General features: G+C 73.0%; 46 protein-coding genes and 1 tRNA gene (1 of these 47 running past the window's edge). 29 read left to right on the top strand and 18 right to left on the bottom strand.

Features of this window, described 5'->3' with window-relative positions; genetic code table 11:
• From ACWEQL_RS08130 to ACWEQL_RS08115, 4 genes are all read right to left on the bottom strand, one after another.
• Nucleotides 1–535, bottom strand: partial view of an amino acid ABC transporter ATP-binding protein gene (locus ACWEQL_RS08130; protein WP_452149373.1) — the 5' portion only. Its footprint begins 218 nt before the window's first position; only the first 535 of its 753 coding nucleotides appear in the window; it begins with the start codon at nt 533–535; its stop codon lies off the left edge, out of view.
• Nucleotides 536–579: 44 nt separating this feature from the next.
• Nucleotides 580–1557, bottom strand: coding sequence for an amino acid ABC transporter permease (locus tag ACWEQL_RS08125; protein ID WP_452149359.1), 978 nt, complete (start codon nt 1555–1557; stop codon nt 580–582).
• A 52-nt stretch (nt 1558–1609) separates the two neighbouring features.
• A complete protein-coding gene (locus ACWEQL_RS08120) occupies nt 1610–2536 on the bottom strand; it encodes an ABC transporter substrate-binding protein (RefSeq protein WP_452149358.1) in 927 nt (308 codons plus the stop codon).
• A 471-nt stretch (nt 2537–3007) separates the two neighbouring features.
• Complete coding sequence (locus tag ACWEQL_RS08115; protein WP_452149357.1) at nt 3008–3937, bottom strand: ABC transporter substrate-binding protein; 930 nt, start codon at nt 3935–3937, stop codon at nt 3008–3010.
• A gap of 616 nt (nt 3938–4553) precedes the next feature.
• Here ACWEQL_RS08115 and ACWEQL_RS08110 point away from each other — a divergent pair.
• On the top strand, nt 4554–5750 hold the full coding sequence (locus tag ACWEQL_RS08110; protein ID WP_452149356.1) for an NAD(P)-dependent malic enzyme: 1197 nt from the start codon (nt 4554–4556) through the stop codon (nt 5748–5750).
• 91 nt (nt 5751–5841) lie between these two features.
• Complete coding sequence (locus ACWEQL_RS08105; RefSeq protein WP_452149355.1) at nt 5842–6804, top strand: zinc-binding dehydrogenase; 963 nt, start codon at nt 5842–5844, stop codon at nt 6802–6804.
• A 67-nt stretch (nt 6805–6871) separates the two neighbouring features.
• On the opposite strand, the gene ACWEQL_RS08100 is transcribed toward ACWEQL_RS08105, so the two are convergent.
• The 7 genes from ACWEQL_RS08100 to ACWEQL_RS08070 all read right to left on the bottom strand — a co-directional run bounded on the left by ACWEQL_RS08100 (nt 6872) and on the right by ACWEQL_RS08070 (nt 17702).
• Nucleotides 6872–7915, bottom strand: coding sequence for a PadR family transcriptional regulator (locus ACWEQL_RS08100; RefSeq protein WP_452149354.1), 1044 nt, complete (start codon nt 7913–7915; stop codon nt 6872–6874).
• A gap of 1 nt (nt 7916) precedes the next feature.
• Nucleotides 7917–8834, bottom strand: a complete 918-nt coding sequence (locus tag ACWEQL_RS08095; RefSeq protein ID WP_452149353.1) for a DUF4097 family beta strand repeat-containing protein — start codon at nt 8832–8834, stop codon at nt 7917–7919.
• A 252-nt stretch (nt 8835–9086) separates the two neighbouring features.
• Entirely contained in the window at nt 9087–9266 is a 180-nt protein-coding gene (locus tag ACWEQL_RS08090) for a DUF6104 family protein (protein WP_073926358.1), read from the bottom strand.
• Nucleotides 9267–9320: 54 nt separating this feature from the next.
• Entirely contained in the window at nt 9321–11360 is a 2040-nt protein-coding gene (locus tag ACWEQL_RS08085) for a serine/threonine-protein kinase (protein ID WP_452149352.1), read from the bottom strand.
• 282 nt (nt 11361–11642) lie between these two features.
• Complete coding sequence (locus tag ACWEQL_RS08080) at nt 11643–15404, bottom strand: multifunctional oxoglutarate decarboxylase/oxoglutarate dehydrogenase thiamine pyrophosphate-binding subunit/dihydrolipoyllysine-residue succinyltransferase subunit (RefSeq protein ID WP_452149351.1); 3762 nt, start codon at nt 15402–15404, stop codon at nt 11643–11645.
• A 220-nt stretch (nt 15405–15624) separates the two neighbouring features.
• The gene (locus ACWEQL_RS08075; RefSeq protein ID WP_452149350.1) at nt 15625–16854 is read right to left on the bottom strand and encodes a sensor histidine kinase; all 1230 of its coding nucleotides are present in this window, start codon (nt 16852–16854) and stop codon (nt 15625–15627) included.
• Between the two features lie 110 nt (nt 16855–16964).
• Nucleotides 16965–17702: a response regulator transcription factor gene (locus tag ACWEQL_RS08070; protein WP_452149349.1), complete on the bottom strand. Its 738-nt coding sequence runs from the start codon at nt 17700–17702 to the stop codon at nt 16965–16967.
• A 545-nt stretch (nt 17703–18247) separates the two neighbouring features.
• On the opposite strand from ACWEQL_RS08070, the gene ACWEQL_RS08065 reads away from it, so the two are divergent.
• The 4 genes from ACWEQL_RS08065 to ACWEQL_RS08050 all read left to right on the top strand — a co-directional run bounded on the left by ACWEQL_RS08065 (nt 18248) and on the right by ACWEQL_RS08050 (nt 23474).
• Complete coding sequence (locus tag ACWEQL_RS08065) at nt 18248–19012, top strand: rhomboid-like protein (RefSeq protein WP_452149348.1); 765 nt, start codon at nt 18248–18250, stop codon at nt 19010–19012.
• A gap of 172 nt (nt 19013–19184) precedes the next feature.
• Nucleotides 19185–21578 carry an endopeptidase La gene (gene lon / locus ACWEQL_RS08060; RefSeq protein WP_452149347.1) on the top strand — a complete coding sequence of 798 codons (2394 nt, stop codon included), beginning with the start codon at nt 19185–19187 and terminating at the stop codon, nt 21576–21578.
• A gap of 70 nt (nt 21579–21648) precedes the next feature.
• On the top strand, nt 21649–22173 hold the full coding sequence (locus tag ACWEQL_RS08055; RefSeq protein ID WP_452149346.1) for a GtrA family protein: 525 nt from the start codon (nt 21649–21651) through the stop codon (nt 22171–22173).
• 125 nt (nt 22174–22298) lie between these two features.
• Nucleotides 22299–23474, top strand: coding sequence for an ROK family protein (locus ACWEQL_RS08050; protein WP_452149372.1), 1176 nt, complete (start codon nt 22299–22301; stop codon nt 23472–23474).
• 121 nt (nt 23475–23595) lie between these two features.
• Here the strand turns inward: ACWEQL_RS08050 and ACWEQL_RS08045 are convergent, their stop codons facing one another.
• Both ACWEQL_RS08045 and ACWEQL_RS08040 read right to left on the bottom strand, forming a co-directional pair.
• Complete coding sequence (locus tag ACWEQL_RS08045; RefSeq protein ID WP_452149345.1) at nt 23596–23847, bottom strand: hypothetical protein; 252 nt, start codon at nt 23845–23847, stop codon at nt 23596–23598.
• A 25-nt stretch (nt 23848–23872) separates the two neighbouring features.
• Complete coding sequence (locus tag ACWEQL_RS08040) at nt 23873–25045, bottom strand: anion permease (protein WP_452149344.1); 1173 nt, start codon at nt 25043–25045, stop codon at nt 23873–23875.
• 347 nt (nt 25046–25392) lie between these two features.
• Between ACWEQL_RS08040 and ACWEQL_RS08035 the strand changes: the two genes are divergently transcribed.
• Nucleotides 25393–26940: an NlpC/P60 family protein gene (locus tag ACWEQL_RS08035; protein WP_452149343.1), complete on the top strand. Its 1548-nt coding sequence runs from the start codon at nt 25393–25395 to the stop codon at nt 26938–26940.
• Nucleotides 26941–27050: 110 nt separating this feature from the next.
• Here ACWEQL_RS08035 and ACWEQL_RS08030 read toward each other — a convergent pair whose 3' ends face one another.
• From ACWEQL_RS08030 to ACWEQL_RS08020, 3 genes are all read right to left on the bottom strand, one after another.
• Nucleotides 27051–29333: an FdhF/YdeP family oxidoreductase gene (locus tag ACWEQL_RS08030; protein WP_452149342.1), complete on the bottom strand. Its 2283-nt coding sequence runs from the start codon at nt 29331–29333 to the stop codon at nt 27051–27053.
• A 97-nt stretch (nt 29334–29430) separates the two neighbouring features.
• Nucleotides 29431–31344, bottom strand: coding sequence for an FAD/NAD(P)-binding protein (locus tag ACWEQL_RS08025; protein ID WP_452149341.1), 1914 nt, complete (start codon nt 31342–31344; stop codon nt 29431–29433).
• Nucleotides 31341–32384, bottom strand: a complete 1044-nt coding sequence (locus ACWEQL_RS08020) for an amino acid ABC transporter permease (protein WP_452149340.1) — start codon at nt 32382–32384, stop codon at nt 31341–31343. Before ACWEQL_RS08020 ends, ACWEQL_RS08025 begins: the two co-directional genes overlap by 4 nt.
• Nucleotides 32385–33093: 709 nt before the next feature.
• On the opposite strand from ACWEQL_RS08020, the gene ACWEQL_RS08015 reads away from it, so the two are divergent.
• From ACWEQL_RS08015 to ACWEQL_RS07985, 7 genes are all read left to right on the top strand, one after another.
• Nucleotides 33094–33576: a GNAT family N-acetyltransferase gene (locus ACWEQL_RS08015; protein WP_452149339.1), complete on the top strand. Its 483-nt coding sequence runs from the start codon at nt 33094–33096 to the stop codon at nt 33574–33576.
• Nucleotides 33577–33590: 14 nt separating this feature from the next.
• Nucleotides 33591–34568 carry an ABC transporter substrate-binding protein gene (locus ACWEQL_RS08010; protein ID WP_452149338.1) on the top strand — a complete coding sequence of 326 codons (978 nt, stop codon included), beginning with the start codon at nt 33591–33593 and terminating at the stop codon, nt 34566–34568.
• Nucleotides 34569–34674: 106 nt separating this feature from the next.
• Nucleotides 34675–35760: an amino acid ABC transporter permease gene (locus tag ACWEQL_RS08005; RefSeq protein ID WP_452149337.1), complete on the top strand. Its 1086-nt coding sequence runs from the start codon at nt 34675–34677 to the stop codon at nt 35758–35760.
• The gene (locus ACWEQL_RS08000; protein WP_452149336.1) at nt 35757–36569 is read left to right on the top strand and encodes an amino acid ABC transporter ATP-binding protein; all 813 of its coding nucleotides are present in this window, start codon (nt 35757–35759) and stop codon (nt 36567–36569) included. Before ACWEQL_RS08005 ends, ACWEQL_RS08000 begins: the two co-directional genes overlap by 4 nt.
• 58 nt (nt 36570–36627) lie before the next feature.
• The gene (locus tag ACWEQL_RS07995; RefSeq protein ID WP_452149335.1) at nt 36628–37614 is read left to right on the top strand and encodes an ABC transporter substrate-binding protein; all 987 of its coding nucleotides are present in this window, start codon (nt 36628–36630) and stop codon (nt 37612–37614) included.
• 171 nt (nt 37615–37785) lie between these two features.
• Nucleotides 37786–38973, top strand: coding sequence for a serine/threonine-protein kinase (locus tag ACWEQL_RS07990; RefSeq protein WP_452149334.1), 1188 nt, complete (start codon nt 37786–37788; stop codon nt 38971–38973).
• A 272-nt stretch (nt 38974–39245) separates the two neighbouring features.
• Nucleotides 39246–40097, top strand: coding sequence for a fumarylacetoacetate hydrolase family protein (locus ACWEQL_RS07985; protein ID WP_452149333.1), 852 nt, complete (start codon nt 39246–39248; stop codon nt 40095–40097).
• Nucleotides 40098–40119: 22 nt separating this feature from the next.
• Here ACWEQL_RS07985 and ACWEQL_RS07980 read toward each other — a convergent pair whose 3' ends face one another.
• Entirely contained in the window at nt 40120–40851 is a 732-nt protein-coding gene (locus tag ACWEQL_RS07980) for a TetR/AcrR family transcriptional regulator (protein ID WP_452149332.1), read from the bottom strand.
• Nucleotides 40852–41058: 207 nt separating this feature from the next.
• Here ACWEQL_RS07980 and ACWEQL_RS07975 point away from each other — a divergent pair, with 207 nt between their 5' ends.
• The 8 genes from ACWEQL_RS07975 to ACWEQL_RS07940 all read left to right on the top strand — a co-directional run bounded on the left by ACWEQL_RS07975 (nt 41059) and on the right by ACWEQL_RS07940 (nt 48792).
• Nucleotides 41059–42765: a DUF885 domain-containing protein gene (locus ACWEQL_RS07975; protein ID WP_452149331.1), complete on the top strand. Its 1707-nt coding sequence runs from the start codon at nt 41059–41061 to the stop codon at nt 42763–42765.
• Between the two features lie 285 nt (nt 42766–43050).
• Entirely contained in the window at nt 43051–44562 is a 1512-nt protein-coding gene (locus tag ACWEQL_RS07970; protein ID WP_452149371.1) for an MFS transporter, read from the top strand.
• 91 nt (nt 44563–44653) lie between these two features.
• Nucleotides 44654–45571 (top strand): carbohydrate kinase family protein, encoded by a 918-nt coding sequence (locus tag ACWEQL_RS07965; protein WP_452149330.1) that lies wholly within the window; start codon nt 44654–44656, stop codon nt 45569–45571.
• Nucleotides 45572–45670: 99 nt separating this feature from the next.
• Nucleotides 45671–46561, top strand: coding sequence for a trypsin-like serine peptidase (locus tag ACWEQL_RS07960; protein ID WP_452149329.1), 891 nt, complete (start codon nt 45671–45673; stop codon nt 46559–46561).
• 89 nt (nt 46562–46650) lie between these two features.
• Nucleotides 46651–47394, top strand: coding sequence for a hypothetical protein (locus tag ACWEQL_RS07955; RefSeq protein WP_452149328.1), 744 nt, complete (start codon nt 46651–46653; stop codon nt 47392–47394).
• Nucleotides 47395–47454: 60 nt separating this feature from the next.
• Nucleotides 47455–47808, top strand: coding sequence for a hypothetical protein (locus tag ACWEQL_RS07950; protein WP_452149327.1), 354 nt, complete (start codon nt 47455–47457; stop codon nt 47806–47808).
• A 6-nt stretch (nt 47809–47814) separates the two neighbouring features.
• A complete protein-coding gene (locus tag ACWEQL_RS07945; protein ID WP_452149326.1) occupies nt 47815–48294 on the top strand; it encodes a hypothetical protein in 480 nt (159 codons plus the stop codon).
• Nucleotides 48295–48378: 84 nt separating this feature from the next.
• Complete coding sequence (locus tag ACWEQL_RS07940) at nt 48379–48792, top strand: PPOX class F420-dependent oxidoreductase (RefSeq protein WP_452149325.1); 414 nt, start codon at nt 48379–48381, stop codon at nt 48790–48792.
• Nucleotides 48793–48881: 89 nt separating this feature from the next.
• Here ACWEQL_RS07940 and ACWEQL_RS07935 read toward each other — a convergent pair.
• Nucleotides 48882–48953, bottom strand: a tRNA-Arg gene (locus ACWEQL_RS07935).
• A 184-nt stretch (nt 48954–49137) separates the two neighbouring features.
• Between ACWEQL_RS07935 and ACWEQL_RS07930 the strand changes: the two genes are divergently transcribed.
• The 7 genes from ACWEQL_RS07930 to ACWEQL_RS07900 all read left to right on the top strand — a co-directional run.
• Nucleotides 49138–49560, top strand: a complete 423-nt coding sequence (locus ACWEQL_RS07930; protein ID WP_452149370.1) for a response regulator — start codon at nt 49138–49140, stop codon at nt 49558–49560.
• A gap of 139 nt (nt 49561–49699) precedes the next feature.
• Nucleotides 49700–51361 (top strand): arginine--tRNA ligase, encoded by a 1662-nt coding sequence (gene argS / locus ACWEQL_RS07925; protein ID WP_452149324.1) that lies wholly within the window; start codon nt 49700–49702, stop codon nt 51359–51361.
• A 90-nt stretch (nt 51362–51451) separates the two neighbouring features.
• Nucleotides 51452–52846 (top strand): diaminopimelate decarboxylase, encoded by a 1395-nt coding sequence (lysA, locus tag ACWEQL_RS07920; protein WP_452149323.1) that lies wholly within the window; start codon nt 51452–51454, stop codon nt 52844–52846.
• A 137-nt stretch (nt 52847–52983) separates the two neighbouring features.
• On the top strand, nt 52984–54276 hold the full coding sequence (locus tag ACWEQL_RS07915; RefSeq protein ID WP_452149322.1) for a homoserine dehydrogenase: 1293 nt from the start codon (nt 52984–52986) through the stop codon (nt 54274–54276).
• A gap of 8 nt (nt 54277–54284) precedes the next feature.
• Nucleotides 54285–55373: a threonine synthase gene (thrC, locus tag ACWEQL_RS07910; RefSeq protein ID WP_452149321.1), complete on the top strand. Its 1089-nt coding sequence runs from the start codon at nt 54285–54287 to the stop codon at nt 55371–55373.
• Between the two features lie 396 nt (nt 55374–55769).
• Complete coding sequence (gene thrB / locus ACWEQL_RS07905) at nt 55770–56687, top strand: homoserine kinase (RefSeq protein WP_452149320.1); 918 nt, start codon at nt 55770–55772, stop codon at nt 56685–56687.
• Between the two features lie 599 nt (nt 56688–57286).
• The coding region (locus tag ACWEQL_RS07900; protein ID WP_452149319.1) for a Rho termination factor N-terminal domain-containing protein at nt 57287–57671 on the top strand (385 nt) is incomplete at its 3' end.

Below are 57671 nucleotides of genomic sequence, written 5' to 3'. Positions count from 1 at the left end.
GGTCGAGCGCCGAGGTGGGCTCGTCGAAGAGCATCAGCTTGGGCTTCATGGCCAGCGCGCGGGCGATCGCCACACGCTGCTGCTGGCCGCCGGAGAGCATCGAGGGGTAGTTCTTGGCCTTGTCGGCCAGGCCCACCCGCTGCAGCAGGGCCATGCCGCGCTCGCGCGCCTCGGCCCTGCTCTCGCCCTTGACCTGGACCGGAGCCTCCATGACGTTCTCTATGGCCGTCATGTGCGGGAACAGGTTGAAGCGCTGGAACACCATGCCGATGTCACGGCGCTTGAGGGCGACCTCCTTGTCCTTCAGCTCGTAGAGCCGGTCGCCGCGCTGCTTGTAGCCGACGAGCTCGCCGTCCACCCAGAGGCGGCCGCCGTTGATCTTCTCCAGGTGGTTGATGCACCGGAGGAAGGTCGACTTGCCGGAGCCGGAGGGGCCGATCAGGCAGAACACCTCGCCCTGCTTGACCTCCAGGTCGATGCCCTTGAGCACCTGGACGGCTCCGTAGGACTTGTGCACGCCCTCGGCGCGGACCATCGGGACCGACAGGCCGGTGTCCTGGGGCGTCTTGCTCAGCTCGGTCATACGTGACCACCTCCTTCGAGGCCCGGGACGACATCCGCCTTCTTGCTCGGCTTGGCCGGCTTGCCGGCGAACAGCCTGCGCAGTCGCTGGATCGGGGTCGGCGGGAGCGTCCGGTTCGCACCACGAGCGTAGTGCCGCTCGATGTAGTACTGCACGATCGTGAGCAGCGAGGTGAGCAGCAGGTACCAGATGCTGATGACGATCAGCAGCGGGATGTTCTGGAACGTGCGGGAGTAGATGTTCTGGCCCGCGCGGAAGAGCTCCTCCACCGCGATGACGCTGACCAGCGAGGTGGTCTTGAGCATCGAGATGGTCTCGTTGCCGGTCGGCGGGATGATCACCCGCATCGCCTGCGGCAGGATGATCCGCCGCATGGTGTCGAACCGGCTCATGCCGAGGGCGTGCGCGGCCTCCTGCTGGCCCTCGTCCACGGACTGGATGCCGCCTCGGACGATCTCCGCCATGTAGGCGGCCTCGTTGAGGCCGAGGCCCAGGAGGGCGGCGACGAAGGTCGGGATGAGGACGTTGGTCTGCTCGGACCAGAACTCGGGGCCGAACGGGATGCCGATGGAGAGCTTGGGCCACAGCAGGCCCAGGAAGTTCCAGAAGACCAGCTGCACCAGCACCGGGGTGCCGCGGAAGATCCAGATGTAGACCCAGGCGGTTCCGGAGAGCAGCGGGTTCGGCGACAGGCGCATCACCGCGAGGATGACGCCGCCGACCAGGCCCATGACCATGGCCAGGGCGGTCAGCTCCAGCGTGACCAGGAGGCCCTGCAGGATGCGGTCGTCGAACAGGTAGTTGCCGACGACGTCCCACTTGAAAGCGGGGTTGTTGAGAAGGGCGTTGAGCAGCATCGCCGCGAGGACGAGGATGACGGCTGCTCCGGCCCAGCGTCCGGGGTGGCGGACCGGGACGGCCTTGATGTCTTCAGGCCGTCCCGGGCCGGCAGTCCCCTTGTGGGGAGTGTTCACAGTTGAGACCTCAGAAGGGGGTCGCGATGGTACGTGTGGTGGCGGCGGGACTTCAGCTGGTCGCGCCGTTGACCTGCGACTTGTCGATGGCGCCGGCCTCCACGCCCCACTTGTTGAGGATCTGCTTGTAGGTGCCGTCGTCGATCAGCGCCTGGACGGCGCCCTGGACGGCCGGGCTCAGCTGGGTGCCCTTGGCCATCGCGATGCCGTACGGGGCGGCGCCGTAGGTGGAGCCGATCTTCTCCAGCTGGCCGCCGGACTGCTTGATCGCGTAGTCGACGACGGGGGAGTCCGCCAGCATGACCTGGTCGCGGCCCGAGACGACGGCGTTGGTCACGTCGGTCTGCAGGTCGAACTTGTCGCCGCCGTTGGGGATGGTGGGCTTGCCCTCCGCGGTGCACTTGGCGTCGCGGGCCGGGATGTCGTCGGTGGCCTGGGTGGTGCCGGTCTGGACGGCGACCTTCTTGCCGCAGAGGTCGTCGGCGTTGATCTTGTCCGGGTTGCCCTTCTTCACCGCGGCGGCCGAGCCGGCGGTGAAGTAGGTCACCATGTCGACCTCCTGCTCGCGCTCCTTGGTGTCGGTGAAGGAGCTCATGCCGAGCTGGAACTTCTTGGCGCCGATGCCGGGGATGATCGCGGTGAAGGGCGAGTTCTGGACCTCCGCCTTGAGGCCGAGCTTGGCCGCGATGGCGTTGGCCAAGTCGACGTCCATGCCGACGATGGTGCCCTTCTCGTCGGTGAACTCGTTCGGGGCGTACGAGGCGTCCGAGCCGACCACGAGCTTTCCGGAGGACTTGATGTCGGCCGGGACCATCGCGGCGAGCTTCTCGTCGGCCTTGACGGCGTTGACCGACGCGCTCGCGTTCGGCGCGCCGCCCTCGTTCTTCTCGTTGTCGCCGCAGGCGGTGAGGCCGAGCGACAGGGAGGCGACTACCGCGACGGCCGAGAGGAGCCGGGTGCGCTGGGTACGGACGGTCATGAGGGGGATCTCCTCCTGAGGGAGAGGTCGGGCGGAGCGCGCCGCGGGGAGCGGCACACCGGGGCAGCCTGGCCGTACGGCGCTGTACGGGAGGCTGGTGCCGCTGTACGTCGTCGTACGGGAAGAGCCGGTCGTGCATTGGCCTGTGCAGGGAGTCGCGCAGGGTGGTGCAGGGGTACTGCTGGTACTGCTTCCGCCACCCTCCGCCGAGGTGGACGTTGACCGAACCGCCTCGACCAGTGGTCGGCTCGATCCGAGATGGGGGGAATCCTGCCATCTGATGACGGTCAGGTGGCCCTCATTCAGATCAAAATCGGATAACGAGGACGCCCGCCGTCCGCTATCCGGACGAATGCGGTGTCCCTGTCACCCTGCGTATAAGTATGCAGATCCAGCGTCGCCACGCCCGGAGGCCCGCCCGATCGGGCGGGCCTCCCGCGCGGATGGCCCAGATGCCCCTCAGGTCCGGTGTCAGAGGCCCCCGTTGACCACCGCGTTCTGCGCCGCGCCGGCGCTGACGTTCCACTTGGCGAGGATCTTGTCGTACTCGCCGCTGCGGATCAGCTGGTCCACCGCCTTGACCAGCACGTCCCGCAGCTGGGTGTCCTCCTTGCGCACCGCGATCCCGTACGGGGTCGAGGTCGACTGCAGGCCGGTGACCTCGAAGCGGTTGCCGCCGTCGGTGGTCTTGGCGGCGTGGGCCGCCACCGGGAAGTCGTTGAACCCGGCCACCGCGGCGCCGGAGGCGACCTCGGCCAGCGCCTTGGCGTCGCTGTCGAACTTGTGCACCTTGATCGGCTTGCCGGTCCGCTGGCAGGCGCCCACCTGGCGGGTGATGATCTCGTCCTGCGTGGTGCCCTGCTGGAGCGCGACGGTCTGGCCGCACAGGTCGTTCAGGGTCTTGATGCCCTTGGGGTTGCCCTTCGGGACGATGATCGAGGTGCCCGCGATGAAGTAGTCCACGAAGTCGACACCCGGGTTGACCTTGGCGCCCGACTCGTCGGTGCCCTCGCGCCGCGGGCGGGTGTCGCTCAGCGCGGACATGGCCACGTCGTACTGCTTGCCGTGCAGGTTCGGTATGACCTTGTCGAACGGGGTGTCGGCGATCTCGATCCGCAGGTCGAGGATCTTGCCGAGCGCGTTGGCGATGTCCGGGTCCAGGCCCTCGGGCTTGCCGTCGGCGCCGCGGTACTCCACCGGCGCGTAGTTCAGGTCCGAACCGATCTTCAGGACGCCGGCCGACCGCTGGGCCTGGGGAACCTTGGCCCGGATCTCCTGGACGGGGTCCTTCGTCGCCCCGCTCTCCGCGCCGGAGGCGCATCCGGTCATCAGCAGGGCGCCGGCGGTGGTCAGCGCGGCGCCGAGAACGGCCGGGCGGCGGGCGTGCGGGAGGTGGTGCATGGTGCTGCTCCTGTGGGAGGGCCGGGGCTTTGTCGCCAGGGCGCCGCGGTGGTGTACGCGAAGTGGCGGAAATGGGATCCTCCCATCCCGCCCCGAGGGGCCGGTCGGCGGGTGTGTCAGAATCTGGTATCGGGTGACCCCCGACGCACGAACGAAGACCGCCGGTTCCCGACAGGACCGGGGTGCGCAGGAACGGAAGCCGACGACGCCGACTCCGTATCCGGGGCACCACTCCCTCCGTGTCCGCGTTCACTCCTGCGGGTGCGTGTGCTCATTGGCCGCCACCGACGCCGGAGGCCAGGTTGCTTCGGACACCGGACGCCGTCAAGTGGCGGACCGTTGGATGAAGAGCGCGCGACGAGGACGAAAAGGCAGAGGTGCGAGGCCTTCGTCCGACCTACGCTCGGGTCCGGAAGCACAGCCCAGGCATAATCCAAAAACCCTCACCCCGAGGGCGCCGCCCGACGGCTGCGCCCCGACCCCGCCCTCCCGGGTCCGCTTCGGCGTACCCGGTTTCCGGTTTCGGTACCGGTTTCCCGGTTTCCCCTTCCGGCGGGATCGTCCGCTCCCGTCGGTCCCGCGCGTCCTCGCTGAAACCAATGACGAAGAGGTCATCGTGGCAGCGGAGATCATGCACAGCACCACCCAGGACACCGACGATCCGGTCGACGCCGTTTTCGCGCTCCACCGCGGCGGCAAGATGGAGGTCCGGGCGACCGTCCCGGTGCGCGACGCGGACGACCTGTCCCTCGCGTACACCCCCGGCGTCGCCCGCGTCTGCACCGCCATCGCCGAGCAGCCCGAGCTGGTGAACGACTACACCTGGAAGTCCAACACCGTGGCCGTCGTCACCGACGGCACCGCCGTGCTGGGCCTGGGCGACATCGGCCCGGAGGCCTCGCTGCCCGTGATGGAGGGCAAGGCCATCCTGTTCAAGCAGTTCGGCGGCGTGGACGCGGTCCCGATCGCGCTGGCCTGCACCGAGGTCGACGAGATCGTCGAGACCGTGGTGCGCCTGGCGCCCTCCTTCGGCGGCGTCAACCTGGAGGACATCTCCGCCCCCCGCTGCTTCGAGATCGAGCGCCGCCTCCAGGACGCCCTGGACATCCCGATCTTCCACGACGACCAGCACGGCACCGCGATCGTCACCACCGCCGCGCTCTGGAACGCGGCCAAGGTGACCGGCCGCGAGATCGGCTCGCTGCGGGCCGTCATCTCCGGCGCCGGCGCGGCGGGCATCGCCATCGCCAAGATGCTGGTCGCGGCCGGCATCGGCGACGTGGCGGTCTGCGACCGCCGCGGCGTCGTGTACGAGGGCCGCGGCGACCTCACCGACGTCAAGGCCGAGATCGCCGCGCAGACCAACCGCACCGGCGTCAAGGGCAGCCTGGCCGAGGCGCTGGCCGGCGCCGACGTCTTCATCGGCGTCTCCGGCGGCACCGTCCCGGAGGAGGCCGTCGCCACGATGGCCGAGGGCGCGTTCATCTTCGCGATGGCCAACCCCACCCCGGAGATCCACCCCGAGGTCGCGCACCGCTACGCGGCGGTCGTCGCCACCGGGCGCAGCGACTTCCCGAACCAGATCAACAACGTGCTGGCCTTCCCCGGCATCTTCGCCGGCGCCCTGCAGGTCCGGGCCACCCGGATCACCGAGGGCATGAAGCTGGCCGCCGCCAAGGCGCTGGCCGGCGTGGTCGCCGACGAGCTCACCCCGCAGAAGGTGATCCCCTCGCCGTTCGACGAGCGGGTCGCCCCCGCGGTCACCAAGGCGGTCGCCGAGGCCGCCCGCGCCGAGGGCGTCGCGCGCCGCTGACGGCACGTCAACGATCGGGCCCGGAACACGCGGTGGACATCACACCCTCGCGTGGTTCCGGGCCCCGGCCGTCCCGGCTATCGTCCGGATCATGTTTGCCGCCTATGCCGCCCGTATCGACGCCGACGACCCGCTGAACGGACTGGAGCTCGGTGAGCTCCCCGAGCCGGAGGCCCGCCCCGGCTGGAGCGTGGTCACGGTCAAGGCCGCCAGCCTCAACCACCACGACCTCTGGTCCCTGCGCGGGGTCGGCCTGCCCGCCGAGAAGCTGCCGATGATCCTCGGGTGCGACGCCGCCGGCGTCGACGAGGACGGCAACGAGGTCGTCATCCACTCCGTGATCGGCCAGAGCGGCCACGGGGTCGGCCCGAACGAGCCCCGCTCCATCCTGACCGAGCGCTACCAGGGCACCTTCGCGCAGAAGGTGGTCGTCCCCACCTGGAACCTGCTCCCCAAGCCCGCCGAGCTCAGCTTCGAGCAGGCCGCCTGCCTGCCCACCGCCTGGCTGACCGCCTACCGGATGCTGTTCACCAACGCCGGGGTCAAGCCCGGTGACACGGTGCTCGTCCAGGGCGCCGGCGGCGGCGTCGCGACCGCCCTGGTCGTCCTCGGCAAGGCGGCCGGCCTGCGGGTCTGGGTCACCGGCCGGGACGAGGCCAAGCGCGCCCGGGCCGTGGAGCTGGGCGCCGACGCCGCCTTCGAGAGCGGCGCCCGGCTGCCCGAGCGGGTGGACGCGGTGATGGAGACCGTCGGTGCCGCCACCTGGGGGCACTCGGTGAAGTCGCTGCGCCCCGGCGGCACCATCGTGATCTCCGGCGCGACCTCCGGCCCCAACCCCAAGGCGGCCGAGCTGAACCGGATCTTCTTCCTGGAGCTCAAGGTGGTCGGCTCGACCATGGGCAGCAAGGAGGAGCTGGCCGGTCTGCTCTCGCTGTGCGCCACCGCCGGCGTCCGCCCGGTGATCGACTCGGTGCTGCCGCTGACCGAGGCCCGGGACGCCTTCGCCCGGATGGCCAAGGGTGACGTCTTCGGCAAGATCGTCCTGACCCCCTGACGGGCCCGACGCGAAGGGGCCCGGCACCTCCCCCGAGGAGTGCCGGGCCCCGCTCCGTGCGGCGGTCTCAACCGAGCAGTCGCCCCAGCCGCTCGCCGGCCGTGCCGAGCACCGTACGGGCCTCGGCGAGCCGCTCGGGTGTCACCCGGCCGTCCCGGGCGGCGTCCCGGACCCGGTCGCGGAAGCGGTCGAGCAGCCGCTCCAGCTCGCGGGCCGGATCCCCGGCCGGGTCGGTGGCCGTCCAGGCCGGCGGCTCGGGCGACGGGCCCGCGGCCTCCTCCCCGCCTGTCCCGTCCTTGTCCAGGTCGATCCGGGTGACGGTGATCCGCTCGGCGTCCTCCGACCCGGCCGGGTGGCCCCAGCGGGCCGCGTCCGCCAGCCCGGCCAGCCCCTTGGTCAGCTCGGACAGGCCCTCGGCCAGCCCGGTCGACCAGTCGCCCTTGGCGGCGTGCTCGCGCACCTGCTGCTCGACCCGGCGCTTGAGCCGCAGGGCCTCCTGCTGCGCCGCCGTACGCGCCGCGCGGGACTGCTCGCGCAGCCGGCGGGCCTCCTCCTCGGCGGCCTTCGCCTTGGCCTTGGCGGCCTTCTCCTGCTCCTTGGCCCGCTTGGCCTGCTCCTTGGCGTGCCGCTTGAACTCGGTGAACTCCTCCTTGGCCCGCTGCCAGGCCTCCGCGTCGCCCCACGGCCCGGCCCACGGGTCCCCGCCCTCGGCGCGCTCCGCGCGCGGCGCCGTCCGCGCGGCCCCCCGCAGCTCCTCGCGCAGGTCCTTGGCGCTGTCCCGGACGTCCTCGCGGATCGCCCCGGCGAGCTGCGTCACCGAGTCCCGGATCTCGCCCTCCAGCTCGTCCAGCTCGCCCCGGCGGGCCTCCAGCTCGGTCCGGCCGGCGTCGGTGAGCCGGTAGACCTTGCGGCCGCCCTCGGTGCTGTGGCTGACCAGTCCCTCCTGCTCCAGCTTGGCGAGCCGCGGGTAGACGGTGCCCGCCGAGGGCGCGTACAGGCCCTGGAAGCGCTCTTCCAGCAGGCGGATCACCTCGTAGCCGTGGCGGGGCGACTCGTCGAGCAGCTTCAGCAGGTAGAGCCTGAGGCGGCCGTGGCCGAAGACGGGCGACATCTCATGCCTCCTTGGTGAGGTCGGGGCCCTGGGCGGCGTCCGGGGTGGCCGGGAGCTCCTTGGCGGGCGCCGTCGCGTCGTCCTCGCCCTCGGGGCGGTGCAGCACGGTGACCGCGCCGGAGACGGTGGTCACCGCGAGGGTGCCCTTGCCGTCGCCGAGCTGGCCGGAGAGCTTCTTGGCGCCCCAGGTGCCGCCGACCTTGAGCTGCTCGAAGGTGCTGGAGACGTCGCCGCTGTTGGTGCCGGCCTCGACCACGGTGTCGGCCAGCGAGGGCAGCCGGACGATGACCGGGCCGCTGACCGTGGTGACCTTGATCTCGGACGGGGTCCGCACGTCGAGGTCCATGGTGACCGCGCCGGTGACGCTGTGCGCCTGCACCTTGTCGGCGGTGCCGGCGACCACGGTGAGCTGGCCGGAGACCGTGTTCACCTTCAGCTGGCCGGCCACCGACTGGGCGTCCACGTCGCCGGTGACGGTGTTGGTGTCGGTGCGGCCGCTCAGCCCGACCAGGGTGGCGTCGCCGCTGGCGCTCTGCACCGAGACGTGGCCGGTGCTGCCGGAGACCGTGGTGTCCGCCGACACGGTGCCGACCCTGACCTCGGCCGCAGCCGGGACGGTCAGCGTGACGAACGCCTTGCGCTTGCGCTTGAACGAGGAGAAGAAGCCCTTCACCGAGTCGACCGACTTCAGCACGTCGCCGAACTCGCCCCAGCCGCTGAGGTCCTTGTAGGTGACCGTGAGGACGCCGTCGACGAGCGTGACGTGCAGCGGCTCGCCGCTGAGCTCGGTCACCTCCAGACGGGCCGGCCCTTCGGCGGCCACCACGTTGACGCCGCCGTCGATGATCCGTACGTGCAGGGCCCGGACCGTCTCCTCGACCGTGATCCTCTCGGGCCCCTCGACCGTCCACTGGCTCATGCCAACCGCCTCCCGTTCGGTGGATCGCGATGTATCGCGTCTTCTTTAAAAAACGATATATCGCGTGAGTGCGGTCGCCAAGGGGGCCTCACCCCGAGGTGCCCCGGAGCCGTCCCGGAGGCGGCCCCGAGGCACCCCCGAGCCGGCGCTCCTACGCAGGGCGGACACGGGGGAGGGCACGGGGCGGACACGAAGGGGCCCGGAAGGCGGTCGCCTTCCGGGCCCCGGGGCCGACGTCGCGGGCTCAGCGCCTCACTCGTCGTCCTCGTCGTCGAGCCGGGCCAGCCAGGTGGCCAGCCGCTCGACCGGGATCTCGAAGTCCGGGTTGAGGTCGACGAACTCGCGCAGGCGCTCGGCCAGCCACTCGAAGGTGACCTCCTCGTCGCCGCGCCGGCTCGCCAGCTCCTCGATGCCGCGGTCGGTGAAGTACACGGTCTCGCTCCGGTCCGATGGGGTGATGAACGTGGTCAGGATAGACCGGGCGGGTCAGCCGTCGTTGCGGTAGAAGGTCAGCGACAGCCCCACCGCGCCCGTGCTGGAGTTGCCCTGCTCCAGCACCTTGCCGATCACGATGTTGAGGTTGGCCCGGTTGCGCAGGCAGAAGACCTTGCCCTGCGGCAGCTCGTCGTAGCGCAGGTCGGCCGCCGGCGCCTGGTCGATGGCCGAGGAGCACTGCTCCGGGGTCAGCGTGGCCTCGTGGGAGATGTAGGCGTCCGAGCCGCTGGTCCAGTCGAAGCTGTTGTAGCTCGGCTCCAGCTTCCACGAGACGCTCACCGAGTCGCTGACCACGTTGCCGGTGTTCAGGTCGAAGCTGTAGCTGGTGCTGGGCGCGCGCAGGGCCTTGTCGGTGTAGACCACGGTGTACTTCGGCGTCCGCAGCGTGCTGCCGGGGCTCGGGGTGGCGCTCTTGGAGCTCTTCGGGGAGGTCGCGGCGGCCGAGGGGCTCGACCCGCCGTCCGCCGAGGAGGAACTCTGGCTCGGCGTCGGGGCCGGCTGCGCGCTCTGGCTCGCCTGGCCGGTGGTCTGCGGCGAGGACGCGGCGGCCGGCTTGTCGTCCTTCTTGTCCCCGTCGCCCAGCTGCTTCATCAGCACCACGCCGCCGACCGTGCCGCCGAGTGCCATCACCAGGGCGACGCTGAGCAGCACCTTCCAGGAGACGCCCCGGCGCTTGGGCTCCGGCTCCGCCGCGGTGTCGGTGACCACCGGGCCGGGCGGCGGGGTGTCGTACGTCGGCAGCGGCCCGGTCTGCTGGTACGCCGGCTGCGGCGCCGGGGTGTCGTAGGTCGGCTGCGGGTACGCGGGCTGCGGCGCGGGGGTGTCGTAGGTCGGCTGCTGGTACTGCACGGTCGGCGGGGTGCCCAGCACCGGGCCGGTCGGCGCCTCGGTGGCGGGCTGCGGCGCGCCGTACGCGCCCAGCGGCGGCGGGGTGAAGCCGGGCGGCGGGGTGGCCGGGACGGGCGCGGCGACCTGCAGGGTGGGCATCGGGCCGGACTGCGCCGGGGCCACCGAGGGCGCGGCCGGGGCCGGCGGGGCGGTGGGGGCGGGGGTCGGCGGCAGGGTGGGTGCGGCCGGCAGCGGGGTCGGCGGGGTCTTCGGGAGGTCCGAGCGGCGGGTGATCTCGGTGTTGACCTGCTTGGGCAGCCAGTCGTCGGCGAACCGCAGCTGGCCGCCGACCGACGGGTGGTTGCGGGCGATCTCGATGATCTCGGCCGGCTTGGGCCGGTCCTCGGCGGACTTCGCCAGGCAGCGCAGGATCAGCTCGCGCAGGTCGGCCGGGACCCGCTCCAGCTCGGGCTGCTCGTGCACCACGCGGTAGAGCACCGCGGTGTCCGGGCCGTCGCCGAACGGCGGGGCACCGCCCGCCACGTACGCGGCCAGCGCGCCCAGCGCGAAGACGTCGGTGGCCGGGGAGACCGGCTTGCCCTGGGCCTGCTCGGGCGACATGAAGGCCGGCGAGCCGATCCGGTAGCCGGTGCCGGTGAGCGCGGTGGCGTCGGCGGCCCGGGCGATGCCGAAGTCGATCACGCGCGGGCCGTCGCCCGCCACCAGCACGTTGGCCGGCTTGAGGTCGCGGTGCACCACCTCGACGCTGTGGATCGCCTGGAGCGCCTCGGCGATGCCGCCCATCAGCAGCAGCACGGTGCGGACCGGCAGCGCGCCGTTCTCGCGCACCACCTGCTGCAGGGACGGGCCGGGCACGTAGGCGGTGACCAGCCAGGGGGCGTCCGAGTCCAGGCCGCCGGAGTCGATCACCTGGGCGGTGTAGAGCCCGTGGATGCGCTGGGCGTTGGTGACCTCCTGGGCGAACCGCCGGCGGAACTCGCCGTCCTCGGCGAACTCGGGGCGGACCACCTTGAGGGCGACCGGGCGCCCGCCCGGCGTGTACGAGAGGTAGACCCGGCCCATGCCGCCGGCGCCGAGCCGGGCGAACAGGCGGTAGCCGCCGACCTCCTTCGGGTCCTCGGGCTGGAGCGGCTGGAAGACCGGCGGGAGCGGGGTGGCGTCGCGTGGCGTGTCGGCGGTCATGTGGTGATCCCCCTGGGAGTGCGGTGAGGTCGTCCGCCGGCCACGGGGGCGGTGACGGGCTCCCGGGCGGCTGTCTCTGGTACGGCAACTGGCGAGGAATAACCTATCGAGCCGTCAGAGGTGCTCGCAGCGCGCCCGCCGATTGGTTGCAGAGCTGCGACCTTGACCGGGTCCCGACGGGGGCGCCGCGGACGCGCAAACGCCCGGCCCCCGCGTACGGAACGCGGGGGCCGGGCGTCGGACGACGGCGGTTCACCGGACGGGCCGGTTCACCCGACCGGGTCAGATCGAGAACATCTCGTCCAGCAGCGCCTTCTGCTCGGCGGCGTGACGCTTGGCCGAGCCGACCGCGGGGGCCGAGGAGGCCGTGCGGGCGACGCGGCGCAGGCGCGCGCCGTTGGCGTTGCGGCCGATGACGACCTGCAGGTGGTCGACCAGGTTCATCGCGATGAACGGCCAGGCACCCTGGTTGGCCGGCTCCTCCTGCGCCCAGACGAACTGGACGTCGTCGCCGTAGCGGGCCAGCTCCTCCTGGAGCTCGGCCACCGGCAGCGGGTAGAGCCGCTCGACCCGGACGATCGCGGTGTCGGTGACCCCGCGCTCGGTACGGGCCGCCTCGACGTCGTAGTAGAACTTGCCCGCGGTGATGATCACCTTGCGGACCTGCGCCGGGTCGACGGTGCTGTCGCCGATGACCGGGCGGAACGAGCCGGACAGGAACTCCTCGGTCGCGCTCGCCGCGGCCTTCAGACGCAGCATCGACTTCGGGGTGAAGACGACCAGCGGCTTGTGGTGCGGGTTGTGCGCCTGCCACCGCAGCAGGTGGAAGTAGTTCGACGGCAGGGTCGGCATGGCGACCGTCATGTTGTTCTGCGCGCACAGCTGGAGGAAGCGCTCCGGGCGGGCGGACGAGTGGTCCGGGCCCTGGCCCTCGTAGCCGTGCGGCAGCAGCAGGGTGACGCCGGAGTGCTGGCCCCACTTCTGCTCGGCGGAGGCGATGTACTCGTCCACCATGGTCTGCGCGCCGTTGACGAAGTCGCCGAACTGCGCCTCCCACATGACCAGCGCGTTCGGGCGGGTCAGCGAGTAGCCGTACTCGAAGCCCATCGCCGCGTACTCGGACAGCAGGCTGTCGTACACGGTGTAGCGGGCCTGGTCCTCGGTCAGGTACAGCAGCGGGGTGTAGTCCTCGCCGCTGTTGCGGTCGATCAGGACCGCGTGACGCTGGCCGAAGGTGCCGCGGCGGCTGTCCTGGCCGGCCAGGCGGACCGGGTGGCCCTCCATCAGCAGCGAGCCGATGGCGAGGGTCTCGCCCATCGCCCAGTCGATGGTGTTGTCCTCGACCGAGGCGGCGCGGCGCTGCAGCTGCGGCAGCAGACGCGGGTGGACGGTCAGCCAGTCCGGCAGGTTGACCTGCGAGGCGGCGATCCGCTTCACCATCTCCTGGGAGATGCCGGTCTGGATGGAGACCGGGAAGTCGGCGACCGGCTTGCCGTTGGTCGCGTCGGCGGGCGCCTGGGCGGCGTCGCGGACCTCGGCGAAGACCTTCTCCAGCTGGCCCTGGAAGTCCTGGAGCGCCTGCTCCGCCTCTTCCATGGTGATGTCGCCGCGACCGATCAGGCCCTCGGTGTACAGCTTGCGCACCGAGCGCTTCTTGTCGATCAGGTCGTACATCAGCGGCTGGGTGAACGACGGGTTGTCGGCCTCGTTGTGACCGCGGCGGCGGTAGCAGATGAGGTCGATCACGACGTCCTTGTGGAACGCCTCGCGGAACTCGAAGGCGAGCCGCGCGACGCGGACCACGGCCTCCGGGTCGTCGCCGTTCACGTGGAAGATCGGGGCCTCGATCATGCGGGCCACGTCGGTGCAGTACATCGAGGAGCGGCTGGAGGCCGGGGCGGCGGTGAAGCCGACCTGGTTGTTCACCACGACGTGCACGGTGCCGCCGGTGCGGTAGCCGCGCAGCTGCGACATGTTCAGGGTCTCCGCGACGACGCCCTGGCCGGCGAAGGCCGCGTCACCGTGGATCTGGATCGGCAGCACCGGGAAGGTCGTGCCGCCCTGGTCCAGGATGTCCTGCTTGGCGCGGGCGATGCCCTCGACGACCGGGTCCACGGCCTCCAGGTGGGAGGGGTTGGCGGCCAGCGAGACCTTGATCTCCTCGCCGTCCAGGCCGGTGAACATGCCCTCGGCGCCCAGGTGGTACTTCACGTCGCCGGAGCCGTGCATCGACTTCGGGTCGAGGTTGCCCTCGAACTCGCCGAAGATCTTGCCGTACGGCTTGCCGACGATGTTGGCGAGCACGTTGAGGCGGCCGCGGTGGGCCATGCCGATGACGGCCTCGTCCAGGCGGTGCTCGGCGGCGGCGTCGATGGTCGCGTCCAGCAGCGGGATGAGCGACTCGCCGCCCTCCAGCGAGAAGCGCTTCTGCCCGACGTACTTGGTCTGCAGGAAGGTCTCGAAGGCCTCGGCCGAGTTCAGCCGGCGCAGGATGCGCAGCTGCTCCTCGCGCTCCGGCTTGGTGTACGGCTTCTCCAGACGCTCCTGCAGCCACTTGCGCTGCTTGGGGTCCTGGATGTGCATGTACTCGATGCCGACGGTGCGGCAGTAGGTGTTGCGCAGCAGGCCGAGGATGTCGCGGAGCTTCATCATCTTCTGGCCGCCGAAGCCGCCGACCGCGAACTCGCGCTCCAGGTCCCACAGGGTGAGGCCGTGCGTGGTCACGTCCAGGTCGGGGTGCTTGCGCTGCTTGTACTCCAGCGGGTCGGTGTCGGCCATGAGGTGGCCGCGGACCCGGTAGGAGTGGATCAGCTCCATGACGCGGGCGGTCTTGTTGACCTCGTCGTCGTGGGTGGTGGCGACGTCGGTGGCCCAGCGGACCGGCTCGTACGGGATCCGCAGCGACTCGAAGATCTCGTCGTAGAAACCCTTCTCGCCGAGCAGCAGGCGGTGGATCTCGCGCAGGAACTCGCCGGACGCCGCACCCTGGATGACGCGGTGGTCGTAGGTCGAGGTCAGCGTCATGATCTTGGAGACGCCGAGGCGGGACAGGGTCTCCGGGGCGGAGCCCTGGAACTCGGCCGGGTACTCCATGGCGCCGACGCCGACGATGGTGCCCTGGTTCTGCATCAGGCGCGGCACGGAGTGCACGGTGCCGATGCCGCCGGGGTTGGTCAGCGAGACCGTGACGCCGGTGAAGTCGTCCATGGTCAGCTTGTTGGCGCGGGCCCGGCGGACGATGTCCTCGTAGGCCTGCCAGAAGCCGAAGAAGTCGAGCGTCTCGGCCTTCTTGATGGCCGCGACGACGAGCTGGCGGTCGCCGTTGGGCTTCACCAGGTCGATGGCCAGGCCGAGGTTCACGTGCTCGGGCTTGACCAGGAAGGACTTGCCGTCCTCCACCCGGTAGCTGTGGTTCATGCCCGGGGCGGCCTTGATGGCCTGGACCAGGGCGTAACCGATCAGGTGGGTGAAGGAGACCTTGCCGCCGCGGGCGCGCTGCAGGTGGTTGTTGATGACAATGCGGTTGTCGATCAGCAGCTTGGCGGGCACCGCGCGCACCGAGGTGGCGGTCGGGACCTCCAGCGAGGCGTCCATGTTGGTGGCGACGGCCTTGGCCGGGCCGCGCAGCTGGACGAGCTCGGGGCCGGTGTCCTCGGTCGCGGCCGGCTTCGCCGGGGCGGCGGCCTTGGGCGCCGGGGGCGCGGCCGGGGCTGCGGCGAGCGGCGCGGGCGCCGGCACTGCCACGACCGTCGCTGGCGGGGCCGGAGCGGCCGGTGCAGCGGGGGCGGGCGCCGCCGCAGCGGCAGCGACGGGCGCGGGGGCAGCGGCAGGGGTCGGCGTGGGGCCGGCCTGGGTCGCGGCCTGGGTCACTGGGGTCACCTCGGTACCGGGCTTGTAGTCGGCGAAAAAGTCCCACCAGGCTCGGTCGACCGAGTTCGGGTCCTGGAGGTACTGCTGGTAGATCTCGTCGACGAGCCACTCATTGGGGCCGAAGCCAGTGGAGCTTGCCGAGCTGTTGGGGGTTTCAGGGGACTGTGGCGACACGGCGGCAACCGCCCTCTTCCGCTTCCTTTTGGGATGTTTGGACAGCGGGGATTAAGGCTACGCCTCCCAGCAGTGATCGCGCAGTCCCCGGGGGTCAGGCGTGCCCCGGATCACAGTCGTGACCTGCGGTTTGGCCGAAATTGTGCGTTAGAAAGCCGTACCGGAGGGGAACTGGCCAGGTCTGATCGCCACCCATATCGGCGCAAAAACGGACAAATGGCTAGGCGGAAGTCTGTGTCGCTTCTGTGACATGACCGTGCGCCTGCTGACGCGTCCCCGCCGGTCCGGGCAGCCGGACCTCGATCCGGCAGCCGCGCCGCGCCTCGGCGACCTCGATCCGTCCGCCGTGCAGGTCGACCGCCCAGCGGGCGATGGCGAGGCCGAGGCCCGTACCGCCGTCGCTGCCGGGGCCCTGGGCGGTCGCGGTGCCGCTGCGGCTGAACCGCTCGAAGACGCGGGTGCGGTCGGCGGGCGGGATGCCCGGCCCCTCGTCCTCGACCTCCAGCAGCAGGCCGCCGCCCTCGCCGGCGGGCCTCGCCCGGACGGTCACGGTGCCGCCGGGCGGGGAGTGCTTGCAGGCGTTGTCGACCAGGTTGGCGACCACCTGGTGGAGCCGTTCCGGGTCCGCGACACCGGTCAGGCCGGACGGGCTGACCTCCAGCGCCAGCCGGACGTCCCCACGCCGGGAGAACGCCCCGCCGGCGGTGGCGCCGTCCACGGTGACCCCGCGCAGCACGCCGTCCAGGAACGGGCGGACCTCGAAGGTGCGGGCGTCCAGCGGGACCACCCCGTTGTCGATCTTGGAGAGGTCGAGCAGGTGGGTGACCAGCCGGCCCAGCCGCTCGGTCTGCTCCAGCGCGGCCCCCAGCGTCGTCGGGTTCGGCTGGACCACGCCGTCGACCACGTTCTCCAGGACGGCGCGCAGCGCGGCGATGGGCGTGCGCAGCTCGTGCGAGACGTTGGCGATCAGCTCGCGCCGGTGCCGGTCGGCGGCCTCCAGGTCGGAGGCCATCTGGTTGAAGGTGGCGGCCAGCTCGCCGATCTCGTCGCGCGAGTTCACCTCGACCCGCCGGCTGTAGTCGCCGGAGGCCATCGCGCGGGCGGCCGCGGTCATGTCGCGCAGGGGCGCGGTCAGCCCGTGCGCCAGGAACTGCATGAAGAGCAGTGAGGCGATCATCGAGAAGATCATGATGATCCGGATCTGCGTCTCCGAGCGGATCGCCACCACCACCATGCCGGTGGCCACGAAGACCGAGACGATCACCAGCAGGGCGAGTTTGCCCTTGATGGAGCGGACCGGGTCGAGCGGACGGATGTCGGCCCAGACCCGGCGCACGGCGCGGCCGACCAGGGTGGGCGGGCGCGTGGCGTCGGTGTCCCCGTGGTGCTGCCGCGCGTCGCGGCGCTGCGGGCCGCGCTGCTGCGGGCCGCGTTGCTGTGGAAAGGTCATGAGTTCCCTGCGATCCCCCGCTGGTGGTTCCCCCCGCCCGTGGTCGCCCCGATGGCGTGGTGGCGGCGGCGCGGGACATGGGCCCCCGGTGGCCCAGGCCCGTGGCACCGCTACGAGAGCGGGGCCTCCAGCGCGTAGCCGACCCCGTGCACGGTGCGGATCCAGCTGGCGCCGATCTTCCGGCGCAGCGCCTTGACGTGGCTGTCCACGGTGCGCGTGCCGGAGGCGTCGGTCCAGTCCCACACCTCGGCCAGCAGCTGCTCGCGGGTGAGGACCGCGCGCGGCTGGGCGGCCAGGCAGGCCAGCAGGTCGAACTCGGTCGGCGTCAGGTGGACGTCGCCCGAGGCGAGCCGCACCCGGCGCTGGACGTGGTCGATCTCCAGCTCGCCGAAGCGCAGCGAGCCGAGCGTGGGCGTCCGGGCGGCCTGCTGGGCGCGCTCGACGCGGCGCAGCAGCACGTTGACCCGGGCCGCGAGCTCGCGCATCGAGAACGGCTTCGTCATGTAGTCGTCGGCGCCGACGCCGAGGCCGACCAGCAGGTCCGTCTCGTCGTCGCGCGCGGTCAGCATGAGCACCGGCACCGGGCGCTGGGCCTGGATGCGACGGCAGACCTCCAGGCCGTCGAAGCCGGGCAGCATGATGTCGAGGACGACCAGGTCCGGCTGCCAGGTGTGGAAGCCGTCGACGGCGCCGGGGCCGTCGTGGGCCACGGCGACCTTGAAGCCCTCCGCGCCCAGCCGGGCCGCGATGGACTCGGCGATCGTCGGCTCGTCCTCCACCACCAGCACTCTGCGCTGGCTGCTCACCGTGCCGCCGGTGTTGTGGTTGTCCTGCTGAATTTCTGTCACGGTCACGCCACCGCCCCCAGGGCTGCGGGCCGGCCACCTGTGGGGATGGCGGGGCTCCGCTCGTAGTCTTGTTCCGTCGTGGACTGTGCCGGGTCCGCCGTCCCGATCCCGTGCGTGGCTCGGCGGACAGTGAACCGCCCGTCCCGCCCGCGCACTTCGCAGCGTACGGACAGCGGGTGCTTCCCGGCAGGTGGACCGGAGGTTTCCGGCCCGTCGGCCGGCCACCCGGCCGTCCGTCCGTCCCACTCACTTGTGGGCACGGGGCGATACCTTACCCCCCGTTTTTTCACTCTGTGACGATACGTGTGCACCCGAATCGCCGCCGAGCCGCCGGTCAGCGCCGGTACTGGTGCGTAGGCGCAGGGATGGTCTGGACCAATGACGGGGTGTCCGGCTGAGGGAGTTCACGGCGTACTCCCAGCGGACTCCCAGGCTCCGGTCGTACCGTGGTCACGACAATCGTCCGGGTGCGGGATGACCGGTGCGCGCGGGTACGTTGGGCACCGGCGGTACCGGTTGCTGGACGTGCGCGGATCGGAGGCGGCATGGCTGAGCTGCGACGGGGCGCGCCCCCGCTCCGGCCCCCGGCCGGACCGCCGTACGGCCTCTACCGGCACGGCCTGCGCACCTGCGTGCTCGGCTGGCTGCTGACCCGGATGCCGACCCCGCGGCGCAACCCCTTCGCGCTCGGTTACCTGGCCGTGGTCGGCGCGACCACGACCTTCGCCCACCTCGCCGACCCCGAACTGGTGCTGCGCCTGCAGGAGGCGTCCAGTTCGGACGGGCACAACCTGCTCCAGCATCCGGTGCGGGCCCTGCTGCTCAGCGGCTTCTGGGTGGCCGGGCCGATCTGGATGCCGTACCTGTGGGCCTTCGCCTTCACCGTGGCGCCGCTGGAGCGCCGCGTCGGGGCGGCCCGGGCGGCGGTGGTCTTCGCGATCGGTCACGTCACCGCCACCCTGCTCTCCCAGGGCGTGGTGATCGCGGCGGTGGCGACCGGGCGGATGGGGGCCGAGGCGCTGGATTATCTGGACATCGGCGTCAGCTACGGCGTGCTGGCCAGCCTCGGCGCCCTGGCCGGGCTGCTGTCCGCGCGCGGGCGGCTGCTCGCCCTGGGGCTCGCCGGGCTGCTGATCGTCGACCAGATCCTCACCGAGGCCGACCTGGTCACCGGCGTGGGCCACCCGGTCGCGCTGCTGGCCGGGGTGGCGCTGTGGCGCTGGCTGCGCCGCGGGCCCGGCCGGCCGCTGCCCCGCGAGCACTCCCGGACGACGGCCCCGGCGGCCTCCGCGGTGCTCGACCGCGCCTGAGCCCGCGCTCCTCCTCCTTCGGCGGCGCCTGCCGCGCCGCCCGCGCTCCCCGTTTTTGACAGGGCCCCGCAGACCCGGATCCGTTCGCTGACGGCGAACAGAACCCGGGGAACAACCGGCGCCCGCCAAACCTTAGTCAGGTCAGCTCAACTTCGCTGACTGGGGAGAGATCATGGCATCGACGTCCACACCGCTCACCCTGCCCGTGCTGCCGCTCGACGACGAGGTGGTCCTGCCGGGCATGGTCGTCCCGCTGGACCTGAAGGACACCGAGGTGCGCGCCGCGGTGGAGGCCGCCCGCGCCGCCGCCACCGGCGCCGGCAAGCCCCAGGTCCTGCTGGTCCCGCGGGTGGACGGCTCGTACGCGGCGGCCGGCACGCTGGCCACCGTGGAGCAGGTCGGCCGGCTGGCCGACGGCGACCCGGCCGCGCTGGTGCGCGCCGTGCGCCGGGTCCGGATCGGCGTCGGCACCACCGGGCCCGGCGCCGCGCTCTGGGTGGAGACCACGCCGTTCCGGGAGTCCTCGGTCGCCACGCCCGTGGCCGGCCGCGCCGCCGAGCTGGTCAAGGAGTACAAGAGCCTCTCCACCCAGTGGCTGCGCAGGCGCGGCGCCTGGCAGATCGTCGACCGGGTCGCCCAGATCGAGGGCGTCGGCGAGCTCGCCGACAACATCGGCTACGCGCCCTTCGTCACCGCCGAGCAGAAGCTCAAGGTGCTGCTGGAGGCCGACCAGGTCGCCCGGCTGGAGTACGCGCTGACGCTGCTGCGCGACCACCTCGCCGAGGAGGAGGTCAACGACACCATCCGCAAGGACGTCGAGGAGGGCGTCGCCAAGCAGCAGAAGGAGTTCCTGCTCCGCCGCCAGCTGGACGCCGTCCGCAAGGAGCTGGCCGAGCTGAACGGCGAGGCGGCCGACGAGGAGGACGACTACCGGGCCCGGGTCGAGGCCGCCGACCTCCCCGAGAAGGTCCGCGAGGCCGCGCTCAAGGAGGTCGACAAGCTGGAGCGGGCCTCCGACCAGTCACCCGAGGGCTCCTGGATCCGCACCTGGCTGGACACCGTCCTGGAGCTGCCGTGGAACCGGCGCACCGAGGACGCGTACGACGCCGCCGGCGCCCGGACGGTGCTGGACGCCGACCACTCCGGGCTCGCCGACGTCAAGGACCGCATCGTCGAGTACCTGGCGGTGCGCAAGCGCCGGGCCGAGCAGGGCCTCGGGCAGGTGGGCGGCAGGAGGGGAGGCGCGGTGCTGGCACTGGTCGGCCCGCCCGGCGTCGGCAAGACCTCGCTCGGCGAGTCGGTGGCCCGCGCCATGGGCCGCGAGTTCGTCCGGGTCGCGCTCGGCGGCGTCCGGGACGAGGCGGAGATCCGCGGCCACCGGCGCACCTACGTCGGCGCGCTGCCCGGCCGCCTGGTGCGCGCCATCAAGGAGGCCGGCTCGATGAACCCGGTCGTCCTGCTCGACGAGATCGACAAGGTCGGCTCCGACTACCGGGGCGACCCGGCCGCCGCCCTGCTGGAGGTCCTCGACCCGGCGCAGAACCACACCTTCCGCGACCACTACCTGGAGGTCGAGCTGGACCTCTCCGACGTGGTCTTCCTCGCCACCGCCAACGTGCTGGAGGCCATCCCCGAGCCGCTGCTCGACCGGATGGAGCTGGTCAGGCTCGACGGCTACACCGAGGACGAGAAGGTCGCCATCGCCCGCGACCACCTGCTCCCGCGCCAGCTGGAGCGGGCCGGACTCAAGGGCGAGGAGGTCACGGTCGACGAGGCGGCGCTGCGCCGGCTGGCCGGCGAGTACACCCGCGAGGCCGGCGTGCGGAACCTGGAGCGCTCGATCGCCCGGGTGCTGCGCAAGGTCGCCGCGCAGGCCGAGCTGGGCGGGCGCGAGCTGCCCGCCACGGTCGGCGCCGAGGACCTGCGCGCGCTGATCGGCCGGCCGCACCACGTCCCCGAGGCGGCCCAGGAGCCCGCTGAGCGGCGCACCGCCGTCCCCGGCGTGGCCACCGGCCTCGCGGTCACCGGCGCGGGCGGCGACGTCCTCTACATCGAGGCCTCGCTCGCCGACGCCGAGACCGGCGGCACCGGGCTGACCCTCACCGGCCAGCTGGGCGACGTGATGAAGGAGTCCGCGCACATCGCGCTCTCCTACCTGCGCTCGCGCGGCGCCGAGCTGGAGCTGCCGGTCACCTCGCTGCGCGACCGCGGCGTGCACCTGCACGTGCCTGCCGGGGCCGTCCCCAAGGACGGGCCGAGCGCCGGCATCACCATGACGACGGCGCTGGCCTCGCTGCTGTCCGGGCGCAAGGTCCGCACCGACGTCGCCATGACCGGCGAGGTCTCGCTCACCGGCCGGGTGCTGCCGATCGGCGGGGTGAAGCAGAAGCTGCTCGCCGCCGACCGCGCCGGGGTCACCACGGTGATCATCCCCAGCCGCAACGAGCCCGACCTGGACGACGTCCCGGCCGAGGTCCTGGAGCGGCTGACCGTCCACCCGGTCGCCGACGTCCGGGAGGTGCTGAAGCTGGCCCTGGAGCCGGCCGGGGTGCTGGTCGCCGCCTGACGGGTGGCCCGGCCGGCGGGACCGGCGTTGTGCGCGGGAGGGGGCGGTGTCCCGGTGACACACTGCGGGGATGCCGTCCCCCACGCAGCGCGCCCTGGCCAAGGTGCCGGCCGGGGTGCGCCCGCTCCTGGTGCGGCACCGCCGGCTGGTGAAGTTCCTGCTGGTCGGCGGCAGCTGCTTCGTGCTGACCATGCTGGTCAACTTCGCGCTGAAGCTCACCGTGCTGCAGCACAAGCCGGTGGTCTCGCTGACCGTCGCCACCGTGCTCGGCACCGCGGTCTCGTACGTGCTCAACCGGCAGTGGTCCTTCCGGGCGCACGGGCGGCGTCGGGAGGCCGGACTGTTCCTCCTGGTGAGCGCGGTGGCGGTGGCGGTCAACGACCTGCCGCTGATCGCCTCGCGCTACCTGCTGGAGCTGCGCGAGCCCAGGGTCGACCCGGTCACCCAGGAACTGGCCGACTTCCTCAGCGGCATGGTGGTCGGCACCCTGCTCGCCATGGTGTTCCGCTACTGGGCGATGCGCCGCTGGGTCTTCGTCCAGCTGTCCCCGCCGTCCCCCGCCACCCGGGCGGAGCAGCCGCACCGGGTGCCCTGACCCGGCCGGGCGGCCCGCCCGCCCGCCCGCGGTTACGCTTCCAACAGCGGGGGCCGGAGCTGAACGGGGTGACGGCGGTGCGCGAGAGCGACGGGCAGCGGGCCGGGCCCGCCAGCCAGCAGGGCATGCGCCGGGCCAACCTCGCGCTGGTGCTCGGCCGGATCGCCGAGGCCCCGCGCTCCCGTGCCGAGGTCGCCGCCGACACCGGCCTGACCAGGGCCGCCGTCTCCTCGCTCGCCGAGGAGCTGATCGGCGCCGGACTGGTCGTCGAGGAGGGCCCGGCCGTGCCCAGCGGCAAGGTCGGGCGCCCCGGCACCGCGCTCGGCCTCAACCCGGACGGGCCCGGCGGCCTCGGCGCCGAGATCGGCGTCGAACACCTCGGCGCCTGCCTGGTCGACCTGCGCGGCAAGGTCCGCTCCTGGCGCCGCCAGGAGATCGGCAACCGCGGCCGCCGGCCCGCCGCCGTGATGGCCGACCTCGCCGAACTGCTGCGCCGGGTCACCGTCGAGGCCGGGCTGCGCCCCGCCGGGCTCAGCCTCGCCGTCCCCGGCCTGGTCGGCGCCGACGGCGCGGTGCTGCGCCGGGCCGCCAACCTCGGCTGGACGGACGCGCCGGTCGCCGCCGAACTGCGCCTGGCACTGCGCGCCGCCAACGCCGACGCGCTGGCGGAGCTGCCGATCACCGCCGACAACGAGGCCAACCTGGGCGGGCTCGCCGAACTGTGGCTGAGCGGGCGCCCCGAGCACTTCCTGCACGTCTCCGCCGAGGCCGGCATCGGCTCGGCGATCGTGGCCGGCGGCCGGCTGCTGCGCGGCGCCCGCGGCTTCGCCGGCGAGCTGGGCCACGTCCCGGTGCACCCGGACGGTCCGCTCTGCGTCTGCGGCGCGTACGGGTGCCTGGAGCAGTACGCGGGGGAGACCGCGGTGCTGCGCGCCGCCGGGCTGGAGGGCATCCGCGGGGACTGGGTGGCGCTGCTCGCCGAGCGGGCCGAGGCCGGCGACGAGGAGGTCCGCACCGCGCTGGCCGGGGCCGGTACGGCGCTCGGCATCGCCACCGCCGGTGCGGTCAACCTGCTGGACCCGGCCGAGGTGGTGCTCGGCGGCGGCTACGCCCAGCTGGCGCCCTGGCTGCTCCCGGGGATGCGCGTCGAGCTGGCGGCCAGGGTGACCGTCCGCCCGTGGTCGCACGAACGGCTGACGGTCTCCCTGATCGGGCGCCGCGGCCCGCTGCTGGGCGCCGCGGTCGGGGTGGTCCGGGGGATCGTGGCCGACCCCGCCGGCCTGGGGGAGCCGCGGCCCTGAGGGCCCGCGGACCCGCCCGGTGGCCGCCGGGAGCACGACGAGGGGCCCGGGGCGCGACGAAGGGCCCGGGGAGCGGTGATCCGCTCCCCGGGCCCTTCGCCATGGGGGTCCTGCCGTGCCGCTACTTGTTGGCGATCAGGTACAGCCCGTACAGCACGGCGCCCGCGCAGATCGCGAAGCAGGTGTACGCGCCGGCCAGCGCCAGCTTGCCGCCCGCCGCGGACGATCCGGTGCCCTGCCCCTCGGAGGCGGTCAGCGCCGCCTCGCGGCGGGAGAGCGCCAGGATGCCGAGCGCGAAGACCGTGACCACCGCGACGGTGACGCCGAAGCTGACACCGGCGGTCTGGGCCAGGGCGTTCCACTTGATGTGCATGGAGTGTCTCCTCGGTGGACGGCGCTCAGGCCGCGACGGTGGTCGAGGCGGTGGTGGGGGCGGCCGGGGTGGCGGACGGGGCCACCTCCACCGGGGTCACGTCGTTGACGTTGTCCGCGCCGACCGGCTGGCGGCGGGAGAGCACCCACATCGCGGCCGAACCGGCCACCAGCGCGGTGCCGACCACCGCGACGCCCCAGTTGCCCTGGTCGGCGACGAAGGCGGCGAGGCCGGCCACCGAGGCGGCGGCGGGCAGGGTCAGGCCCCAGGTGTAGACCATGCGGCGGACCAGGCTCCAGCGCAGCTCGCCCTTCGGGCCGCCGAGGCCGGCGCCCATGATGCCGCCGGAGCAGACCTGGGTGGTGGAGAGGCCGAAGCCCATGTGCGAGGAGGTCAGGATGACGGTCGCGGCGGCCGACTCGGAGGAGAAGCCCTGCGCCGGACGGATGTCCGCGAGGCCCTTGCCCATCGAGCGGATGATCCGCCAGCCGCCCATGTAGGTGCCGATCGCGATGGCCGCACCGGCCGAGACGATCACCCAGGTGGGGGGCAGCGCGCCCTTGGGCAGGGCGCCGACCGAGACCAGCGTCAGCGTGATGATGCCCATGGTCTTCTGGGCGTCGTTGGTGCCGTGGGCCAGGGAGATCAGCGAGGAGGAGAAGATCTGGCCGGTCTTGAAGCCCTTGGAGACGGTCTCGCCGTTGCCCCGGCGGGTGATCGCGAAGGCCAGCTTGGTGGCGCCCCAGGCGGCCAGGCCCGCGACCAGCGGGGAGGCGACGGCCGGGATCAGGATCTTGGAGACGACGGTGTCGAAGTTGACGCCGTTGACGCCGACACCGACCACGGTGGCGCCGATCAGGCCGCCGTACAGCGCGTGCGAGGAGCTGGAGGGCAGGCCCTTCAGCCAGGTCAGCAGGTTCCACAGGATCGCGCCGACGAGTGCGGCGAAGATGATCGACGGGTTGAGGCCCGCCTTCTCGTTGACGATCCCGCCGGAGATGGTGGTGGCGACCTTCACGGAGAGGAAGGCGCCGGCGAAGTTCAGGACGGCCGCGATGGTGACCGCGACCTTGGGCCGGAGGGCTCCCGTCGCGATGGAGGTGGCCATCGCGTTGGCGGTGTCGTGGAACCCGTTGGTGAAGTCGAAGGCGAGCGCCGTGATGATCACAACGGCCACCAGGAACGAGATGTGTTCCATACCCAAACAATCGTCGTAGTTGTCGCACTGACGTTGGTGTCGATCGCGACGGTAGGGACGCCTGGTTAACGGAAGGTGAACTGGATCGGGATTCGTGGTTCCGACGGTTGCCCAGGGGTTGCCGGGGCCTTGCCGGGAGGTGTCTGTGGGGCCGCTGAGCTGGGCATTGGCCGAGAACGTCCGGATTCGCTCCGGTTTGATGAGACCTGTCTCACAGGCCGTCACGCCCTCGAACGGAGAATTCACCGGCCGGTGGGGGTGCGGTCTGTCTCCCGCCCGGGTGGACATGGCAGGATCGGCGGAGATCCCGGGATCCCGGAGATCGACAGGGGCGGGGAGGACGATCGATGGGCGGGGCCGCACAGCGCGCGGAGTCGACGGGGGTACGACCGTGGGTGCGGGCCGCACTGCGCTGCGGGGCCGTCCTCGCGGCCGCCGCGCTCGCACTGCCCCTCGGGGCCCAGGCCGCGTTCGCCGCGCCCGACCCGGGCACCAACACCGGTGTCACCGCGCCCGCCGCACCCGGTGACGACCCGCTCGCCGCCGCCAAGGCCACCCTCGGCCCGCTGCTGGACCAGCTGCACACCCTGTACAAGAGCGCCGAGGCCGCCACCGAGCAGTACAACGGCACCGTGGCCCGGCTGGCCGACCAGCAGAACCAGCTCGTCGAGCTGAAGTCCCGCCTGGAGCGCCAGCAGAAGTCGGTCGACGCCGGCACCGACATCGCCGCCCAGCTCGCCGCCGCGCAGTACCGCAACGGCTCCGCCTCCGCGTACGCCGAGCTGCTGCTCTCCAAGGACCCGTATGAGGCCGTCTACATAGCCGAGCTGCTCGCCACCGCCAGCCGCTCGCAGTCCGAGTTCCTCGACAAGCTCAAGTCCGACCGCGACGCGCTCACCGTGCTGCAGAAGCAGAACGAGGAGGCCGTCCTCAACTCCCAGGCGCTGGCGGTCCAGCAGGAGGCCGCCAAGGCCCAGGTCGCCAAGGACCTCACCGCCGTCGAGCAACTGGTCTCCTCGCTCACCGGTGCCCAGCGCGCCGAGCTGGAGAAGCTGGAGAAGGCCAAGGCCGACGAGGCCCAGCTCGCCTTCCTCGCCTCCGGCGTCCTCGGCAAGGACGAGCGCACGCCCTCGCTGGCCGGCCGCGGCGCGGTCGCGTACGCGCTCGCCCAGGTCGGCAAGCCGTACGTCTGGGGCGGCGCCGGGCCGGACGTCTTCGACTGCTCGGGCCTCACCTCGCAGGCCTGGCTGCACGCCGGCCGGCCGATCCCGCGCACCAGCCAGGAGCAGTGGGCCCAGCTCAAGCGCATCCCGCTGAACCAGCTGCGCCCCGGCGACCTGGTCATCTACTTCGAGGGCGCCACGCACGTCGCGATGTACATCGGCGGCGGGCTGGTCGTCCACGCCCCCCGGCCGGGCACCCTGGTGCGGGTCGCGCCGATCGGGGCCAACCCGATCCTCGGCGCCGTCCGGCCCGACCCGGAGACCGGCGCCGACGACGCCGGCGGCACCTGGAAGGTGCCGGACCTGCCGGCCAACTGGAACGCGGTCACGCCGATCGCCCCGGTCCCGCCGGCCCAGCTGCCGCAGCAGCCCGCCACCCCGTCCCCGGTCACCCCGGTGCCCGGCACGCCCACGCCGACCACCCCGGGTACGCCGACCGGCACCCCGACCGACCCGGTCACCGGGACGCCCACGGGCACCCCGACCGGTACGCCCACGGGCACGCCCACCGGCACCCCGACCGACCCGGTCACCGGGACGCCCACGGGCACCCCGACCGGCACGCCGACGGGCACGCCCACCGGCACCCCGACCGGGACGCCCGCCGGCACCACCCCGGCCGGCACCCCGGCGGGGACCACCCCGAGCTCACTGCCGACCGGCCAGAACTGACCGGCCGGAACCGCGCCGGCCCGACCTGAGCCGGCCGGAGCCGGGCCGACCGCGTACGACGGGGGCCGCCCCGGGTGAACCCACCCGGGGCGGCCCCCGTCGTCCGTCCGTCACTCCGCGCCGGAGTCCGGCTCGAAGCGGATCACCACCGCCTTGGAGGTCGGCGTGTTGCTGATGTCGGCCGTGGAGTCGAGCGGGACCAGGACGTTGGTCTCCGGGTAGTACGCGGCCGCGCCGCCCCGGGCGACCGGGTAGTGGACCACCCGGAAGTGCGGGGCCCGGCGCTCCACGCCGTCGTGCCACTCGCCGACCAGGTCGACGTACCCGCCCTCGGTCAGGCCCAGCTCGGCCGCGTCCGCGGGGTTGACCAGGACCACCCGGCGCCCGCCCGTGATGCCGCGGTAGCGGTCGTCCAGGCCGTAGATGGTGGTGTTGTACTGGTCGTGCGAGCGCAGGGTCTGCAGCAGCAGGCGGCCGGCCGGCACCTCGGGGGCGGTCATCGGGTTGACCGTGAAGTTGGCCTTGCCGGTGGCGGTGGGGAAGGTGCGGGAGTCGCGCGGGCCGTGCGGCAGGGTGAAGCCGCCGGGGCGGCGCACCTTCTCGTTGTAGTCCTCGAAGCCGGGGACGACCCGGGCGATCCGCTCGCGCAGGGTGTCGTAGTCGGCGGCGAAGTCCTCCCACGGCACGGTGTCGGCCGGGCCGAGCGCGGCGCGGGCCAGCCGGCAGACGATCGCCGTCTCGGAGAGCAGCCCGGGGGCCGGCGGGCGCAGGCCGCCGCGGGAGGAGTGCACCTGGCCCATCGAGTCCTCGACGCTGACGAACTGGGCGCCGCGCGCGGTGACGTCCCGGTCGGTGCGGCCGAGGGTGGGCAGGATCAGGGCGCGGGCGCCGGTGACCACGTGCGAGCGGTTGAGCTTGGTGGAGACGTGCACGGTCAGCCGGCAGCGGCGCATCGCGGCCTCGGTGACCTCGGTGTCCGGGGTGGCCGCGACGAAGTTGCCGCCCATCGCGAAGAACACCCCGACCCGGCCGTCGCGCATCGCGCGGATGGTGTCCACCGAGTCGAGGCCGTGCTCGCGCGGCGGCTCGAAGCCGAACTCGGCGCCCAGCGCGTCCAGGAACGCCGCGGACGGCCGCTCGAAGATGCCCATCGTCCGGTCGCCCTGGACGTTGCTGTGCCCGCGCACCGGGCAGACACCCGCGCCGGGGCGGCCGACGTTGCCGCGCAGCAGCAGGAAGTTGACCACCTCGCGGATGGTCGGCACGGCGTGCTTGTGCTGGGTGAGGCCCATCGCCCAGCAGACGATGACCTTCCGGGAGCCGAGCACCAGCCGGCCCAGCTCCTCGATCTGCGACCACGGCAGGCCGGTGGCGGCGAGCACCTCCTCGCGGTCGGTGGCCCGGGCCTGGGCGGCGAACTCCTCGAAGCCGTGGCAGTGCTCCTCGACGAACTCCCGGTCCACGCCGTCCGCGTCGAGGACGATCCGGTTGAGCGCGCGGAACAGCGCCAGGTCGCCGCCGAGCCGGATCTGCAGGAAGAGGTCGGTCAGCTTGGTGCCGTGGCCGACCAGGCCACGGGCGTTCTGCGGGTTCTTGAAGCGCTCCAGGCCGGCCTCGGGCAGCGGGTTGACCGAGACGATGGTCGCGCCGGCCCGCTTGGCCCGCTCCAGGGCGGAGAGCATCCGGGGGTGGTTGGTGCCCGGGTTCTGCCCGGCGACGATGATCAGGTCGGCCTGGTAGAGGTCCTTCAGGCTGACGCTGCCCTTGCCGACGCCCAGGGTCTCGGTGAGCGCCGAGCCGGAGGACTCGTGGCACATGTTGGAGCAGTCCGGCAGGTTGTTGGTGCCGAGCCGGCGGGCGAACAGCTGGTACGCGAAGGCGGCCTCGTTGCTGGTCCGGCCGGAGGTGTAGAAGGCGGCGCCGTCGGGGGAGTCCAGCGCGGCGAGCTCCTCGGCGACGATCTCGAAGGCACGGTCCCAGGAGACCGGGGTGTAGTGGGTGGCGCCCTCGTCCAGCAGCATCGGCTGGGTGAGCCGGCCCTGCTGGCCGAGCCAGTAGCCGGAGCGTGCGGCCAGCTCGGCGACCGGGTGGGCGGCGAAGAACTCGGCCCGGATCCGGCGCTCGGTGGCCTCCTCGGCGACCGCCTTGGCGCCGTTCTCGCAGAACTCGGCGGTGTGCGTCTTCCCCGGCTCCGGCCAGGCGCAGCCCGGGCAGTCGAAGCCGTTCGGCTGGTTGACCTTGAGCAGGGTCGCGGCGGTGCGGCGCAGGCCCATCTGCTCGGTGGCCATCCGCAGGCTGTGCCCGACGGCGGGCAGACCGGCCGCCGCGTGCTGGGGCGCGCCGACCTCGGGGGCGTCCTGGACCGGGTCGCTCTGCGGCGCCTGCTTGGGCATGACTGCGGTCCTCCGGCTGGTCGGGCCCGCTCCGTCGCGGTCCTCGGGCCTCCATCCTTGCACCCGGGCGGGTCAACGGGGCCACCCGACCGGGTGGTCACCGGGCGGCCGACCGGGCCGGGGTGCGGGCCAGGCTCCGCAGCAGGGCGCGGGCGGCCGAGTCGTTCTGCCGGAAACCGGGGGAGTCGGTGCGCGGGCGGGCGAAGGCGGCGGCCGCGCGGAGGCCGGTGTGCGGTCCGAGGGCGGTGCGGCGCGGGTGCGGGGCGCCGCCGAGGGCGGGGTCGAGGATCCGACCGGTGGCGGGGTCGGTGGTGAGCAGCCCGGAGCGGTGGGTGTGCTCCTCGTCGACGACCACCTCCTCGCTGATCCGGCCGTCGGCGTGGAGCGCGCGCAGCACCGGGTCGCGGGTGCGGTCGAGCGCGTGCCGGGGCAGGTACGCCTCGATCAGCGCGGTGGCGGTGACGGTGCGGCCGGGGACGGTGGCGCCGCCGGCCCGCCAGGTGCCGGTGGCCTCGTCGCGTTCGACGGTGATCCCGGCGCCGAGGAAGCGCAGCACGCCGGCCTCGGCGAGGGCGAGCAGCTGGCGCAGCCGGAACCCGGGCGGGCCGGAGGCGAGGAGGCTGAAGTAGCCGAAGAACCAGCCGTCGACCTCCTCGGCGACCGAGCGGGCGGTGAGCTGGCCGGAGGCGGTGATCCGGGGCAGCTGGCCGAAGAGCGAGAGCAGGGCGAGGAAGGCGCCGAGGTCGGCGCTGTGGGCGGGGTCGGCGCGGCGGTCGGCGTCGGCGGTGACGTGGTCGCGCAGGTGGCGCTGGAGCTCCTCGGCGGAGGCGAGCTCCAGACCGGCCAGCGGGCGGTCGAGCCGTTCGAGGTCGAGCCGGTCGGCCGGGTCGGGTACGGCCCGGGCGATCAGCGCGGCCAGCCCCGGGGAGCCCCAGTCGTACCGGTCGTAGCCGGCCAGGAACTCCGGCCAGGGCAGGGCGGTGCGCCCGGGATGGGCGTGGAACAGCTCGTGGTAGTGCCCGAAGCCGATGTCCTTGGCCATCGACGGCCAGAAGTCGCGCCGCAGTTCGAGCGGGCCCGGGCGGGCCAGCACGGCGTCCACGGCGGCGGCGTCGAAGTAGCGGGGGAGCGGGGCCGGCGGCCCCTGGAGCCGGTAGCCGGTCTTGGAGTGGTACGGCACCCCGCGGCGCGAGCCCGCGTGGATCACCGGCTCGCGTCCGGAGGGGTGGTACACCAGGCCGGCCGCGGTCTCCTCGTAGCGGCCGCCGCGGCCCTCGGTGAGCAGCGCGACCAGGTCGACGAAGGCCAGTCCGAGGCCGCGCAGCACCAGCTGCTCGCCGGGGGCGACGCCGGAGAGGTCGGCGTCGGCGGAGTAGGCGGGCGGCAGGTGGAAGCGGCCGTGCCGGGCGGCGAAGCGGGCGTCCTCGGCGTACCGGGGGTCGGGGCGGGAGTCCAGGTGGCCGAGGGTGAGGGCGACGTGGTCGGCGAGCAGGGTCCGGTGGCCGAGGTGGACGGTCTGCGGGCCGTCGGCCGGCCCGTCGAGGCGGTGGGCGGTGTCGCGGTGGACGGTGACCGTGACGTGCGGCGGCAGTTCGGCCACCGCGCGGCGGAACACCCAGTCCAGGTAGGCGCTCTGGGCGCGGCGGGTCGGGAAGTCGGTCGGCGCCAGGGTGTCCAGCTCCGCCCGTACGGCCGGGTCGGGCTCCTCCCGGTAGGGGGTGAACTCCTCGCGGCGGACGGCCCACTCGGCGAGCGAGGGGCCGGGGCGGACGGGCCCCTCGACGGTCGAGCGCTCGTCGGTGAACATCGTGACGTCCTCGGCCATCGAGTTCATCCGCAGCAGCGGGGACTGCCCGCGGCGCCAGATCCGGCCGCCGCCGGGCGGGTGGGGGTCGACCAGGTGGATGTGCAACGGGTGGTCGGGCGGCAGGAGTTCGGGGGCGTTGGCGGCGATCCGCTCCAGCAGTCCGGTGCCCCGCGGGCCGGCCCCGACGATCACCAGGGTGCTCACCGTCCCGCCCCCTTCGAGGGGGTGGCGGTGGTGGCGGTGGCGGCGCGCAGCCGTGCCCGGGCGGCGCGCAGCCGTACGCGGGCCCGTTGCAGCGGGGTGGGCGGCAGACCCTCGCGGGTGGCGCCCCGGGCGTAGTGGCGCTCGACGTAGTACTGGCCGATCGAGAGCAGGGTGGTGACCACGATGTACCAGAGGGTGGCCACCGTGAGCATCGGGATGACCTGGTAGGTCTGTAGGTAGACCAGCTGCACCGAGTAGAGCAGGTCGGAGACGGCCAGCACGCTGATGATGCTGGTGCCCTTGAGCGCGCTGATCAGCATGTTGCCGGCGGTCGGCACGATCGAGCGCATCGCCTGCGGGACGACGATCCGGCGCAGCACCCGCCACCGGCCGAGGCCCAGCGCCTGCGCGGCCTCCAGCTGGCCGCGGTCGACCGAGAGCAGGCCGCCGCGGACCACCTCGGCGGCGTACGCGGCCTCCAGCAGCGTCAGGCCGATCACAGCGGTGAGGGTGGGGCCGAAGAGGTTGACGGTGCGGACGGTGATGAACTCCGGCCCGAACGGGATACCCAGGCCCAGGGTCGGGTAGAGCGCGCCGATGTTGAAGAAGAACAGCAGCTGCACCAGCGCCGGGGTGGAGCGGAAGAGCCAGATGTAGGCCCAGCTCAGGGTGCGCAGCACCGGGTTGGCGGACAGCCGCATGGTGGCGAGCAGGGTGCCCAGGGCGAAGCCGAGGACGAGGGTGGCGCCGGTCAGCCAGAGCGTGAGCGCGAGGCCGTTCAGGACGGAGGCGGCGGTGAACCACCGGGCCACCACGTCCCACTGGAACGCCGGGTTGCGGATCACCGAGGTGACCGCCATCGCCGCCAGCAGCAGGGCGACGCCGGCGGCGATCCACTGGCCGGGCCGGTGGCGGGCGACGATCGGGGTGTCGGGGGAGGGCAGTGCGCGGGCGGTGGGCGCGGTGGCCCCGGGGCCGTCGATGAGAGGGGTGGTGCGGTCGGGGAGGGGCTGGGGCAGGACGTCCTGCGGGGTGGCCATGGGGAGCGCTCCAGCGGAGAGGCGGGGACGTACGGGCGTCGTCACGTACGGGCGGTGGTCGCCACCGCCGGGCCGGGCCCGCGTCCCTCAACGCGCGGCCGGCACTGCACTCACTCCGGGGTCGATCGTACGCGTGCGCGATCGGCGGCTGTCAAGGCCGGCAGGGCCTCGCCCGGGCCCGTCCAAGGCCCTGCCGCAGGACGACAGGAGATCGCAACAGTGCGGCAATGAAGGGCTGTTGACGTGGTGGTCCCCGCACTGTTCAACTGTGCCCATGTACGCCGAGCAGCCCCTGGTCAGCCGCGACCACATCGACTTCGGTCGGGTGTGGTCGGCGGCCTGTCGCGGCTGACCCGGCGTCGGGCCGCCCTGACGGCCCCTCCCTTCGGGGTGTCCTCCCTCGGAGCCCCGTCGCGCGTCGCCCGGCCGTCCTGACCCGACGGCCCGCCGGCCGCCCGTCGCCGCCGACTCCCCGCTGCACTCCGGCAGTTCCTCCCGTCACGTAGTCCCGTACGCGCCGTCGCCGCGCCCCGGTACCGCCGCGCCCGTACGCCGCCGGCGCCTCCGGCCGCGGTGCCTCCGAAAGCCCTTACCCCCGAAAGCCCTTACCTCCGTACGTCCGTACCGCCGTGCCCCGGTGGCGCGCCGTGCCGCCGCGCGGCCGGGTGCCGCCGCCGGGGCCCGCCCCGCCACGCCCGAAAGGTCCGCCATGCCCGTTGAACCGGAGGTCGAGGTCCGCCGGGTGACCATCGACGACCCGCTGGTCGAACCGCTGCTGCGCGAGCTCACCGAGGAGTACGTCGGCCGGTACGGCCCGGCGGCGGTCGAGGAGATGACCCGCTACCCGCGGGACGCCTTCGCCGAGCCGTCCGGACTGCTGCTGCTCCTCCTGGAGCGGGGCGAGCCGGTGTCCGGCGGCGCGTACAAGTTCCTCGACCGGCGCACCGCCGAGGTGAAGCGGATGTGGACGCACTCGGCGCACCGCCGCCGGGGCCTGGCCGGCCGGGTGCTGGCGGAGCTGGAACGGGCGGCCCTCGCGGCCGGCTACTCCCGGATCCTCCTCACCACCGGGCCGCGGCAGCCCGAGGCCAGGGGGCTGTACCTGGCGAGCGGCTACACCCCGTTGTTCGACGTCACCGCCGACCCGCTGACCATCGGCCCGCTCCCGTTCGAGAAGCGGCTCCGGGCCTGACCCCCGAACCCCCCATGCTGATCACCCCGCGAAAGGGCACCCCCGTGAGACCCACCACCGTCCGCCGCCGCCTGTCGGCGGCCACCGCCGCCCTGCTCCCCGTCCTGGCGCTGGCCGCGTGCGGCTCGGACCCGACGCTGGCGACGGCCGGCGGCACGGGCAACCCGGCGGCCGCGGCGGCCACCCAGGACGTCGTCTCCGCCGTCACCCGCGACGACGCGGCGGCCGCGCTGCTGCCCGAGGAGGTCCGCAAGGCGGGCACGGTCAGGTTCGGCTCGGCCTTCGGCAGCCCGCCCACCGCTTTCTACGCGGACGGGAAGCGGCCGGCCGGCCTGGACGTGGACTTCGCGGACGCGGTGGCCAAGGTGCTCGGGGTGACCGTGCAGCGCGAGGAGGCCTCCTTCGAGACCATCCTGCCCGCCCTGGGCAGCGGCAAGTACGACGTGGGCACCGGAAACTTCGGCGTCACCGCGGCCCGGCTGAGGACCATCGACTTCGTCACCTACGTCAACGACGGCCAGGGCTTCGCGGTCCGCAAGGACGACACCTCCCTCCAGCCGGTCAAGGACCTGGTCCAGCTGTGCGGCCTGACCATCGGCACCGGCGCCGGCACCACCTTCGAGACCACGCTCAACGCGAAGAAGAACGTCTGCGCCGACGCCGGGAAGAAGCCGTACGAGGTGAAGGCCTTCGGCGAGGCCGGGGCGATCCTCACCGCGCTCCAGCAGGGCCGGGTCGACGTGGTGATGTCCACCATCAACGGCCTGCGCCACCAGGCCTCCCAGGAGGCGGCCGGGACGCGGTTCCTGGGCGAGTTCAAGCGGCTGGACGTCGGCTTCGCCTTCAAGAAGGGGTCCCCGCTGACCCCCGCGTTCCAGGCCGCCGTGAACCGGCTGATCAAGGACGGCACGTACGAGCGGATCCTGCGCAAGTGGGGCGTCGCCGACTCCGCCGTCCCGGAGTCCCGGATCAGCCCGCCCGAGCAGGCGTGAGCCCCTGTCCGCCCGTCCGTCCGGGCACCCGCCCACCGGCCGTCCGTCCCTCGGCCGCCCGCCCGCCGGGCATCCGGCCATCGGGCATCCACGGAGGAGTCCCACCATGACCGTCACCACCACCGACCCGGCCGACACCACCGACCCGGCCGACGCCCCGGCGAGAGGGCCGGGTCGCATCCGTCCGCCCGCCGCCGCCCGTACCGGCGCCGGCCCCGACCTCGACCTCGCGGTGCTGGACGGCCTGCGGGTCGTCCGGGCCCGGCACCCCTGGCGCTGGGCGGCCGGGGCCGCCGCCCTCGTCCTGCTGCTCCAGTTCGTCCACGGGCTGGCCACCAACCCGGGCTGGGACTGGGAGACCTTCCGGGTTCACTTCGCCACCGACACCATCCTGCGGGCCGTCCGCCGCACCCTGGAACTCACCTTCTACGGCACCGTGCTGGGCTTCGTGCTGGGAGTGCTGGTGGCCGGCATGCGGCTGTCGGGCAGCGCGATCCTGCGGTCCATCGCCTGGACGTACGTGTGGGCGTTCCGCTCGATCCCGCTGATCGTCCAGCTGGTCTTCTGGTTCAACCTCTCCTACCTCTACAAACGGTTCGGCGTGGGCATCCCGTTCGGCCCCTCGTTCCTGGAGTTCGAGACCATGGGCCTGCTCGGCGCGCTCGGCGCCGCGGTGATCGGCCTCGCGCTGCACCAGGCCGCCTACGCCGCCGAGGTGATCCGCGGCGGCATCCTCTCGGTGGACACCGGCCAGTTGGAGGCCGCCGCCGCGCTCGGCATCCCGCGGTGGCGCCAGGCCGTGCGGATCGTGCTGCCGCAGGCGATGCGGGGCATCCTGCCGGCCGCCGCCAACGAGGTGATCTCGCTGTTCAAGAGCACCTCGGTGGTCTACGTGATGGCCCTCGGCGAGCTCTTCTACCAGGTGCAGGTGATCTACGGCCGCACCGGCCGGGTGGTCCCGCTGCTGATGGTGGCCACCGTCTGGTACGTGATCCTCACCACCGTGCTGTCGATCGGCCAGTACTACGTCGAGCGGTACTTCGCCCGGGGCAGCAGCCGCACCCCGCCGCCCACCCCGCTGCAACGCGCCCGTGCCCTCGTCCGGGAGCTCCGGGGCCCGGCCGCCGCCACCGGGACCACCGCTCCAGCCAAGACCACCGCCGTCGCCAGGACCACCGGAGGACCGTCATGACCGCAGCCACCGCACCGACCCCGCCGGCCGCACCGGCCGCATCGTCCGACGCCCCGATGGTGCAGGTCAGGGGCGTGCACAAGAGCTTCGGCCCGCTCGCCGTGCTGCGCGGGGTCGACCTGGACGTGCCGGCCGGCTCGGTGACCGTGGTGCTCGGCCCGTCCGGCTCGGGCAAGTCCACCCTGCTGCGCGCGATCAACCACCTGGAGAAGGTCGACCGGGGCTTCGTGGCGATCGACGGCGAGCTGATCGGCTACCGGCGCTCCGGCGACCGGCTGCACGAGCTGCGCGAGCGCGAGGTGCTGCGCCAGCGCACCCACATCGGCTTCGTCTTCCAGAACTTCAACCTGTTCCCGCACCTGACCGTGCTGGACAACATCACCGAGGCGCCGGTCGGCGCGCTGCGCCGGCCCAGGGCCGGGGCCCGCCGGGCCGCGCTGGAGCTGCTCGCCCGGGTCGGCCTCGCCGACAAGGCGGACGCCTACCCGCGACAGCTGTCCGGCGGCCAGCAGCAGCGGGTGGCGATCGCCCGCGCGCTGGCCCTCGAACCCAAGGTGCTGCTCTTCGACGAGCCCACCTCGGCCCTCGACCCGGAGCTGGTCGGCGAGGTCCTGGACGTCATCAAGGACCTCGCCAGGACCGGCACCACCATGATCGTCGTCACCCACGAGATCGGCTTCGCCCGCGAGGTCGCCGACACCGTGGTCTTCATGGACGGCGGCGTGGTGGTCGAGCAGGGCCCGCCGTCCGCCGTGCTGGACGACCCGCGGCACGAGCGCACCCGCGCCTTCCTCGCCAAGGTCCTCTGAACCCCGTCCGAACCCCCGCCCGCTTGTCCTGACAGCACCCATGAGAAGGAGTACCGCCGTGTCCCTGGCCCGCCGCGCCCTGACGAGCTCCGCCCTCGCCCTCGCCGCCGCCCTCACCCTGGCCGCCTGCGGCGGTTCCGCGGGCGCCTCCGCGGAGCTCGCCCCCGCGAAGGGGAGCACCGCGCCCAACGGCACCACGGTCAACCTCACGCCGCAGCAGAACCGGATCACCACCCCGAAGGTGGACGCGATCGCCGCCCTCGTACCGGAGGAGGTGAGAAGGAGAGGAACACTGACCGTCGTCGACTCCATCGGCACCACCCCGCCGCTGGACTTCTACGCGAACGACGACAGGACGATCATCGGCGTCGAACCGGACCTCGCCGAGCTGATCGGCAACGTGCTCGGCCTCAAGGTGCAGTTCAACCCGGTCTCCTGGGAGAACATCTTCGTCGGCCTGGACAGCGGCAAGTACGACGTCGGCATCTCCAACATCACCGTCACCGAGGCCCGCAAGGAGAAGTACGACTTCGCCACCTACCGGCTGGACGTGCTCGGCTTCGAGGCGAGGAAGGGCAGCGGCTGGAAGGTCGACGGGCCCCAGGACGTGGCGGGGAGGACCATCGCGGTGGCGTCCGGCACCAACCAGGAGAAACTGCTGGTCTCCTGGAGCGAGCAGAACGTGCGGAACGGCCTCAAGGCCACCGACATCAAGTACTTCCAGAACTCCGCCGACTACTACCTGGCGCTCGGCTCCGGGCGGATCGACGCCTACCTCGGCCCCAACCCGGTGGTGGCCTTCCACGCGGTGCAGACCGGTGAGAGCGAGGTCATCGGCACCTATTCCGGCGGCGGGGAGGTCATCGGCAAGATCGCGGCGACCACCAGGAAGGACAGCGGCCTGGTCGAGGCGCTCAACGGGGCGATCGACGAGATCATCCGCAACGGCACCTACGGCCAGGCCCTCAAGCGCTGGGGCCTGGAGAACGAGGCCGTCCAGAAGTCCGAGATCAACCCGCCGGGGCTGCCGAAGACCAAGCCCTGACACCGATCCCGGGCCGGGCCCCGGCCCGGCCCGGGACGCCGCCCCCCGACCGCCGGGCGCGCCGTGCCCTGCCCGTCCCCGCCGTCCGCCCCCACCGCTATCGTGAACCCGTTCGCCGGGCACCGGCCCGAGTGCGAACACCGTTCCGATCCAGCGGACTTGGGGGCAGGCATGAGGGCGGGGGAGGCACTGGACGGGCGCTACCGGCTGGTCCGGGAGCTCGGCCGGGGCGGATTCGGGGTGGTCTGGGAGGCCCACGACCAGAAGGTCGGCCGCCCGGTCGCGGTGAAGGTCATCGCGGAGCAGAACGCGGCCGACGAGCGCGAGGTGCGCCGCTTCGTCGCCGAGGCCCGTACGGTGGGCGGGCTCTCGCACCCGCACATCGTCACCCTCTACGACCTCGGCGAGGTCCAGGAGGGCGGCTTCGCCACCCACTACCTGGTGATGGAGCTGCTGCGGGGCCGCCCGCTGTCGGCGGTGCTCCGGGACGGCACGCCCGCCCAGGAGGAGGCCCTGGAGTGGATGCGGCAGGTCTGCGGCGCCCTGGCCGCCGCGCACCGCGCGGGGGTGGTGCACCGGGACATCAAGCCCGAGAACATCATGATCACCGAGACCGGCGAGGCCAAGGTCCTGGACTTCGGCATCGCCCGGCTGATGAGCAACACCACCGGGCTCACCTCCACCGGCAGCGTCATCGGCAGCCCGCCCTACCTCGCCCCCGAGCGCTGGTCGGGCGGCACGGTGGACGGCCGCGCCGACCTGTACTCGCTCGGCGTGGTGCTCCACCAGCTCTTCGACGGGCGCCGCCCCTTCAACGGGCCCTCGCCCATCGAGTACATGACGCAGCACGTCCAGGAGCCCCCGCCGCCGCTGCGCACGGTCGGCCCCGGGCTCGCCGCCCTGGTGGCGCAGCTGCTCGCCAAGCAGCCGGGCGACCGGCCGGCCGACGCCTCCGAGGTGCGCCGCCGGCTGGTGCCCGACCCGCCGCCGTCCGGGCCCAGCGCGGAGCAGCTGCGCCGCCGGGCCGACCAGGCCTGGCAGCTGGGCGTGGACGGCTCCGCGCGGGAGGCGGCCCTGATGCTGGAGCGGCTGATCCCGGAGTTCGCGCGGGTCTGCGGCGAGGGCGACCCGCGCACCCTGCGCACCTGCCACGACCTGGCCCTCTGGCTCGCCCGCGACGGCGAACCCGGTGCGGCCGCCGACCTGCTGCGCGAGCTCGTCCCCCTGGTGGCCGGGTTGCCCGAGGCGGCCGCCGACGTGGCCCGCGACCTGGCCCGCTGGGAGCGCGAGCCGGTTTCCGGCGGCAGGCCGGCCGGTCCCTCCCTCGCCCGCCTGCTGGCCGGCCCGCGAGCCGTCTGACGGGGCCCGCCCGGCGCCCGCCGGAAGCCCGCCGGCCCGCCGGAAGCCCGCCGGCCGAACGGACGGGCGTCCGCCCGGTGTGCCGCGGCCGGGCCTGTCAACCGTACGGGCGCCCGATCAGGGGCCCGTACCGGTGGGAGGAATTGATAGGAACTCGCCGACCGGAACCGTCTGGTTCGCAGGTGACGGACGTTGATATACCTCGGACGCATGGGGCCGGGCCGGTTGTGCGGCGGCCCCGGAGATGCGACGAAACAGGTGGTGACGCTCAGATGAAGCTGCTCCGTGTCGGCCCCCCGGGCGCCGAGCGTCCGGTCGTGCTGGGCCAGGACGGCACCGCGTACGACCTCTCGGGACGGGCCCGGGACATCGACGGTGCCTTCCTCGCCGGGCTGGACCCGGCGGAGCTGGCGGGCGCGGTGGCCGGCCGGCTGCTGCCGGTGGCGGAGATCGCCGGACAGCGGGTGGGCGCGCCGGTGGCGCGGCCGGGCAAGGTGGTCGGCATCGGCCTCAACTACCGCGACCACGCCGAGGAGGCGGGCGCGGCGATCCCCACCGAGCCGGTGATCTTCCTCAAGCCGAGCTACACGGTGGTCGGCCCGTACGACGAGGTGCTGGTGCCGCGCGGCGGGGAGAAGACCGACTACGAGGCGGAGCTGGCGATCGTGATCGGCCGCACCGCGCGCTACCTGGAGGACCACCGGGCGGCGGCCGGGGTGATCGCCGGGTACGCGGTGGCCAACGACGTCACCGAGCGGGCGTTCCAGTTCGAGCGCGGCGGCCAGTGGGACAAGGGCAAGTCGGCGGAGACCTTCACCCCGCTCGGGCCCTGGCTGGTCACCGCGGACGAGGTCGAGGACCCGCAGCGGCTGCCGCTGCGCCTGTGGGTCAACGGCGAGCCCCGGCAGAACGGCTCCACCGCGGACATGATCTTCCCGGTGCTGGAGATCGTCCGCTATGTCAGCCACTTCATGGTGCTGGAGCCGGGCGACGTGATCGTCACCGGCACCCCGGCCGGGGTGACCCTGGGCCGTCCCGGCACGCCGTTCCTGGCCCCCGGGGACGTGGTCGAGCTGGAGATCGACGGCCTGGGCCGCCAGCGCCAGGTGCTCGGCAAGGCCTGAGGGAGCCCCCCGGGGCGGTGGCTCAGCCGGTCAGCCGGTCGCGCAGCCGCCGCACCCGGGGGGAGTCCGGCCCCTCCAGTGCCAGCAGCGCGGACTGCACCTGCGCGGTCTGCGGGTCGTGCAGCGCGGTCGCCGCCGCCATCGCCACGAACTGGTCGACCAGCCAGTCCCGCAGCTCGGGGACCGGGAGGGTACGGCCCTCGTCCAGCCAGCTGAGCGAGGCGCCCTCGACGACCGAGATCCACGAGCGGACCAGCAGGGTCAGCCGCGGCCCGGCCTCCCGGACGCCCAGGTGGCGGATGGTGCGCTTGAGCGCGGCCCGCCGGACGTCGTCGACGATCGCGGTGGTCCGGGCGGTCTCCACCACCGAGCCGCCGCGCAGCAGCGCCGAGTAGCCGGCGTCGTGCTCGGCCACGAAGGCGAAGTAGCCGTCCAGCACCGCCGACAGCTGCTCGCTCGGGGTGCCGGTCACCGGCACGGTGAACCGGCTGGTCAGCTCCTCGGCGGCACTGCGCAGCGCGGCCTCGTACAACTGCTGCTTGCCGCCCGCGAAGTAGCGGTAGACCAGCGGCCGGGAGGCCCCGGCGGCCTCGGCGACGTCGTCCAGGCCGACCTCCTCGGGCGGCCGGGAAGCGAACAGTTCCAGGGCGACCGCGATCAGCTGTTCCCGCCGCTGCTGTACCGGCAGCCGCCGGTACCCCCCGCGGGGTCGCGGGGTCGCGGGGGCGGACGGGGGCACGGGCCTGGCTTCCATGCCGGTCAGCGTAATGGGCGCGTGGCGGATCGGCCCCTGGCACGCGCGGTACTTTCCGAACGATTGTTTGCGGCTCGCCCGCGCGGGCCCGCGCCCCCGGTCGGTCGCCCCGGCCGGCTGACCGGTCGGCCGTCGCGGACCGGCCGGTACCGGGCCAATCGCCCGAGAGCCCCTTGCAATCGGGCGGGGCCGCGAAATGATGTCCGAATGGTTGAAGAACTGATCAGCTCCGACGGCACCACCCCTCGCCGTATCGCCGACGCCCATGTGCAGGCCCTCGCGGAGCTCGACCCGCTGCTCGCGGTCTACCTCGGGCTCAACCCCGATGACGACCGCCTTCCCGACTTCTCGCCGGCGGGCCGCCGGGCCATCGCCGACCTCGCCCGCCGCACCCTGGCCGAACTGACCGGGGCCGAGGAGGCCGGGCGCGCCGAGGACGAGGCCGAGCGGCGCTGCGCCCGGCTCCTGCGCGAGCGGCTGACCGCCGAACTCGCCGTCCACGACGCGGGCGAGCACTACCGGTCCGCGGTGCGCAACCTGGGCTCCCCGGTCCATGACATTCGTGACGTGTTCACCCTGCTGCCCACCGACACCGAGGAGCAGTGGGCGCGGATCGGGCGCCGGCTGGCCCGGGTGCCCGAGGCCCTGCGGCTCTACCGCGAGCTGCTGGCCGAGGGCGTCGAGCGCGAACTGCTGGCCGGCCCCCGCCAGGTGGCGACGCTGGTCGAGCAACTGGGCGAGTGGCTGGAGGGGGAGAGCGGCGGCTGGTTCGGCGCCTTCGTCCAGGCCGCCCCGGAGGGGCAGCGCCCCGTGCTGACCGAGCACGCGATCGCCGCCGCGGCCGGGCTGGCCGAGCTGCGCGACTGGCTGCGGGACGTCTACGGCCCGGCCGCCGCCGACGCCCCGGACACCACCGGCCGTGAGCGCTACGGCCGCTGGGTGCGTTACTGGACCGGCTCCGACCTCGACCTCGACGAGGCCTACGCGTGGGCCTGGGGCGAGTTCCACGACATCCACGCCCAGCAGCGGGCCGAGGCGGAGAAGCTGCTGCCCGGCGCCACCCCGATGGAGGCGATGCGCTGGCTGGAGACCGAGGGCCCCTCGATCAAGGGCGAGGACGCCGTCCGCGAGTACCTCCAGGGCCTGATGGACCGCGCGATCGCCGACCTCCAGGGCACCCACTTCGACCTGGCCGAGCCGGTCACCCGGGTCGAGTCCCGGCTGGCCCCGCCCGGGAGCGCCGCCGCGCCGTACTACACCGCGCCCTCGCTGGACTTCAGCCGCCCCGGCCGGACCTGGCTGCCGACCATGGGCCGGGAGTCGTTCCCGGTCTGGGACCTGGTCTCCACCTGGTACCACGAGGGCGTCCCCGGCCATCACCTCCAGCTGGCGCAGTGGGCGTACGTGGCCGACCGGCTCTCCACCTACCAGGTCAGCCACGGCGGGGTCAGCGCCAACCTGGAGGGCTGGGCGCTGTACGCCGAGCGCCTGATGGACGAGCTGGGCCACCTCACCGACCCCGGCCACCGGCTCGGCTACCTCAACGCCCAGATGCTGCGCGCCCTGCGGGTGATCATCGACATCGGCATGCACGCCGGCCTGGAGTTCCCGGCCGACTCCCCGTACCGGCCCGGCGAGCCGGTGCTGCCGGAGGCCGCCCGGGAGTTCTTCGGGCTCTACTGCGGGCTCGCCCCCGAGGTGCTGGACAGCGAGCTGATCCGCTACCTGGGCATGCCGGGTCAGGCGATCGGCTACAAGCTGGGCGAGCGGGCCTGGCTGCGCGGCCGCGCGGCGGCGAAGGCGGCCCACGAGGCGCGCGGCGAGGTCTTCGACCTCAAGGCCTGGCACATGGCGGCGCTGTCGCAGGGCTCGCTCGGCCTGGACGACCTGGTCGCGGAGCTGTCCGCGCTGTAGCCGCCGCGGTGCCGTGCGGAGGGTAGGAGGCGGGGCCCCGGGTCGTAGGACGGCCCGGGGCCCCGGGCGTAGGGGTGTTTAGGGCTTTGGTCCGATCTACCCGATTTGATCAGGATTTTCCTTGCATCTCATCGCGCCGAGCGTTTGGCTGGAAGGCGACTGCGTGACCTCTCCGTACCTCTCCGGAAGGCTCCCCCAGTGTCTGCGCAACCTGCCACCACAGGAAACGAGGCGGCGGACAGCCGCCGATGGTGGGCGCTGGCCGTCATCGCCATCGCCCAGCTGATGATCGTTCTCGACATCACGATCGTGAACATCGCCCTCCCCTCGGCCCAGGAGGACCTGGGCATCTCCGAGGCCAACCGGCAGTGGGTGATCACCGCCTACACGCTGGCCTTCGGCGGACTGCTGCTCCTCGGCGGACGGCTCGGCGACCTCTTCGGCCGCAAACGCGTCTTCATCATCGGCCTGCTCGGCTTCGCCCTGGCCTCCGCCCTCGGCGGTGCCGCGAGCGGCCCGGCGATGCTGTTCGCGGCCCGGGCCCTGCAGGGCGCCTTCGGGGCGCTGCTGGCCCCGTCGGCCCTGGGCCTGCTCTCCACCACCTTCTCCGACCCCAAGGAACGCAGCACCGCCTTCGGGATCTTCGGCGCGATAGCCGGCGGCGGCGCCGCGATCGGGCTGATCCTCGGCGGCCTGCTGACCGAGTACCTGAACTGGCGCTGGTGCCTGTTCGTCAACACCCCGATCGCCGTGGTCGCCGCCTTCGCCGCGGCCTCCGTGATCACCTCCGACCACATCGCCAAGGGCCGGCGGATCCCCCTGGACCTGCCCGGCGCGGTGCTGGGCTGCGGCGGCCTGCTGGCCATCGTGTACGGCACCTCCGAGGCCGTGACCCGGGGCTGGGGCGACTGGCTGGTGCTGTCCGCGCTGGGCTTCGGCGTGCTGCTGCTGGTGCTCTTCGTCCTGGTCGAGAAGCGCTCCCCGCACGCCCTGCTGCCGCTGCACATCGTCGGCGAACGCAACCGCGGCGGCGGCGCGCTGTCGGTCGGCCTGGCGATGATCGGCATGTTCGGCCTGTTCCTGTTCCTCACCTACTACCTGCAGATCATCAAGGGCTACTCGCCGGTGCTCACCGGCGTGGCGTTCCTGCCGATGACCGGCGCCATCGTGCTGGCCTCCACGGGTCTGGCCGCCCGGCTGATGGTCAGGGTGCCGTCCCGCAACCTGATCGCCCCCGGGCTGCTGCTGGCCGCCGCCGGCATGGCCTGGCTGACCCAGATGAAGGTGGACAGCCCCTTCGCGAGCATGGTGCTGCCCGCCGAACTGCTGCTGGGCTTCGGCATGGGCCTGGTGTTCATGCCCTCGATGAGCCTGGCCACCCTCGGGGTCGCCCCGCACGAGGCGGGCGCCGCCTCGGCCACCATCAACTCGGCCCAGCAGGTCGGCGGTTCCTTCGGCACGGCGCTGCTGAACACCATCGCGGCCAGCGCCACCGCGAGCTTCCTGGCCACCCGGATCGCCTCCGATCCCGCGGTCCAGGCCGAGGGCGCGGTGCACGGCTACGTGGTGGCGACCTGGGTCGCGATGGGCATCCTGCTCCTCGCCGCGCTGGTCGCCTTCCTGATGATCGACCACCGGCCGGCGCCCGGTGAGGCGGAGGGCGTGCCACCGTCCGCCGGGGCGGGCGCGGCCGTGCCCGCCGCCGAGGGCGCCGCGGTCGAGGCCAGGGCGGCCGAGGTGAGGGCGGCCGAGGTCACCTCCGACGTGCCCGCCTCCGGACGGGAGAGATCTTCCTGAAACTTTCCGCAATCCGTTGCGCAGTCACTCCGGCGCCTGCTTGACTCCCGGTCAGCACCACCCACCCATCGGGAATCGAGGAGGCGCCGCCGTGTCCGCAGCCACCGACTTCGACCTGCTCGTCGCCGGCGGCGCCGGTGTCGACACCATCGTCCGGCTCGACCGCCTGGAGCTGCCGCCCGGCGAGTCGCACCACGTCCCGCCGGTCCACGACTACGTGGCCCACACCGGCAACGGCGTCGCCCTCGGCGCCCACCACCTCGGGCTGCGCACCGCCTTCATCGACCACCTCGGCGACGACCCGCAGGCCGAGCTGATCCTCGCCGCGTACCGGCGCCACGGCCTGCTCTTCGACCACCTGGTCTCCCCGCACGGCACCCCGCGGGCGGTCAACCTGGTCGACGCCGAGGGCCGCCGCTTCTCCTTCTACGACGGCCGCCACCCCGCCGACCTGCGGCTCCCGCGCGCCTTCTACCTCCCGTACGTGGAGCGCAGCCGCCACGTCCACCTGTCCATCACCGGCACCAACCGGGACATGTTCGAGGACATCCGGCGGCTCGGCCGCACCTCCTCCACCGACCTGCACGACTGGGACGGCCGCAACCCCCACCACCGGCACTACGCGGTCAACGCCGACCTGGTCTTCCTCTCGGTGGCCGGCTGCCGCGGCCGCCACGAGGAGGTCATGCGGACGGTCCTGGCCGAGGGCCGCGCCGAGCTCGTGGCCGCCACCGCCGGCGCCGAGGGCAGCTACCTGCTCACCCGCGACGCCCCGCTCCAGCACCTGCCCGCCGTCGACCCCGGCCGTCCGGTGGTCGACACCAACGGCGCCGGGGACGCCTTCGTGAGCGGCTTCCTGGCAGCCCGGTTCGCCGGCCGGACACCGCTGGAGTGCGCCCGGGCCGGCTCCGTCGCCGGCGCGCACGCCTGCACCACGGCGGGCACCCACACCGCCTTCGCCACCGCCGGGGATCTCGGGCTCGGCCGGCCCCAGCCCCTGGCCCCGTAGCTTTCTCATCCGGCTCACAGCAGGGCCTCACCGCCCCGCAAGAGCGCCGCACCAGACTTCGGACGGAACCCGTACCGCCGAGGCCAGGAGCGACGACCCATGGGCCAGCACCGCCGCAGACCCCGTCGCCGCCGACTGCTCGCCCCGGTGCTGCTGCTGGCCCTCGGCGCCCTGGCCGCCGCGGGCCTGCTGAGCGGCAACCGGCCCCCGGCGACCCGGGCCGCCTCGGCCACCGCCCCGCCGTCGGCCGGGGCGTCCGCCCTGCCGTCGGCCGGGGCGTCCGCCCTGCCGTCCGCGGGCGGGGCCGGGGCCGCGGACGAGGCCGTGCCCTCGTCGGCGCCGTCCTCGTCGGCTCCGTCCTCGTCCGCGCCGCCCGAGTCGGCCGGCGTGGGCGCCCTGTTCAGCGGCACGGTCGAGGCCGGTCACCACTTCTGCACCGCCAGCGTGCTGCACAGCGTCACCGGCAACCTGCTGCTGACCGCCGCCCACTGCCTGGACGACCCGGCCGGCATCACCTTCGTCCCCGGCTACCACGACGGCGCCGCCCCGTACGGCAGCTGGCAGGTCACCGCCGTGCACACCACGTCCGGCTGGTCGTCCGACGGCGACGAGGACGAGGACTTCGCCATCCTGGAGACCGCCCCGAGCGCCGGGCGCACCGTCGAGTCTGTGGTCGGCGGCAACGAGCTGGGCACCGGCGAGCCCGTCGGCACCGCCGTGCGCCTCTACGGCTACCCGAGCGACGAGGAGACGGTCCGGCTCTGCACCAACACCACCGGCCGCGAGAGCGCCCACCAGCGCGTCATCGACTGCCCCGACTACCCGGGCGGGACCAGCGGCGGCCCCTGGATCAGCACCGTCACGGGCCGGGTGATCGGCGCGATCGGCGGCCACCAGGAGGGCGGCGACGACCCGGACACCTCGTACAGCGTGCTCTTCGACGACGGCATCACCGCGCTGTACGCGGAGGCGGTGGCCGCGGCCTCCTGAGCTTCCCTACCCGCCAGTTTGAACATGTTCAGTTCGTATGGCAGGCTCGGTCACGCGTTGATCCACTCAAGCCGGGGGGCCTGTTCACCATGCGTCGCACCACCGTCCTCACCGCCGCCGCAGCGGCGATCGTCCTCACCCTCCTGACAGGCTGCGAGGGCGACGGCGGCGGGAAGGCCGCTCCGGCGGCGTCCTCGTCCGTCACCGCCTCCGCCTCCGCGCCGGCAGCCGACGCGGCGGCCTTCGACCCCGAGCGGGCCCTGGCGGGCGCGAGCAAGGAGCCGTACGCGGTCTCCGTGAAGATGACCAACGAGGTCGCCGGCACCGCCGCGGTGACGGCGAAGCTCCGGCAGAACCGCAACACCGCCGAAGGTGGCCGCGGTGAGATCCGGTCCACCACGATCGGCCTCGCGCAGGAGTTCGTCATCACCGCCGACGCCACCTACCGCCGTGAAGCCGACACGCCCGGCGCCCCGTGGACCAGGACGACGACCCCCGATGTCGGCTCGCCCGACTACGCGGCCCACGCCAGGCTGCTGCTCGCCCAGGGGCCGGCGGCCCGCAAGGGCATGGAGACCCGTGACGGCGTGCCGGTCTTCCACCTCGCCGGCCGCCTCGACGCCGGGCAGATCGCCGGGAGCGACCCGGTCACCCACCGCATGTTCAAGTCGTCGGGCTCGGGCCTGGGCATCGACCTCTGGATCGACGCCCAGGGCCGGACCCGTTACGTCGAGCAGACCGCCACGACGCCGGGCGGCGCCGTGATGGTCATCAAGGTCACCCTCTCGGACTTCGGCCCGCCGGAGACCTTCGCGGCCCCGATCACCGGCTGACCCGTTCCCCCGGAAATCAGTTCGATCACCGGCCCGACGGCGTGACAAGCTCGGCCCGCAATGATCCGTACGAACCCGGGGGACCCCTTCACCATGCGCCGCACCACCGCGCTCACCGCCGTCGCCACGGCGATCCTCCTCACGGCCGTCGCGGGCTGCAAGGAGGACGGCGCCGCCGCCCCGGCGACCGCCGCCGCGACCGCCTCGGCCGCCGCGACCGCCTCGGCCACCGCGACCGCATCCGCAACCGCGACCGCATCCGCAACCGCGACCGCCGCGAGCGCCACGCCGACCGTTCCGGGCGCCTTCGACCCCGAGCAGGCCCTGGCGGGCGCGAGCAAGCGACCGTACGCGGTGACCATGACCGCCGTGACCGAGCTCGACGGCGAGACGGTCATGACGGCGACCATGTGAGGGAACTTGGGCGTCCCGTTCACCGGCCGCGCCGAGATGCGCTCGTCCGACAAGTCCGTCCGGATGGAGACGATCGTGACGGCGGACGCCATGTACGTCCGCGACCTCTCGGACCCCGGGAAGGCGTGGATGAAGGGCCCGCGTACCGCCGAGAGTGCGCAGGGCGATTACACCGAGTACGCCAAGCTGCTGCTGGCCCAGGGGCCGGCGGCCCGCAAGGGCATGGAGACCCGCGACGGCGTGCCGGTCTTCCACCTCGCCGGCCACCTCGACATCGAGCAGATCGCCGAGATCGACCCGCGCGCCTACCGTTCCTACAAGTCGAAGGGCGTCACTGGCTTCGACCTGGACCAGTGGATCGACGCCCAGGGCCGCACCATCTACTTCGAGCAGCGGCTGCCGATGCGTGGGCACCAGGGGACCAACAAGGTCACCTTCTCGGACTTCGGCCCGCCGGAGACCTTCGCCGCCCCGACCGCCGGCTGACCCGGCCCGGCCCGTACCGGGACGGCCCGCCGGGATCGCGGAACCCGCTGCGCGGGCGGCGGGTCCGGGGCTACCGTCAAGATCATGACAGTGACCCTGAGCCCCGCCGTCCGCAAGCTCCTGGACGACCCCAACCCCGCCGTCCTCGCGACCCTGGCCGCCGACGGCTCCCCGCAGTCCTCGGTGGTCTGGGTCGGCCGGGACGGCGACGACCTGGTGATCTCCAGCCAGGCCGGCCGCGCCAAGGACCGCAACGTCCGCCGCGACCCGCGGGTCAGCCTGACCGTCTACGCCCTGGACGACCCGCTGGTCTACGCCGAGGTCCGGGGCCACGCCACCGTCACCGAGGACACCGGCCGCGCGCTGGCCGTCGAGCTCGCCGAGCGCTACGAGGGCCCCGGCGCCGGCCGGGAGTACCTGGACCTGCCGCCCGAGGCCGTCCGCATCGTCATCCGGATCACCCCTCAGCGCGTCGTCGGCAGCGCCACGAGACTCTGACCCCACCCGGGCCCGCCCCGGAGAACGCCGAAGGCCCGGGTCGGTGGACAATTCCACCGACCCGGGCCTTCGTTGCACTTCTCGCGAAGTGCCCCCGGCAGGATTCGAACCTGCGCACCCGCCTCCGGAGGGCGGTGCTCTATCCCCTGAGCTACGGGGGCCTGCTGTCGTCGCCCGCTTGCTGCGACGTGGAGAACATTACCAGGCTCAGGCCGTGCTCCGTGCACGGGTTTTGGCGGAGCGTGCGCGCGCCCGCGCGGGGGTGGACGGCGGGGTGGGTGGCGGAAGTGCGCAAAGGCCGGACGGGGTGCCGGGCGCGCCGATACCCTCGGTGAGGTGTCGGGAGTGTCCGGGCGGGTCCTCGTGGTGGACGACAGCGAGGTGATCCGCCAGCTGATCCGGGTCAACCTGGAGCTGGAGGGCTTCGAGGTGGTGACCGCCGCCGACGGTGCCGAGTGCCTGGAGGTCGTCCGCCGGGTGAGGCCCGACGTGGTGACGCTGGACGTCGTGATGCCGCGGCTGGACGGGCTGCGCACGGCTGCCCGGCTGCGCGCCGCCCCCGGGACGAGCCGGCTGCCCATCGCGATCGTCAGCGCCTGCACCCCGGCGGACCTCGACCGGGGTGAGTCGGTCGGGGTGGACGGCTACCTCGGCAAGCCCTTCGATCCGGCGGACCTGGTGGCCCTGGTGTGGCGGCTGATGGCGCTCGGCCGGGGCGACGGACGGCCCGGCGGCTACGCATACGGCTTCGGGGACGCGGGCTACTGAGCCGACCGCCCGAGCGGCCCGCCGATTCAGCCCTCAGCGAACACGGCCGGGAGAGATCGCCGCTGACCACCGCCGATGCCCGTCTCAACGGGCAAACCGAGTGGCGGGCGGTGCCCCCGTCTCGCCTACGCTTGGCGTCGTGACACCCGCAGAGCTTTCCCAGGCAGTCCAGGCCGCAGTGCGCGCCGCCGTCGAGGCGGGCGAGCTGGCCGTCGCCGTGCCCGAGCACGTGACGGTGGAGCGGCCCAAGAACAGGGACCACGGCGACTACGCGACCAACGTGGCCCTCCAGCTCGCCAAGGCGGCCGGCAGGCCGCCGCGAGCCGTGGCCGACCTGGTGGCCGACCGCCTGCGAGTGCTGCCCGGGGTCGCGAAGGTCGACATCGCCGGGCCGGGCTTCCTGAACATCACCCTCGACGCCGCGACCCAGGGCGCGCTCGCCCGCACGATCGTCGAGGCCGGCGCCGCGTACGGCCGCAACGAGGCCCTCAAGGGCCTGAAGATCAACCTGGAGTTCGTCTCCGCCAACCCGACCGGCCCGATCCACATCGGCGGCGTCCGCTGGGCGGCCGTCGGCGACTCGCTCGCCCGGGTGCTGAAGGCGACCGGCGCCGAGGTCACCACCGAGTACTACCTCAACGACGCCGGCGTGCAGATCTCCAAGTTCGCCGGCTCGCTGCACGCCGCCGCGAACGGTCGCGAGGTGCCGGAGGGCGGCTACGTCGGCGAGTACATCGTCGACATCGCCAAGGCGATCACCGACGCCGTCCCGGGCGTGCTCGACCTGTCCGAGGACGAGCAGCTCAAGGTCTTCCGCGCCGAGGGCCTCAAGCTCATGGTCGCGGAGATCAAGCGCTCCATGGACGAGTTCGGCGTGCACTTCGACACCTGGTTCTCGGAGAAGTCGCTGCACGACTCCGGCGCCGTCGAGAAGGCCATCGAGCGGCTGCGCGAGCAGGGCCACGTCTTCGAGCAGGACGGTGCCATCTGGCTGCGCACCACCGACTTCGGCGACGACAAGGACCGCGTCCTGATCAAGGCCGACGGCGAGACCACCTACTTCGCCGCCGACGCCGCCTACTACCTCTCCAAGCGGGACCGCGGCTCCGACGTCTCGGTCTACATGCTGGGCGCCGACCACCACGGCTACGTCAACCGCCTCAAGGCCATCGTGGCCTGCGCGGGCGACGACATGGACCGCAACATCGAGGTCCGCATCGGCCAGTTCGTGAAGATGATCCGTGACGGTGAGGAGGTCCGCATGTCCAAGCGGGCCGGCAACATCATCACGATCGACGACGTCGTCGACTGGATCGGCGTGGACGCGGCCCGCTACACCCTCGGCCGTACGCCCACCGACTCCACGATCACGCTCGACATCAACGTCCTGACCAGCCAGACCAACGAGAACCCGGTCTACTACGTGCAGTACGCGCACACCCGGATGTGCGGCGTCGCGCGCAAGGCCGCCGAGCTCGGTGTCGACAAGGGCCCGGCCGAGGGTTTCAAACCCGAGCTGCTCTCCACCCAGTGGGAGAACGACGTCCTCGGCGTCCTCGGCGAGTTCCCGAAGGTGCTGGCCACGGCCGGCGAGCTGCGCGAGCCGCACCGGGTCGCGCGCTACCTGGAGCAGCTCGCGGGCAAGTACCACCGCCTGTACGAGAACTGCATGTTCCTCCCGAAGGGCGACGAGGAGCTCACGGACACGCACCGGGCCCGGCTGTGGCTGGTCGAGGCCACGCGAACGGTCATGGCCAACGGCCTCACGCTGCTCGGCGTCACGGCCCCCGAGCGGATGTAGCACCAACCCCCAGCGCACAGCCGGGGGCGGTGGACGGTCAACGGGGACCGTCCACCGCCCCTCGCCATAGGTCCAGGAAGACTGAAGATCATGAGCCGCTCCGCACATCCCGCAGGTCCCCGTCACGGTGACGTGCTGCCCGAGGGCCACTACCAGGCCCCGCCCGCCGACCTCAACGCGCTGGACCCCAAGGTCTGGTCGAGGACGGTGGCGCGCGACGCCGAGGGCGTCGTGACCGTCGGCGGCCTGGACGTCAAGCGGCTGGCCGCCGAGTTCGGCACCCCCGCGTACCTCATGGACGAGGAGGACTTCCGTGCCCGCGCCCGCGCCTGGCGGGACGCCTTCGGCACCGACGCGGACGTGTACTACGCGGGCAAGGCCTTCCTCTCCAAGGCGGTCGTGCGCTGGCTGCACGAGGAGGGCCTGAACGTCGACGTGTGCAGCGGCGGCGAGCTGGCCGTGGCGCTGGCCGCCGGGATGCCCGGCGAGCGGATCGCGCTGCACGGCAACAACAAGTCCGTCCCCGAGCTGGAGCAGGCGGTCAAGGCCGGCGTCGGGCACGTCGTGGTCGACTCCTACGAGGAGATCGAGCGGCTGGCCGCGATCGCCGATCGCCAGGGCGTGCGCCAGCGGGTGCTGATCCGGGTCACCGTCGGCGTCGAGGCGCACACCCACGAGTTCATCGCCACCGCGCACGAGGACCAGAAGTTCGGGCTCTCGCTCACCGGTGGGGCGGCCGCGGAGGCCGTGCGCCGGGTGCTGGCCCACCCGGACAGCCTGGAGCTGCGCGGCATCCACTCGCACATCGGCTCGCAGATCTTCGACACGGCCGGCTTCGAGGTCGCCGCCCGCCGGGTGGTCGGCCTGCTGGCGCAGATCCGCGACGAGCACGGCGTGCAGCTGCCCGAGATCGACCTCGGCGGCGGCCTCGGCATCGCGTACACCAGCGACGACGACCCGCGCGAGCCGGCCGAGATCGCGGCCGCGCTGGCCGAGATCGTCCGCCGCGAGTGCGCCGCCGCCGACCTGGCCGCCCCGCGCCTGAGCGTCGAGCCCGGCCGCGCGATCGTCGGCCCGACGGCCTTCACGCTGTACGAGGTGGGCACCGTCAAGCCGCTGGAGGGTCTGCGCACCTACGTCAGCGTGGACGGCGGGATGTCCGACAACATCCGTACCGCGCTCTACGACGCCGAGTACTCGGTGGCCCTGGTCTCGCGTACCAGTGACGCGGAGCCGATGCTGGTACGGGTGGTCGGCAAGCACTGCGAGTCGGGCGACATCGTGGTCCGGGACGCCTTCCTGCCGGCCGACCTGGCCGCGGGCGACCTGATCGCGGTGCCCGCCACCGGCGCGTACTGCCGCTCGATGGCGAGCAACTACAACCACGCCCTCAAGCCCCCCGTGGTGGCCGTCGCGGACGGCGCGGCCCGGGTGATCGTCCGGCGCGAGACGGAGGAGGATCTCCTGCGTCTCGATATCGGATGACGAAATCCTCGTCTCAGATCATGGAACGACCGTAGATCCGTGCGGAAAGTCCCGGAGACTGGTACGGACCGAACTTCCGGCGGACCCCGAAAAAACCGCCGGAAACCGAGAGCACGACTAATGCAGAGCGGAGTCGGATGATGCGTACGCGGCCGCTGAAGGTGGCGTTGCTGGGCTGTGGTGTGGTGGGCTCCGAGGTGGCGCGCATCATGACGACGGACGCCGCCGACCTCGCCGCGCGCATCGGCGCGCCGGTCGAGCTCGCCGGCATCGCGGTCCGCCGGGCCGGCCGGGTGCGTCCGGGCGTCCCGGAGCACCTGATCACCACCGATGCCGAGGCCCTGGTCAACCGGGGCGACATCGATGTGGTCGTCGAGGTGGTGGGCGGCATCGAGCCGTCCAAACACCTGATCCTCTCGGCGTTCCGGCAGGGCGCCTCGGTGGTCAGCGCCAACAAGGCGCTGCTCGCCAAGGACGGCACCGAACTGCACGCGGCCGCCGCCGGGGCCGGGGTGGACCTCTACTACGAGGCCGCGGTGGCCGGCGCGATCCCGCTGATCCGCCCGCTGCGCGAGTCGCTGGCCGGCGACCGGGTCAACCGGGTGCTGGGCATCGTCAACGGCACCACCAACTTCATCCTCGACAAGATGGACACCACCGGCGCCGGCTACTCGGAGGCGCTGGAGGAGGCCACCGCGCTGGGCTACGCCGAGGCCGACCCGACCGCCGACGTGGAGGGCTTCGACGCCGCCGCCAAGGCCGCGATCCTGGCCGGCATCGCCTTCCACACCACGGTCACCGCGGCGGACGTCTACCGCGAGGGCATCACCGAGGTGACCGCCGCCGACATCGCCTCGGCGAAGGAGATGGGCTGCGTGGTCAAGCTGCTCGCGATCTGCGAGCGGGCCGCCGACGGCGGCTCGGTGACCGCGCGGGTGCACCCGGCGATGATCCCGCTGTCGCACCCGCTGGCCTCGGTCCGCGAGGCGTACAACGCGGTGTTCGTCGAGGCCGAGGCGGCCGGGCGGCTGATGTTCTACGGTCCGGGCGCGGGTGGCGCGCCGACCGCCTCCGCGGTGCTCGGCGACCTGGTCGCGGTCTGCCGCAACAAGCTCGCCGGCGCCACCGGTCCCGGTGACTCGGTGTACACCCGGCTGCCGGCCAAGCCGATGGACGAGGTCGTCACCCGCTACCACGTCAGCCTGGACGTGGACGACCGCGCGGGTGTGCTCGCCCAGGTGGCGTCCGTCTTCGCCGAGCACGGTGTCTCCATCGACACCGTGCGCCAGCAGGGCCGCGACGGCGACGCCTCGCTCGTCGTGGTCACCCACCGCGCCACCGACGCCGCGCTGTCGGCGACGGTGGACAAGCTCCGCGCACTGGACAGCGTGCGCGACGTGGCCAGCATCATGCGGGTCGAAGGGGAGTAGGAACAGCCATGAACGCCGTGATCGACAGAGGCGCCCACACCCACCAGTGGCGCGGCCTGATCGAGGAGTACCGCGACCGTCTGCCGGTCGGCGACAGCACGCCCGTGGTCACCCTGCTGGAGGGCGGCACGCCGCTCGTCCCCGCCCAGGTGCTCTCCGAGCGCACCGGCTGCGAGGTCTACCTCAAGGTCGAGGGCGCCAACCCGACCGGCTCCTTCAAGGACCGCGGGATGACGATGGCCATCTCCAAGGCCAAGGAGGAGGGCGCGCAGGCCGTCATCTGCGCCTCCACCGGCAACACCTCGGCCTCCGCCGCCGCCTACGCGGTGCGCGCCGGGATGGTCTCGGCGGTGCTGGTGCCGCAGGGCAAGATCGCCCTCGGCAAGATGGGCCAGGCGCTGGTGCACGGCGCGAAGATCCTCCAGGTGGACGGGAACTTCGACGACTGCCTCACCCTCGCGCGTGAACTGTCCGAGAAGTACCCGGTGGCGCTGGTCAACTCGGTGAACCCGGTGCGGATCGAGGGTCAGAAGACCGCCGCCTTCGAGATCGTGGACATGCTCGGCGACGCCCCGGACATCCACGTCCTGCCGGTCGGCAACGCGGGCAACATCACGGCGTACTGGAAGGGTTACCGCGAATACGCGGCGGACGGCCTGGCCGCCCGCACCCCGCGGATGTGGGGCTTCCAGGCCTCGGGCTCGGCCCCGATCGTCGACGGCGCCCCGGTGCTCAAGCCGCAGACCATCGCCACCGCGATCCGGATCGGCAACCCGGCCTCCTGGGACTTCGCGCTCGCCGCGCGGGACGAGTCGGGCGGCCTCATCGACAAGGTGACCGACCGTCAGATCCTCTCCGCCTACCGGCTGTTGGCCGCGCAGGAGGGCGTCTTCGTGGAGCCCGCCTCGGCTGCCTCGGTGGCCGGTCTGCTGGCCAAGGCGGAGGCCGGACTGGTCGACCCGGGCCAGCGGATCGTCTGCACGGTGACCGGCAACGGCCTCAAGGACCCGGACTGGGCGGTGGCCGGCGCGCCGCAGCCGCAGATCGTCCCGATCGACCCGGAGGCCGCCGCGCGGCGCCTCGGACTGCTGGGCTGAACCGTCCGCGGATCGGGCCGAACACGGTCAAGAATCCGATTCGGTCGCAACTGGGCGGGGGGCGGACCGACCCTTTCGGGGGTCGGTCCGCCGCCGTCTTCGACTGACACTTTTGTGTCAATTCCCTCGACCATTCCGGCGCCATTCCGGAGTGCCTCCGGCGCGAATTCCGGCCAGAACCGGCAACACACCAGACCGAGGGCCCACGGGGTGTACCGCTGTGGAACCTCTCTTCGATACTCTGGGTCCGGCCGTGTGGCACATGCCCCGGGCCCGGTCCCGTCGCGGACCGCGCCATCGACTGTGACCGTCCGCCCCGGCCGGGGCCCGCGGCCCGCCCCCACCCTCGCACCGACGCGCTTCGCGCCGCCCGATTTCCCCAGGAGAGTCCACCGCATGGCCGGTCCTGCGTTCCGTGCCGCCGCCGTCCGGGTCCGGGTTCCCGCGACCAGCGCCAACCTCGGCCCCGGCTTCGACGCCTTCGGACTCGCACTGGGTCTGTACGACGACGTGGTCGTCCGGGTCGCCGACTCCGGACTGTCCGTCGACATCGCCGGTGAGGGCGCCGAGACCCTGCCCCGTGACGAGCGCCACCTGCTGGTCCGCTCGATGCGCGCCGCCTTCGACCGCCTCGGCGGACAGCCGCGCGGCCTCGAAGTGGTCTGCGCCAACCGCATACCGCACGGCCGCGGCCTGGGCTCCTCCTCGGCCGCCATCTGCGCGGGCATCGTGGCCGCCCGCGCGGTCACCATCGGCGGCCCGTCCGCCCTCGACGACGACGCGCTGCTGGCCCTCGCCTCCGAGCTGGAGGGCCACCCGGACAACGTCGCCGCCTGCCTGCGCGGCAACTTCACGGTGGCGTGGACCGACGAGGAGTCCGCCAAGGCCATCGCGCTGGAGCCGTCCCCGCAGGTCGTCCCGGTGGTCTTCGTCCCGGGCACCGAGGTGCTCACCGAGACCGCCCGCGGCCTGCTGCCCAAGAGCGTGCCGCTGGCCGACGCCGCCGCCAACACCGGTCGTGCCGCGCTGCTGGTGGAGGCCCTGACCCGGCGCCCCGAGCTGCTGCTGGCCGCCACCGAGGACCGGCTGCACCAGGACTACCGGGCCTCGGCGATGCCGGACAGCGCCGCCCTGGTGGCCGCCCTGCGCGCCGAGGGCGTGGCCGCGGTGATCTCCGGGGCGGGACCGACCGTCCTGGCGCTCACCGACGAGGCCGGCGCCGAGAAGCTGGCCGACTTCGCCGGCCCGGAGTTCTCCGCGCACCGGCTGGAGCTGGACCGCGCCGGCGCCTCGGTGCTCCCGCTCGACGGCTGAGCACCGCCCCGTCCGAGGGGCCCGGCGCGGTGCCGCCGGAGCCGGGTCCTCCGGACACGATTGGCAAGCGCAAGGCTGGGGAATGTCTGAGGGGGTCGGTAGTGTTAACCTCATTGCTGCACCAGGTGCCCTCCGGGGCTCGGTGCGCCGCGTCCCGATCCCAGCACTCCGCTGCCGCGGAGTCCCGGCGATGTACGGGGCGACGATTCTCCGGGAGCCCACCGCAGCGCGTACGCAGCCTGCCTGCGCGAATGCGGCCGCATCCCGAAGCCGTGACGGCACCTGACTCCCACCCGCGGCCTCCCACCTGAGGCCAGGACGGGCGGAGCGCGGGCCGCCGTCACGCGACGGGGGCCCGGGATTCGCAGGCAGCGTGGGGGTTGCTCCGGCCGGAGGCCGGGGGAAGGTCGGTGTACGACCGGCCCACCGCGCCACTCAGCACCACCGTGCTTACGCACCGCACCTCGCAGCTCTCTCCCGACTGGATACGCCATTCGGGGGATCACCGCCTCGGACCGACGCAGTCGAGCGTTGGTCAGGACAGCACAACCGGTCGCCGAGCCAGACAGGCCGACGTCCGCTCCAGGGAAGGACCCTTAGTGAGCGACACCACCGATCTGATGGGCGCGCGCCCGGACGCCGAGGCGTCGGACGCCACCGCCCCCGCGGCTCCCGCCCGGCGCCGTCGCAGCGCCGCCGCGGGCCTGGACGGTCTCGTCCTGGCCGAGCTGCAGAAGCTCGCCTCGACGCTCGGCATCAGCGGCACGGGACGCCTGCGCAAGAGCCAGCTGATCGAGGCCATCAAGGAGAAGAGCGGCGGGGACCCGCTGCTCGCCGGCGCCGCGCCCGCCGCGCCGGCCGCCACCAAGCGCGCCCCGGCCGAGGCCGCCCCCGCCGGGGCCGCGCCCGCCCGGCTCGGGAGAGCCCACCTCAGAAATCCCGTCCCACCGGTGAACATCTCGGTTGTCGGCTTGTGGGGGTTAA

The organism is Kitasatospora sp. NPDC004240 (genome assembly GCF_053603215.1).
Note: the sequence above shows the minus strand (reverse complement) of the source record. Positions and strands in the feature narration are given on the sequence as shown.

Excerpts from the sequence above, each read along its gene's own strand:
- ACWEQL_RS08120 (WP_452149358.1), bottom strand. The coding sequence starts at position 2,536 with ATGACCGTCCGTACCCAGCGCACCCGGCTCCTCTCGGCCGTCGCGGTA.
- ACWEQL_RS08115 (WP_452149357.1), bottom strand. The coding sequence starts at position 3,937 with ATGCACCACCTCCCGCACGCCCGCCGCCCGGCCGTTCTCGGCGCCGCG.
- ACWEQL_RS08105 (WP_452149355.1), top strand. The coding sequence starts at position 5,842 with ATGTTTGCCGCCTATGCCGCCCGTATCGACGCCGACGACCCGCTGAAC.
- ACWEQL_RS08100 (WP_452149354.1), bottom strand. The coding sequence starts at position 7,915 with ATGTCGCCCGTCTTCGGCCACGGCCGCCTCAGGCTCTACCTGCTGAAG.
- ACWEQL_RS08095 (WP_452149353.1), bottom strand. The coding sequence starts at position 8,834 with ATGAGCCAGTGGACGGTCGAGGGGCCCGAGAGGATCACGGTCGAGGAG.
- ACWEQL_RS08085 (WP_452149352.1), bottom strand. The coding sequence starts at position 11,360 with ATGACCGCCGACACGCCACGCGACGCCACCCCGCTCCCGCCGGTCTTC.
- ACWEQL_RS08075 (WP_452149350.1), bottom strand. The coding sequence starts at position 16,854 with ATGACCTTTCCACAGCAACGCGGCCCGCAGCAGCGCGGCCCGCAGCGC.
- ACWEQL_RS08065 (WP_452149348.1), top strand. The coding sequence starts at position 18,248 with ATGGCTGAGCTGCGACGGGGCGCGCCCCCGCTCCGGCCCCCGGCCGGA.
- lon (WP_452149347.1), top strand. The coding sequence starts at position 19,185 with ATGGCATCGACGTCCACACCGCTCACCCTGCCCGTGCTGCCGCTCGAC.
- ACWEQL_RS08055 (WP_452149346.1), top strand. The coding sequence starts at position 21,649 with ATGCCGTCCCCCACGCAGCGCGCCCTGGCCAAGGTGCCGGCCGGGGTG.
- ACWEQL_RS08050 (WP_452149372.1), top strand. The coding sequence starts at position 22,299 with ATGCGCCGGGCCAACCTCGCGCTGGTGCTCGGCCGGATCGCCGAGGCC.
- ACWEQL_RS08045 (WP_452149345.1), bottom strand. The coding sequence starts at position 23,847 with ATGCACATCAAGTGGAACGCCCTGGCCCAGACCGCCGGTGTCAGCTTC.
- ACWEQL_RS08040 (WP_452149344.1), bottom strand. The coding sequence starts at position 25,045 with ATGGAACACATCTCGTTCCTGGTGGCCGTTGTGATCATCACGGCGCTC.
- ACWEQL_RS08035 (WP_452149343.1), top strand. The coding sequence starts at position 25,393 with ATGGGCGGGGCCGCACAGCGCGCGGAGTCGACGGGGGTACGACCGTGG.
- ACWEQL_RS08030 (WP_452149342.1), bottom strand. The coding sequence starts at position 29,333 with ATGCCCAAGCAGGCGCCGCAGAGCGACCCGGTCCAGGACGCCCCCGAG.
- ACWEQL_RS08020 (WP_452149340.1), bottom strand. The coding sequence starts at position 32,384 with ATGGCCACCCCGCAGGACGTCCTGCCCCAGCCCCTCCCCGACCGCACC.
- ACWEQL_RS08015 (WP_452149339.1), top strand. The coding sequence starts at position 33,094 with ATGCCCGTTGAACCGGAGGTCGAGGTCCGCCGGGTGACCATCGACGAC.
- ACWEQL_RS08010 (WP_452149338.1), top strand. The coding sequence starts at position 33,591 with ATGCTGATCACCCCGCGAAAGGGCACCCCCGTGAGACCCACCACCGTC.
- ACWEQL_RS08005 (WP_452149337.1), top strand. The coding sequence starts at position 34,675 with ATGACCGTCACCACCACCGACCCGGCCGACACCACCGACCCGGCCGAC.
- ACWEQL_RS08000 (WP_452149336.1), top strand. The coding sequence starts at position 35,757 with ATGACCGCAGCCACCGCACCGACCCCGCCGGCCGCACCGGCCGCATCG.
- ACWEQL_RS07990 (WP_452149334.1), top strand. The coding sequence starts at position 37,786 with ATGAGGGCGGGGGAGGCACTGGACGGGCGCTACCGGCTGGTCCGGGAG.
- ACWEQL_RS07985 (WP_452149333.1), top strand. The coding sequence starts at position 39,246 with ATGAAGCTGCTCCGTGTCGGCCCCCCGGGCGCCGAGCGTCCGGTCGTG.
- ACWEQL_RS07980 (WP_452149332.1), bottom strand. The coding sequence starts at position 40,851 with ATGGAAGCCAGGCCCGTGCCCCCGTCCGCCCCCGCGACCCCGCGACCC.
- ACWEQL_RS07975 (WP_452149331.1), top strand. The coding sequence starts at position 41,059 with ATGGTTGAAGAACTGATCAGCTCCGACGGCACCACCCCTCGCCGTATC.
- ACWEQL_RS07970 (WP_452149371.1), top strand. The coding sequence starts at position 43,051 with ATGATCGTTCTCGACATCACGATCGTGAACATCGCCCTCCCCTCGGCC.
- ACWEQL_RS07960 (WP_452149329.1), top strand. The coding sequence starts at position 45,671 with ATGGGCCAGCACCGCCGCAGACCCCGTCGCCGCCGACTGCTCGCCCCG.
- ACWEQL_RS07955 (WP_452149328.1), top strand. The coding sequence starts at position 46,651 with ATGCGTCGCACCACCGTCCTCACCGCCGCCGCAGCGGCGATCGTCCTC.
- ACWEQL_RS07950 (WP_452149327.1), top strand. The coding sequence starts at position 47,455 with ATGATCCGTACGAACCCGGGGGACCCCTTCACCATGCGCCGCACCACC.
- ACWEQL_RS07940 (WP_452149325.1), top strand. The coding sequence starts at position 48,379 with ATGACAGTGACCCTGAGCCCCGCCGTCCGCAAGCTCCTGGACGACCCC.
- lysA (WP_452149323.1), top strand. The coding sequence starts at position 51,452 with ATGAGCCGCTCCGCACATCCCGCAGGTCCCCGTCACGGTGACGTGCTG.
- ACWEQL_RS07915 (WP_452149322.1), top strand. The coding sequence starts at position 52,984 with ATGATGCGTACGCGGCCGCTGAAGGTGGCGTTGCTGGGCTGTGGTGTG.
- thrC (WP_452149321.1), top strand. The coding sequence starts at position 54,285 with ATGAACGCCGTGATCGACAGAGGCGCCCACACCCACCAGTGGCGCGGC.
- thrB (WP_452149320.1), top strand. The coding sequence starts at position 55,770 with ATGGCCGGTCCTGCGTTCCGTGCCGCCGCCGTCCGGGTCCGGGTTCCC.